We start from the raw sequence: 56,541 nt of genomic DNA, 5'->3' as shown, positions 1-56,541 counted from the left end.
TCGGCCGCAAGGACGCGGACAGCAAGCCGCTTATCGACGCGATCAATCAGGCAATCGTCAAGATGCACGGTGATGGTCGTCTCGCTGCTTTGCAGAAGAAGTGGTTCGGCGTAACGATGGACACGCCTACGACCATGCCGTCACCGAACTATTAACTATTAACTATTGAACTGCTGATTCAGCGAACCATTGATGCCTTGCAAGGCGCATTAGCGCCTTGCTCCTTGCCGGACAGCCCATGTTCAGCCTTCACGCGTTGCTCGATGCCCTTCCCTATCTGATCAAGGCCGCCCAAGCCACGGTCCTGATTTCGCTCGTGGGGTTGGTGGCCGGCTTCATTGTTGCAATCGCCGTGTGCAGTGCCCGGCTCTCGAAGAGCCGCTTCGTCTCGAAGCTGGGCGGCGCGTATGTCGGCTTCTTCCGCGGCGTGCCGCTGCTCGTGCAGCTTCTGCTGACCTACTATTTCCTGCCTTTCCTCGGCATCAACGTGCCGCCGCTCGTGGCCGCCGCTACCGCCGTTTCGCTATGCGAAGCCGCTTATCTTGCCGAGATCCTGCGGGGTGGATTTATCGGTATTCCGCATGGGCAACTCGAAGCGGCGCAGTTGCTTGGTTTATCGCGGCTGCATGCCGTGCTGCGTATTCAGGTGCCTCAGGCGCTGCGCACGACCATGCCTTCGCTCGTCAATGAGATGGTAATGCTGGTGAAAGCGTCGTCGTTGATTTCAGTGGTCGGTGTCGCCGATATCACGCGCACCGCGCAGAATATTGCGGCCAGCACGTATCGGCCTCTGGAGGCGTATGTTGCCGCCGGGCTGGTGTACCTGGTCATCAACGGGGCGTTGTCGCTGGCCGGGCATCGCGCAGAACGCCGTATGGAACGGGCATAAGCATGGCTCTTCAATTCGACCCCACAGTTCTTACCGACTCCCTTCCCGCCCTGGCCGAAGGGTTCGCGACAACCATCGCCGTGTGGATCGGCGGCGTGTTGATCGGCATGGCGATCGGTTTCGCCGTCGCGTTGCTGCAGATATTCTGCGGCAAATGGGTACGCGGATTCTTGCGCGCTTACATAGAGGTGTTCCGGGGAACGCCGTTTCTCGTGCAGCTTTTCGTGCTGTATTACGGCGGGCCGTCGCTCGGGCTTTCGCTTGAACCGCTGACGGCCGGTATTGTTGGACTGGGGCTCTATGGCAGCGCGTATTTCGCGGAAGCATTCCGCTCCGGCTTTACGTCGGTGCCGCGCGGTCATATAGAAGCCGCTGAGTGCCTGGGCTTCACGCGCCTGCAAGTCATCATGCGCGTACAGTTGCCGCAGATGCTCGTCATCATCGTACCGGCGCTGACCAACCTGATCATTGTGCTGAGCAAGGAAACCGCGGTGCTGTCGGTCGTCACCGTGCCGGAGCTGACGTTCGTGCTGACCGGTATCGGCTCGGAGCGGTTTGCGTTCGTCGAAACCTTGCTCGCGCTGTGCGTGTGTTATCTCGTGCTCGTGGAAGTAGCGTCGCGAGCCGGACAGTGGGTCGAGATCCGCGTAGGCCGCTTCCTCACGCGGTGAACGCGCGTTGGCCCCCATCAAACTGAGCGCTGAATCATGAAGAACCCGTCATGAAGAAACCGAATTCTGGCAACACGCTAACGCCCGCTGAATATCTTGTCGATGCACGGCATGTCGGCAAGCATTTTGGCGCGCTGAAAGTACTCGACGATGTCTCGCTCGCCGTGCGCAAGTCGGAGGTGACCTGCATCATCGGACCTTCGGGTTCGGGGAAAAGCACCCTGCTGCGTTCGCTTGCGTTCCTCGAGGAATACAGCGAAGGCGAGATCTATATTGAAGGCGAATTGATCGGTTATGTCACCGATCGCAACGGCCGGCGCGTGCGTGCGCCGCAAGCCGAGATCAACCGCGTGCGGCGCAATGTGGGCATGGTGTTCCAGCAGTTCAATCTATGGCCGCATATGACGGCCGTTGAAAACGTGGCCGAGGCGCTGGTGCGCGTGCGGAAGCTCTCCAAGGCCGAGGCTCGCAAGCGGGCACTGGCCATGCTCGACAAGGTCGGTCTCGCCGACCGCGCGGACAATCATCCGGCGCGACTCTCCGGCGGGCAGCAGCAACGTGTGGCGATTGCCCGCGCGCTGGCCATGGAACCGCACATCATGCTGTTCGACGAACCCACCTCCGCGCTCGATCCCGAGCTGGTCGGCGAAGTGCTGCAAGTGATGAAGAACCTTGCGAACGACGGCATGACGATGGTGATCGTTACGCATGAAATGGGCTTCGCTGCGCAGGTCGCAGATACGGTCGTCTTCATCGATCATGGCAAAATCGAGGCGCAAGGATCGCCCGAGGACGTGTTTCACAACGCGCAGCAACCGAGGCTTAAGCAGTTCCTGCAGAACTATCTCGACCGGAATGCGTTTTGGGCGCGACGTGAGGAACCGTCGGCGAGTGCGGTCCACGTGAGTACAGAACCAGCGGGATACAACGAAACCTGAGCCATACCTGCGCCATACCCGAGCGAGACATGAATACAACCAGCCTTTCGAACCCGGCATCCGCCACCGCGCCACTCGCGCGCTACGAGCGTGTGAAGGAACATATCCGCACGCGCATTGTCTCCGGCGAATGGCAGCCCGGCGACCGGATTCCATCGGAGATGACCCTGGTCGGCGAACTGGGCGTCTCGCGCATGACGATCAACCGGGCGTTGCGCGAACTCACCGAGCAAGGCGTGCTGACACGCTTCTCAGGCGTGGGGACATTTATAGCCGAAGAAAAACCGCAGTCAACGCTGCTGATGATCGCGCACATAGGCGATGAAATCCGCGCTCGTGGGCACGAGTACGGTTATACGATCGTGCACGCTGCACGCGAGGCGGCGGCCAGCGATGTATCGGCGGCGCTCGGACTTGCGCCGGGCGCGTCAGTGTTCCATGTGGTGTGCGTGCATCGCGAGAACGGCGTGCCGGTTCAACTTGAAGACCGTTACGTGAACCCCGATGTCGCACCGCATTTTCTCGAGCAGGATTTCGCAGCGGTGCGGCCCTCGGAGTATCTGTTCAATACCGTGCCGGCGCACGAGGTTGAGCACGTGGTTGACGCGGTGCTGCCCTCACGTGCAGATGCGAAACTGCTTGAGATCGGTCCGGACCAGCCGTGTCTCACGCTCGTGCGGCGGACCTGGGCGAATAACGTGGCGGTGACGTTCGCGCGCTTCGTGCATCCGGGCACGCGGTATCGGTTGGGATGCAGGTTCAGCGCCGACAACATGCAGCGGCAAAGTTGATCGCCGCTGCTGTTGCCCCCATTTAAGCCACGCCTTCCGATGCGAAATGCAGCGGACAGAATGCAGCAATCACTCCGCTCGTTACCTGCTTCGCCACCGCCACGATGTCCGGTGCGAAGTAATGATCGAGCGAGTAATGTTCGACGTCCGCGCGAATCGATCGCATGACCGGCTGCAGACGCGGACTTGTCTGATGCGGCGCGCGAAGGTCCACACCTTGCGCCGCCGCCAGCAATTCAATAGCGAGAATATGCGCTACGTTCTCCGCAATATAACCAAGCTTGCGCGCGGCGAACGTCGCCATGGAGACGTGATCTTCCTGATTCGCCGATGTCGGCAACGAATCGACCGACGCCGGATGCGCGTAGGTCTTGTTCTCCGACGCCAGCGCCGCAGCAGTCACATGCGCGATCATGAAGCCCGAATTCACGCCGCCATCGCGCACGAGAAACGGTGGCAAACCGGAGAGCGTCGCATCGATCAGCAACGCGATCCGTCGCTCGGCCAACGCACCAATTTCTGCTGCGGCAATGGCGAGGTTATCGGCGGCGAACGCAACGGGTTCAGCGTGAAAGTTGCCGCCCGACAGCACTTCGCCCGTGTCCGGGAAGATCAGCGGATTGTCCGATACGGCATTCGCTTCGATCAACAAGACATTCGCTGCATGGCGCATCTGGTCGAGGCATGCGCCCATGACTTGCGGCTGGCAACGCAAGCTGTACGGGTCCTGAACTTTGTCGCAATCTGCATGCGAGATGTTGATGCCGGAGCCTTCCAGCAAGGTGCGATAAGCAGCAGCCGCATCAATCTGTCCGGCATGACCGCGCAGCGAGTGAATGCGGGCATCGAAGGGTTTTACCGAACCTTCGGCGGCATCCACCGACAGCGCGCCCGACACCAGCCCCGTGCGATACAGGTCTTCGATCGCGAACATGTTGTACAAGGCAAGCGCGGTCGAAGCCTGCGTGCCGTTGAGCAGCGCGAGACCTTCCTTAGCCTGCAGCGTCAGCGGTTCGAGGCCCGCGGCTTTCAGTCCATCAAGTGCAGGGACTTGCTTGCCGTCGATAAACACCTCGCCAATACCCAGCAACACACCCGACATATGCGCGAGCGGCGCGAGATCTCCCGATGCACCAACGGAACCTTTCACCGGAATGACCGGCAGGATATCCGCGTTGAACAACGTGATCATGGCGTCCATTACAACGCGCCTGATCCCCGAGTGGCCGCGTCCGAGGCTCGATAGTTTCAACGCCATTAGCAAGCGGACGACCGGCGGCGACATGGGCTCACCTACTCCCACCGCATGAGACAACACCAGATTGCGTTGTAGGAGTTCAAGCTGATCCGCAGGAATGTGGGTATTCGCCAGCCGCCCGAAACCGGTATTGATGCCATAGGCCGGCAGACCCTTTGCAGCGATATCCTCCACCGCTTTCGCGCATGCGTCGATGACTGCGTGGCTTGCCGGATCCAGCGTCAGCTGGACGCGTTCGCGCGCGATGCGGCGAAGTTGGGGCAGGGTAAGTGTGCCGGGGGTGAGCTTGATCATCGGGTCGTCCTTTTGCTTGCGCGCTATCTTGTCTATACAAGAGAATAGCCTTGAGTCTAGGACAACAAAATCGGTATATACAAGAGATTTTTTAGGGTCCGGATGACGAGCGACGTTTTTAGCGGCAGGCGGCAGCATGGCCGGACAACCACGAGGACCATTCGAGGAATTCAGCTTACATAAATGCTTATTTGGCTTAATCCGGAATTTCTAAGGCTCTGACCAAGAACAAGCCTGTAATAAACAGCAACGCCCGATGCTGTCTATACCACGACACAAATTCAGCGCCCTCCACTCAACGCCGTAGCCGCAGCGGCCGTGCGCGTTTCCACGCCCAGCTTCTCGAAGATGTGCTCGAGGTGCTTGTTCACCGTGCGCGGTTTCATCCCCAGAATCTCGCTGATATCGCGATTCGTCTTGCCTCGCGACAACCACAGCAACACCTCCGCCTCGCGCTGCGTGAGCCCAAATCGCAGCGCCAGATCTTCTGTATCGCGCCCGTCGGCATGCTCCTCGAAAACCACGATCCAGGTGCCGCGATTCGCCGCACCCGCAATGCGCGACACCAGCCGCTCGCCACCGGGCAGGATCTCGACGGTTTGCGCCCGGTCCTCGTCCGGAGCGGCGGAATAATCCAGCAGCCAGTTCGTCAACGCTCCCGGCAGCCTCGTCAACGGACCGGCCGCCATCGCCACGTTGCTATCGTTGCCGTAGAAATGCGCCAACCGCTGCGGGGCAAGCGCGCTATGCCAGTGCACCTCGCCCTGAGCCGTCGCAATCACCGCCGCCCGCGAGTTCAGTTCAAGCACGATGTCCGCATGGCGCTGGCTCGCCGCCCGGCGCACGTGGGCGGCAATCCGCGCGACCACTTCATCGGGACGAATCGGCTTCGTCACATAGTCGATACCGCCTACCCTGAAGCCCTGCACCACATGCTGGGTGTCGGCCAGCGCGGTCATGAAGATCACCGGAATGTGCTTGTATAAATCATTGCTCTTGATTTGCTCGCAGGTCTCGAAGCCATCCATGCCGGGCATGATGGCATCGAGCAGGATCACGTCAGGCGTGAGGCGCGCGATACGTTCAAGCGCCGAAGCACCGTCCAGCGCCACCAGCACCGCGTAACCGGCCGCCACGAGGGCGCTGGAGAGCATGGCGAGATTATCCGGCGTGTCATCGACAATCAGCACTACTGGGCGTCCCAGTGGAATATCAGGCTGCATTGGGTGTCGCTGCATCGGGTAGGGCTCCATCAACCGCGCGCAATTGCCGGTCGAGGTCGTCAAGCATGAAACGGCGTGCCGATTCGCGCAACGGCGCGAGGGTATCGGCGAGTTCGGGATGGTTCTGCCCGGCTTCATCGAGCTGTGCGACGAAGCCTTCCATGTACCCGAGTTCGAGGAAGCGACGAAGTTCGAGCGCCAGCTTCGCAGGCAGCGGCAATGCGGTTTGCGACGACGCGGAGGTATCGTCAGCTGGTCCGACCGCCTCAGTCAGCCATTCGATCTCGAGCAAGGCGGCGACCTTGTCGAGCAGAAGCGGCAAGTGCAGCGGTTTGGCGAGGTAATCATCACAACCAGCCGCCGCGCCCTTCTCCAGATCGCCCGCGAATGCGTTGGCCGACAGGATCAGGATGGGCGCCTCGCTCAGCCTATGTTCGCGAATGAGCTTGCTGGCCTCAAAGCCGTCCATCGATGGCATGGCGACGTCCATCACGATCAGGTCGACGTTATGCGTTGCGAGAAGTTGCAGCGCCTGCGGCCCACTGCTCGCTTCGATCATGGTGAAGCCGAGCGGTTCGAGCACGCTGGTGACAATGCGGCGCTGGTCCGTGAGGTCGTCTGCTACCAGGATCGAGCGGCGCCGCCCCGGATATCCCAGCACGTCGCGAGGGCGCGTAATGAGCACGCGCGGATCGCGCACTTCCGGAAGAAACAGTTGCAAGACGAAGCGTGTGCCAGACCCGACCCGGCTCTGCACGTCCAGCCGCCCGCCCATCATTTCCGTCAGCAAGCGGCAGATGGTCAGGCCCAGGCCGGTGCCATGATCGTTGTGACGCGCCGCCTCGCCACGCTCGAAGGGAAGGAAGATGGCTTCCAGTTGCTCGTCAGGAATACCCGATCCGGTGTCTTCTATCTCGAAGGTCGCCAGTCCCCACGCATGACTTGTCCGCAACCTGACCGAGCCATGCGACGTGAAGCGGACCGCGTTGCCAAGCAAATTGATCAGGATCTGACGCACGCGTTTTTCATCGGCGCGAACTACCTCCGGTATGCGGCCGCTTGTCTCCAGATGGAACGCTAGGCCCTTCTCCGCCGCCTGCGGTTCCATCATTGCGCCGAGTTGCGTCAGAAGGTCGGGCAGCGCCACCTCGGACACATCGAGCTGCAACTTGCCGGCTTCTATCCGTGCGACGTCGAGCAGGCCGTCTACGAGCGCAAGCAGATGTTCGCCGCTGCGGTAGATAGTCGCGAGCGCATCGCGTTGCGGTGCATCGACCGCGCCGGAGCCACGCAGCAGCAACTGCGCGTAGCCCAGGATACTGTTGAGCGGTGTGCGCAACTCGTGGCTCAGGCCGGTCACGTAGCGGCTCTTTGCGCGATTGGCGGCATCGGCGGCGGCGCTGGCTTGCTGCAGACGAGCATCGGTCAGACGGTGCGCCTCGATCTCCTGCATCAGCAGCAAGGTCTGCCGTTTCGATTCCTCCTGCGTCACCGCGCGGCTCTCTTTTGCAAGCACGAGCCACCACACGCCGATGCAACCGACCAGCGCCAGCGCGAAGAATGCCTTGAGATAACCGCGCAGCAACGTATCCAGCGCGCTCTCGTTGCTGGTGGCGAGTGTCAGTGCGGTCTGGCTATATGAGAGGTAAAGCATCGCGCCAAGCAGCGACAAGGTCACGGTTAGATAGATCAAATAGCGCCCTACCCGCAACGTCTGCGACGTGGGCTCCAGCGTAGGGAACGCGCGTTTGAGAGCGGCCGTCAATTGCGAAGAGAAGCGCGCGTGCGGCTTGCAGGTGTCGCCACAACGTGAATCGAGCGAACAGCACAACGAACAGATAGCGCCCGCATAGGCCGGGCACGACGCCATGTCCTCGCGTTCGAACTGGTTCTCGCAGATCACGCAACGCAGCACCGACCCCGCTTCGAGATCCTCACTGCCCCGGGCGAGATAAAAGCGCCCACGGGTAGCGAACGCGATCAACGGTGCACACACAAACGCAACCGCCAACGCAATGAACGGCGCCAACGCCTGCGCAATTTCGCCGAGATACCCCGCTTGCGATAGCGCCGCTGCAATCGACGCCACCAGCATCGCGCCGATGCCGACCGGATTGACGTCGTAGAGATGAGCGCGCTTGAACTCGACGTCCTTCGGGCTGTAACCCAGCGGCTTGTTGATCACGAGGTCGCCGACGAGCGCGCCAATCCAGGCAATCGCGACGTTCGAATACAACGCCAGCACCTTGCCGATTGCACCGAACACGCCAAGTTCGACCAGCATCAACGCGATCAGCACGTTGAACACCAGCCAGACCACCCGGCCCGGGTGACTGTGCGTGAGACGCGCAAAAAAATTCGACCATGCGAGCGAACCCGCATACGCGTTGGTCACGTTGATCTTGACCTGCGAGACGATCACGAAAAGCGTGGTGGCCGCCAGCGCAAAGCCGGGGGAATCGAAGACATAGCGGAACGCGACCAGATACATTTGCGTGGGCTCGGTGGCCCGTGACGGATCGATCTGATTCTGCAATGCAAGGAACATCAGGAACGCACCGCCGAGCATTTTCAGCGCGCCCGGCACGATCCATCCGGGACCGGCGGCAAGCATCGCGCACCACCAGCGCACCCGGTTCTTCGCCGTGCGCGGCGGCAGGAAACGCAGGAAATCGACCTGTTCACCAATCTGCACCACCAGCGCAAAAATCACCGTGCAAGCGGCGCCGAACGGCATCAGGCCAAATTCCCGGCCGCCTTGCGCATAGCCCGCGAAGGTCGCCCAGTCGGAAAAAAGATGCGGCTCGCGGATCAGGATGGCGATATACGGGGCCACCAGCAGCACGATCCACACGGGCTGCGTCCAGCTCTGCAAGCGGTTGATCAGCGTAATGCCGAACGTCACGAACGGCACGATCGCGAAGGCGCTGATGAGATACGCGACCGCGATCGGCATGTGGAAATACATCTCCAGCGCGAGCGACATGATGGCCGCTTCGAGCGCGAAGAAAATAAAGGTGAAGCCCGCATAGATCAACGACGTGACCGTCGAGCCGAGATAACCAAACCCCGCGCCTCGCGTCAGCAGGTCCATGTCGACACCGCAATTCGCGGCGTAATAGCTGATGGGCAAGCCGGTCAGGAAGATCAGCACGGACGTCACCACGATCGCCCACACCGTATTGGCGAAGCCGTAATTCAGCGCAAGCGAGCCGCCAATCGCTTCCAGCGCGAGGAACGAAATCGCACCCAACGCCGTGTTCGCGACCCGGAATTCGCTCCACTTTCGAAACGACCGGGGCGTGAAGCGCAGCGCGTAGTCCTCTAGCGTTTCGTCGGCGACCCAGGCGTTGTAGTCGCGCCGGATCTTGACGATGCGCTGGGTGCCGAGCGCGGGTGCAGGTGCGGGCGAGGCGGCGGGGGAATCGGATGGATGCATGACTCTCGCGGACGCCGGTTGGGTGCGTTGAACAGGAAAGCAGTGCGTGATGACACGGCGATGAAGTCCTGAACCTCACCTTGCACGCGTCGCGTCACGATCTCGCGTCATGAGTCTAGCGATCCATAAATACCCGCGCTGTACGTCAAAAGACGTATTTCGGTGCGCGTATCGGCCACTTAACTTCTGCCCCATGCCAGCGCGACGTCACCCGCGTCGGAACAAACCCACGCCGCCTACCCCGAGCCTCCAAGGAGAATGACCCATGCCTTTTGACGACCAGCACGACGCACCCGATGCAGCCAGCTCACCCGACAGCAGGGAGATGATCTCCCAGCGCCGCCGCAAGCTGCTGCTCGGGCTTGCCGCCGCGCCGGCTCTTGCCGCGCCCGCTTTCGCCTTCGGCCAGTCGATGTCGACTGCCCAGGTGAACACGACCAAGCTCGCCGTCACCGATACCGAAGTCACCGTCGGCCAGCTCCATTCCGCCACGGGCACCATGGCGATCTCCGAGACCGGCTCGATCCAGGCCGAGCGTCTCGCGATCGACCAGATCAACGCAGCGGGCGGCGTGCTGGGCCGCAAGATCAAGATCATTCAGGAAGATGGCGCGTCCGACTGGCCGACCTTTGCGGAGAAGTCGAAGAAGCTGCTGGAGAACGATCACGTTGCGTGCGTGTTCGGCTGCTGGACATCGGCGTCGCGAAAGGCTGTACTGCCGATCTTCGAGCGTGACAACGGCCTGCTGTATTACCCGACATTCTACGAAGGGCTCGAACAATCGAAGAACGTCTTCTACACCGGCCAGGAAGCGACCCAGCAAATTCTGTGGGGACTTAACTGGGCATCGGAGACGAAAAAAGCGAAGTCGTTTTTCCTGATCGGATCGGATTACATCTGGCCGCGCACGTCGAACAAAATTGCCCGCAAACATATTGAGGACCATCTGCACCTCAAGGTCGTCGGTGAAGAGTATTACCCGCTCGGTCAGACGAATTTCAACTCACTCATCAACAAGATCAAGATCGCCAAGCCCGATTGCATCTACGCAATTATCGTCGGCGGTTCGAACGTCGCGTTCTATAAACAATTGAAAGCGGCCGGCATTACCGCCGACAAACAATTCCTGCTGACCATCTCGGTGACCGAGGACGAAGTGCTCGGCATCGGCGGGGAAAACTTCGCCGGTTTCTATTCGGCAATGAAGTATTTCGAGTCGCTCGACAACGCCAATAACAAGGCGTTCGTCTCCGCGTTCAAGGCGAAGTACGGACCCAAGTCCGTGATTGGCGACGTCACGCAGGCGGCCTATCTGGGGCCTTGGCTATGGAAAGCCGGGTGCGAAAAAGCGGGCAGTTTCGATGTCGACAAGGTCGTGGCCGCGTCCCCCGGCATCGAATTGAAAACAGCGCCCGAAGGCTACGTGAAGATCCACCCGAACCATCACTTGTGGAGCCGCACGCGCATTGGCATGGCGCAACCGGACGGGCAGTTCAAGGTGGTCGCGGAGTCGCCGGATCTGATCGAACCGAATCCGTTCCCGAAGGGTTACCAGTAAGTCAATCCCTCAGTCGTTAGTCGTCTGTGTGGCGCACGAACAGGTGTGCCACACCGGCCAAGTTGCTACCAAGGATTCCGCCATGTCGGCCACCGATATTCTGAACATTACGCTGATGCAGGGCTTCGCCGGCCTGAGCCTTTTTAGCGTGTTGCTGTTGATGGGACTCGGGCTCGCCGTGATCTTCGGGCAGATGGGCGTCATCAACATGGCGCACGGCGAGTTCATGACTATCGGCGCGTACACGGTGTACGTCTTCTCGAAGTGGGCCGAGTTGATGGGCGTCGTCGCCACCAATACGTTCCTGCCACTCGCCATTGTGGCTGCGTTCGCGATTGCGTTCGTGTTCGGGTGGATCGTGGAATGGCTGCTGATCCGGCACTTGTACCGGCGTCAATTGGACACCCTGCTCGCGACCTGGGGCCTGAGCCTCGCGATGCAACAGATGTTCCGCTCGACCTTCGGCCCGAAGGAAGTCAGCCCGACGCTGCCCGACTGGCTGATGGGATCGTGGTCACCGGCACCGGGTCTCGACATCCCGATCAACGGCCTGTTCGTGATGTGCCTCGCCATCGTGCTGACGAGCGGTGTGCTGATCGCGATGTATCGCTCACGCTGGGGCTTACGGGTGCGCGCTACCGTCAACAACCGGACGATGGCCAACGCCGCCGGCATCGATACGAAACGCACTGACCGGCTCACGTTCGCGATTGGTTGCGGCATGGCGGGAGTCGCCGGCGCGGCGTTCACGACCATCGGCTCGACGGGTCCCACGAGCGGCTCGCTGTACATAGTCGACTCTTTCCTCGTAGTGACATTCGGCGGCGCGGCCAGCTTGCTTGGGACCGTTGCGTCCGCCTTCGGCATCGCGCAGACCCAATCCATCAGCGAGTTTTTCCTCTCTGGTTCGTCGGCTCGTGTGGTTACGTTGCTCACCGTCGTGCTGATCCTCATGGCACGTCCGCAGGGACTTTTCGCTTCAAAGGTGCGGCGTGTCTAAGCCTGCTGAACCTGCCCCCTCTTACCGGAGTTCGCCATGAACCGCGTTACCGATTCGCCACCCGCTGCCGCTCCATCGCGACTCGCTGCGCTGCGTGACTGGCTGGCCTACAGGGGCTTCGGCAGCTTTGTGCTGCTGGCACTCGTTCTGCTGGTGGTCATGCCGCTGATGCTCGACGTTTTCCGTCTCAACCTGGTCGGCAAGTACCTGACCTATGCATTTGTCGCTATCGGCCTCGTCATGGCGTGGGGATACGCCGGAGTACTGAGTCTCGGCCAAGGCGTATTTTTCGGGCTCGGCGGCTACTGCATGGCGATGTTTCTCAAGCTCGAAGCCTCGGACCCCGTCAGCACGAAAATACAGTCGACACCCGGCATTCCCGACTTCATGGACTGGAACCAGCTCAAGGCGTTGCCGTGGTTCTGGAAGCCCTTCGAGCATTTGCCTTTCGCGATTGCAGCCGTGCTGATCATTCCGACCGCGCTCGCTTTTGTGATCGGCTTCGCAATGTTCAAGCGTCGCGTGGGCGGCGTGTATTTCGCGATCATCACGCAGGCCATCGCGCTGATTCTCTCGGTGCTGATCATCGGCCAGCAGGGTTATACGGGCGGCGTAAACGGCATCACCGACCTCAAGACCATGCTCGGCTGGGACATCCGTCCCGACTCCGCAAAGATCATCCTGTACTTCGTCAATGCCGTGCTTCTGTTGGTCGCCATCCTGTTCTGCCGGCTGGTGCAGACGAGCAAACTCGGCACGCTGCTGCTCGCGATGCGCGACAAGGAAGACCGCGTGCGCTTCTCCGGCTACGACGTCGCCATGTTCAAGGTCTTCGCGTTCTGTCTCGCCGCGCTGCTCTCCGCTATCGGTGGCGCGATGTTCACGCTGCAGGTCGGGTTCATGTCACCGTCGTTCGTCGGCATCGTGCCGTCGGTCGAAATGGTGATCTATGCGGCTGTTGGCGGGCGCATGTCGCTGGTCGGCGCGGTGTACGGCACGCTGCTCGTGAACTTCGGGCGGACCTACTTTTCCGAGAGCTTTCCGAACCTGTGGCTTCTGCTGATGGCGGCGCTCTACATAGGCGTGGTGATGGCTTTCCCCGATGGCCTCGCGGGTCTGTACGAGACGCATGTGAAACCGCGCCTGGCCAACTTGTTGCGCCGGCTCGGTAGAAATAGCCGCAGTCGCTCCACCCTCGGGAGCCCGTGATGAGCAATACCGACTTCCTGCTAGCGGTCGAAGACCTGAGCGTCTCCTTCGACGGGTTCAAGGCTATCGATGCCCTCAATCTTTATGTGGATCGCGGCGAACTGCGGGTCGTGATCGGACCGAATGGCGCGGGCAAGACGACCTTGCTCGACCTGATCTGCGGGCGTACCGCAGCAAGCGCCGGATCGATCAAATTCAAGAACGTCGAGATGACCTCGATGGCCGAGTTCCGTATCGTGCGGGCGGGTATCGGGCGCAAGTTCCAGACGCCCTCCATCTATGAAAACCTGAGCGTGTTCCAGAACCTGGAGGTGTCGTTTCCGCGTGGACGCGGCGTGTTCGGCGCGCTGACTTTCCGCTGCACCGAGGACGTTCGCGAGCGGGTGCAGGAAGTGGCTGAGGAGATCGGACTGGCTGCGTTGTTGCCGACCGAAGCCGGGCTGCTTTCGCATGGTCAGAAGCAATGGCTCGAGATCGGCATGTTGCTGATGCAGGACCCTGAGTTGTTGATGCTTGACGAACCTATCGCGGGAATGAGCGTGCGTGAACGGGAAATCACGGCGGAGCTACTTACAAAAATCTGCCAGAACCGGTCGATGATCGTCATAGAACACGACATGGAGTTCGTCGCGAGGATCGCGCACAAGGTCACCGTAATGCATCAGGGAAAGATTCTCGCCGAAGGTCCGATGGACCAGGTGCAGAACGACCCGCGCGTGATCGACGTGTATCTGGGACATTGAGGATTGGTGACTGAGGAGGCTTCGGCCATGTTGCACGTAAAAGACATATTCGTGAGCTACGGACAAAGCGAAGCGCTGCATGGCGTCTCGTTTGAGGCGGCCCGTAACGAGATCGTGGCGATCATGGGCCGCAACGGCATGGGCAAGACCACGCTCTTCAAGGCGCTGATGGGCGTGTTGCCCGTGAAAGGCGGCGCGATTGAACTGGACGGCGCGGATGTATCGAAGGATGAAAGCTTCCGGCGCGTCGCCAAAGGACTGGCTTATGTGCCGCAAGGACGGCAGATATTTTCTTCGCTGAGCGTGGAGGAGAACATCCGGACCGGGATGGAGCAGATAAAAACGCGAAGGATTCCCGATGAAATCTACGCGCTCTTCCCCGTGCTCTATGAAATGCGCAACCGCAAGGGCGGCAATTTGTCAGGTGGGCAACAACAGCAGCTCGCCATAGCCCGCGCGCTTGTCAGCGAACCCAAGGTGCTGCTGCTCGACGAACCGACCGAAGGCATTCAGCCATCGGTCATCAAGGACATTGCGCGGGCGCTGCACGAGATCCGCAAGCTGCGCGAGATCACGATCGTGGTCTCCGAGCAGGTTTTGAGCTTCGCGATGGACGTGGCGGACCGGCTCTTCGTGATCGAAGGCGGCCGGCTGGTGCATGAAAGCCCGCGCGATGCTATCGATACGACCCGCATCCGGCAGTTCCTGTCCGTTTGAGATCGACCCAAAGCGGTGTTGAAGACTGAAGAGAAAACCATTTGTTCGCCGGTGCAGCCGGTACTTATAAAAGGAGAGTTACATGCCCGATACGCTCATCAAGGTCGACCTGAAACAGTCCGCGTTCGACAACGAGCAGGTTCACAACCGCTGGCATCCGGATATTCCAATGGCGTGCTGGGTCAAACCCGGCGACGACTTCGTTCTGGAAACCTACGATTGGACCGGCGGTTTCATCAAGAACGACGACTCCGCTGATGACGTGCGCGACATCGACTTGTCGATCGTCCACTTTCTCTCCGGACCAGTCGGTGTTCACGGTGCCGAACCGGGCGATCTGCTGGTGGTCGACCTGCTCGATATAGGCACCAAGGCGGAAAGCCAATGGGGTTTCAACGGCTTTTTTTCGAAGCAGAATGGCGGCGGTTTCTTGACCGAGCATTTCCCGCACGCGCAGAAAAGTATCTGGGATTTTCACGGACTCTTTACCGACTCGCGTCATATTCCCGGCGTCAGTTTCGCAGGGCTGATTCATCCGGGGCTGATCGGTTGCCTGCCGGACCCGAAGCTGCTTGAAACCTGGAACGACCGCGAGATCGGTTTTATCGCGACGCAACCTGACCGTGTGCCGCCGCTCGCGAATGCGCCGTTCGCGCCGACCGCTCACATGGGCAAGCTTCAAGGGTCCGCGCGGGACACCGCCGCCGCAACGGGCGCACGCACGGTGCCCCCGCGCGAACACGGCGGCAATTGCGACATCAAGGATCTCTCACGTGGTTCGAAGATCTACTTCCCGGTGTATGTGGATGGCGCGGGCTTGTCTGTCGGCGACCTGCATTTCAGTCAGGGCGATGGCGAGATTACGTTCTGCGGCGCGATTGAAATGGCGGGCTGGGTGCACATGAGAGTGAACCTGATCAAAGGCGGCATGGCGATGTACGGCATCAAGAACCCGATCTTCAAGCCGAGCCCGATCACGCCTCACTATAACGACTACCTGATCTTCGAAGGCATTTCCGTCGATGAAGCCGGACAGCAGCATTATCTCGATGTGCACGTGGCGTATCGGCAAGCCTGTCTGAACGCGATCGAATACATGACCAAGTTCGGCTACTCGCGCGCACAGGCCTATTCGATACTTGGCACGGCGCCAGTGCAGGGGCATATAAGCGGTGTAGTTGACATTCCGAATGCGTGCGCAACACTATGGCTGCCCACGCAAATCTTTGACTTCGACATCAGCCCGAATTCGGCTGGCCCGATCAAGCATATCAAGGGGGGGATTGACCTGCCGTTGTCGCTGGATCTTTAGCCGTTTTTTCTCCTGATTCCCGGCGAGCAACGGCAAGTCGGGAATCACGATCAAGAGGACCTTGCATGCCAACGTATGAATTTGAATGTGCTTATTGCGGTCCCTTCGACGCAAGGCGCACCATTGCAGAACGCGACACGCCCGCAAGCTGCCCGACGTGCGACACCCTGTCGATACGGGTCATGCGAAGTGCGCCGCAGTTATCCTCACTTTCCGGCGCCAACCGGTCCGCACATGCAGTGAATGAGCGTTCAGCGCATGAGCCGGTTCGTTCGTCTGCTCACGGAGCGGGTTGCGGTTGCTGCTCGGGCAAGATCAAACTGCCGCGTTCCGCCGAATCGCAAGCGGCGCCGCGTACAGCCGCTGGCCGGCCGTGGATGATCAGTCACTAGCCTCAAGGTCCGCTAGTGGCTGTTATTGCGTAGCCGTCAGATACCCGCTTTATGCGCGGTGAAAATCAATCGAAGGCCAAGCGCAGTAATGGCGCCTGCGGCAAAACGATCGATCCATTTCTTGGCGCGCAGATAAAGCTCACGCGGACGACGGCTGGAGAAACTCAAGGCGACAACGGTGTACCACCCTGCTTCAATCGCGAAGATCATGGGCGGCAGGATCAGGTAACACCAGAGCGGCGGATGTTGCGGCAACAATGCGGCAAAGATACTGCCGTACCAGATCGCAGTCTTCGGGTTGCTGAGTTGCGTCGTGAGGCCAATCCAGAATGATTTACGCAGGTTGTGGTTTTGCGCGTCGCGCCCGTCGTCTACGACCAGCGGACTAGCCGCTCCGCGCCAGATCTTCGAGGCGATGTAGATCAGGTAAAGCCCACCGGCCACTTTCAAGCCGACATACAGCCATTCAACTGCGGATAGCAGCGTATAAAGCCCCGCAAGCGCGACGCCGCTGAAGAAAACGCCGCCCACACCCATGCCGAGTGCGGTCGCCAATCCGTCTGCACGCGACAAGCCGATCGCGTTGCGTGCGACTAGTACAAAGCTTGGACCCGGGCTCATCGCCCCCATTAATAACGCGGCAAGTATGGCGGCAACGGCGGCTAAGGCGGTCATCGGCGTTCTCCTGGAAGTAAGGTTTATGAATTACGTTTTCCTGGAAAATAACACGCGCGGATCGGTTTCGCATTGGCAAATTAAGCGGGTTGTTAAACATGGGTCATCGCTTGCGTGCTCAGCGCTTCAGACCAGGCAGCGCGCGCGTGCCTGTTCGCGAATGAACCCGTCCCCCGTCTCGCCGATACACCCAGCCGCGAGCATCCGGTCTGGGGAATCTAGGCTCGCCGGGGGCGGGCGCCGGATGAAGAAGGGCTTGTTGCGCGCGCAAGCTGGTAGTAGACATAACCGCGACCAGGCACCCAACCACACCGCCCTACTGCGCGTATGAAGACCCCTCTTCATCGAGTATCGCCTTCAGCTCGCTGAGGTGCTGATCCGCGAAACCTTCATAATCCTCGACCCATTGACGCATGGTCTTGTGCGCCACGCGAGCCGATGCAATTCGCAACGGCTGCCCGGTCATCAGCGCGGTGATGTAGGTCTCGCATGAACGCTCGAAGTAATAGAGATCGTCAAACGCCTGCGCGATCGTCGGCCCGGCCACCAGCACGCCATGCTGCCCCATCAGCAGCACCGGCTTGCCCGCAAGCGCACCGCTTACTCGCTCGGCTTCATCGCCCAGGCCCATGCCGTCGAACTCCGTATCGATCGCCACGCGCTCAAAGAAACGCATGCAGTTTTGGTCAAGCGGTGGCAGCACCGGGTCTTGCAGACACGACAGCACGGTCGCGTATTTCGAGTGAACGTGCAGAATGCAACGCGCTTCGCGATGCCGCCTGTGGATCGCCGAGTGAAGCGCCCATGCGGTGATATCGGGCGCGTCGGGGCGATCGATAGTTTGCGTGTCGTGCGCGTCCACCAGCAGCAGGTCGCTCGCCTTGATGCGCGAAAAGTGCCTGCCACGAGGGTTAATCAGGAATTGCGCGCCGTCCTTTGAGACCGCGACGCTGAAGTGATTGGCAATGGATTCGTGCATGCCGAGGCGTACCGCCCAGCGAAAGACACACGCCAGATCCACGCGTTGCTGACGATGTTCCAGCATGGCAAGCTCTCCTTTCAAGCGTTGTCAAACCCTCTGAGGCCGATCAAAACCAGCCCATGGCCTTGGGTTCGAAATTGATATAGGCGTGCTTCAATTCGGTGTATTCATCGAGTCCTGCACGCGAGAGTTCGCGGCCAATTCCGCTCGCTTTATAACCACCCCACGGCGCATGCGGGAGCGTGACATTGAAGTCGTTGACCCAGACGGTGGCGGCGCGCAAGCGGCGCAACACGCGATTCGCTCGGGCGAAGTCCTGCGTCCACAACGCACTTGCAAGGCCGAATTCGGTGTCGTTGGCGAGCGCAACCGCCTCGTCTTCACCGTCGAAACATTCCACGGTTATCACCGGGCCGAAGATCTCCTCACGGGCGATGCGCATGGATGCGTGCACATCAACCAGCAAGGTGGCCTCTACCCAGAAGCCTTTATCGAACGGGATGCCAGACGGCGACTTGCCGCCGCACAACACGCGCGCGCCCTCCTCGACCGCACCCTCGACCAGCGCCAACACGCGGTCGCGTTGCTGAGCCGATATAACGGGGCCCATCTGGGTGCTCTCCAGGGATCCGTGTCCCAGCCGAATCGCGTTGATACGTGCACTCAATGCTTCGACGAACGCGTCGTATATCGGCCGCTCCAGCAACAGGCGCGAGCCCGCGGAGCACATTTGCCCAGCGTTGAAAAAGGCTGCGTTCAGCGCCTGGTCGACGGCTGCCTCAAGGTTCGCATCGGCGAAGACAATGTTCGGATTCTTGCCACCCAGTTCCAGCGATATTCGTTTGAAGTTTGACGTGGCCGCCTTCATCACGCTCGCGCCTGCTGCATTGCTGCCGGTCAGGGAAATCAGATCGACGCTCATACTGGACGCCAAGACTTCACCCACGTCCGCGCCTCCGGTCACCAGATTGAAAACCCCTTTAGGGAAACCACAGGCATGGATCAGTTCGGCTATGCGGTGCGTGGAAAGCGGTGTGAGACTTGCTGGTTTGATCACAACGGTATTGCCTGCCGCAAGCGCCGGCCCAAGCTTCCAGGCGGCCTGCAGGATCGGATAGTTCCACGGCGTAATGAGTCCGCATACGCCCACCGGTTCGCGCAAAGTCATGCTGATCACATTCGGCGCAGCGTCGTTCAGTGCACCGGAGTCCGTGCCGATCAACCGCGCGAAGTAATCGAATGCGGCAATCGCGTCGTTCACATCCGACTGGCCCTCCGTGAGGGTTTTCCCTGTGTTCAGCGCTTCGAGTTCCGCGATCTCGCCAGCGTGATCCCTCAGCGCGGCAATCAGCGATCGAAGGTGGGCTGCGCGTTCGCTGCCGCTCAGAGCAGGCCACGGGCCGTGATCGAAGGCGTAGCGTGCTGCGCTGATTGCCTGCTGCGCATCCTCCGCCGATGCATGCGCGACGCTTGCTATTGCTTCGCCGGTCGCGGGGTCAATGACGTCCCGGCGACGGCCGCTGCCAGCCTCGGTCCACTCGCCGTTTATATAGAGCAGTTTGGAATTCATGAAGTCTCCGTAAGGGCGCGTTGTGGTCAACCAAATGCCGGTATTCCTAGCGGACTATAAGGTGGCCATTTTCCGGCTACATGATCGAAAGCGACTTAACGGAGACGCATTTAATCATTTCGAGTCAATTCCAGACGGGTGCGAATAAACGATCAAAAGCGTCATTCGAATGTCGCCTTCAATCAAGTCAACGCGAATTTGCCGCCCTACAGTTTCATCTAACGGCGGCTCGCCACTTGCCTCATCCCCCCATAAACCGACAGGAAACCTGCACATGGAAACCATTCGTGTAGTGAAGAAAGCAGACATAGTCGCGCCGGAAAGCTGGCTTGAGCAAAAGCCGGAAGAAGCGCTCACGCTCCCCTCACGCTATTTCTTCGACGACACCCTCTTCCGCTCGGAGCGCGACCGGATCTTCATGTCGGCATGGCACGTGATCGGTCATACAAGCGAACTGAGCAAGCCCGGCCAGTTCGTGATGACCGATATCTTCGATCAAAGCGTGATTGCCGCGTGCGGCACCGATGGCGTCGTCCATGCGTTTCACAACGTATGCCAGCATCGAGGCAATCGTCTGGTCGAAGAACGGCGCGGCACGCAAATAGGCGTGTTCCGATGCGCGTATCACTCGTGGTGCTACGGAATGGACGGCAATCTTCGCCACGCGCCGCGCAGCGATCGGGTGAAGGGTTTCGACGCAGGCAGCTACAACATCCCGACCGTACGTGTTGAGGAAATGGGCGGCTTCTACTACTTCAACCTCGATCCGCTTGCGCCGTCGATGAGCGAGCTCTTCCCCGGCGCCGACGCTGAAATGAAGCGCGTATTCCCGAAGCTCGACAACTACCGTCTGCTCGAAGAGAAGGACGTGGTTGTTGCTGCGAACTGGAAGGTCATCATGGATAACTCCATCGAGGGTTATCACTTTTCGCTCTCGGGTCCGTGCCATGTCGAGCTCGCCGATCTGATCGATTTCGACGGCTACAAGCTGACACAACGCGACAAGTGGTGGACCTATGCCGCGCCGGCAAACAAGCAGGCAACCAGCGCGTACGGCGTGCCACTGACCGGCGATAAAAATCCGGACGAATGTTTCTTCAACATCGGTATCTGGCCGCACAACACGTTCTACACATTCCCCTTTTCCGAGTTCCTCGCGACCTTCCTGATCATCCCCCTGGAAGCGGAAAAGACGCTGCTGCGCTTCGGCTACTACACCCAGCACGATACCGTTCCGGACGTCACGAAGGCCTGCATGGACTGGATGAACACGGACCTCGGCCCTGAAGACATCGCGCTGAATATCTCGGTACAAAAGGGCCTGCATTCTGTCGGCTATAACCAGGGGCGCTATGTGATCGATGCAGAGCGCAGCAATGAAAGCGAGCACCTTGTGCATCACTTTCATACGCTTGTCCATAGCGGCATCCACGGCCAATGAACACGTTGTCTCCGCCCTATCAAGGAATCCAATGAGCGCAAAGCCATCGATGTCCACGCAAAGCATTCGCCGCGGCTACGACTATGTGATTGTCGGCGCGGGCTCGGCCGGTTGTGTGTTGGCTAACCGCCTGAGCGCCGATCCGCAAGTGCGGGTATTGCTGCTCGAGGCCGGTCCGGTGAACCGAAACTGGTCGATCGACATGCCCTCGGCGATGGGTATCGTGGTCGGCGGAGACCGTTATAACTGGCAGTATCAGTCGGAGCCGGAACCGTTCCTTAACCAGCGCCGCATAGGTACGCCGCGCGGCCGCGTGCTCGGCGGTTCATCGTCGATCAACGGCATGGTGTACATACGTGGCCACGCCCGCGACTACGATGCTTGGGCCGAACAAGGCTGCACGGGCTGGCGTTATCGCGATGTGCTGCCGTACTTCATCCGGTCTGAGAAGCATGAGCTCGGCGCGGATGCTTATCACGGCGACAGCGGCCATCTACGCGTTACAGCGGGCAATACAGACACCGTGCTGACACGTGCGTTCATCAATGCGGGCGTTGAAGCAGGCTACGGCCGTACCGATGACGTCAACGGGTATCGCCAGGAAGGCTTCGGACGCGTCGATAGAACCACGTGGAAAGGCGAGCGCTGGAGCACGGCGCGGGGTTACCTCGCCGAAGCGTTGACACGGAGTAACGTGACCGTTGTAACGGGCGCGCTCGCGTTGCGTGTGCTCGTAAGCAACAACCGCGCGACGGGCATCGAGTATGCGTGCAATGGCGAGACCGTCAAGGTCCACGCGGACGTGGAAGTCCTTCTGTGCGGTGGCGCGATTAACACGCCGCAGTTGTTGCAGCTCTCAGGCATCGGCCCCGCCGATGAACTCAGCCGTGCATGTGTGCGTCCGGTCCACGATCTGCCGGGCGTTGGAAGGCGCTTATCAGATCATCCGGATACGGTGGTGCAGTACCTGTGCAAAAAACCGGTATCGATTTTCCCGTGGACCATCGCGCCGCGTAAATGGTGGGTCGGCGCGCAGTGGTTCATGAACCGCTCCGGCTTTGCCGCCAGCAATCACTTCGAAGCGGGCGCGTTTATACGCTCGCGCGCCGGGGTCGAGCATCCTGACCTGCAACTCACCTTCATGCCACTCGCCGTTCAGCCCGGCAGCGTGTCGAGCGTGCCGGCCCATGCGTTCCAGGTTCATATCGACCTGATGCGGCCAACGAGTCTCGGCTCGGTGACGCTTGCGTCGAACGATCCGGGCCTTGCACCCAGGATTATCTTCAACTATCTGCAGACTGATCGTGATCGCGCGGACATGCGTGCCGGCGCTAGACTCGTGCGGGAGATCATTGCGCAAAACGCGATGCGCGAACTCGCAGGCGATGAACTTACGCCGGGTCCGACCGCCTATGACGATGCATCGCTCGACGCCTGGGCGCGGCAAGTCACGGAGACGGGTTATCACGCGGCAGGCACCTGCAAGATGGGACCGGCAAGCGATGCAGAAGCGGTTGTAGGACCCGATCTGCGCGTGCATGGCCTGGACCGTCTACGCGTAATCGATGCGTCCATCATGCCAACCATCGTGAGCGGCAACACTAACGCGCCGACCGTGATGATCGGCGAGAAGGGCAGCGACCTCGTGATGGGACGCACGCCGCTGCCGCCCTCCGGCGCCGCGGTCTGGGTGCCGGCCGACTGGCGTGCGCAACAGAGGGAGAGTCATAGCGCGGTGAAGGAACATGCATGTCAAACCTGAATCCACCTGCCCGGTGACGCTGCTCCCGGGAGAAGCTGATCATCGTGACATGGTTCAAACCGATGCCGAAAAAAATCAAAATACGGTAATTTACGTCTGCGTATCGAGAGCACGATCTGCACGGCTCGTGCTCGACCTGTAGCTCTGACGACGTATTACACGCGTTATTGTCAGGCTTTGCCCGTGCATCCGATCATCCGGCAAGAGACTCGGGGTCCCCATGAGCACGCTGAGCAAGTCCGCTTCGCAAACACATCCCGCACCACGGCGCGTGGGCATCCTCGTGTTGCCGCAGTTTTCGAACCTCGGGCTTGCGCTCGTGATCGAGCCGATGGCTATTGCCAACTGGCTCAGTCAACGCACGCTCTACGAATGGACCGTGCTTTCAATTGATGGCGAACAGGTCCAGGCGACCAACGGCATGATCGCGCCCACGCGGCCGGTGTCGAACGAGACCGGCGAGTTCTCGACCATCTTCGTGGTCGCGAGCTTCGAGCCCAAGAAGCATGCGAAGAATCGCAAGGTCAAGGCATGGCTCAGGCGCGAAAGCGTGTTCGGTGCGCAAATTGGCGGGATTGAAACCGGCACTGAAATGCTTGCGGCGGCATCGCTTCTCGACGGCCGCCCGGCTGCCGTGCACTGGGACAACCTCGAAGGGTTTCAGGAAGCCTATCCCAACGTCAAGGCAACGACTCAGCTTTACACCATCGAGCCGCGCTTGATCACTTGCGCGGGCGGCAGCGGGATCATCGACATGATGCTCGAATGGATCGGGCAGCATGCTGGGACCGACCTCGCGGCGGAGATCGCGCAGCATCTGCTGCACGCGCGCATTCGCGGAACCAGTGAAGTCCAGCTTGCCCGAACCGATCTCGACGCCGCGCCGATGAACGAACAGGTCAGCGAGGCAATCCGATTGATGCATGAATCCGTCGCCACGCCGGTCTCGTGTGAAGATCTCGCGGCAGCAGTCGGTTTGTCCAAACGACAACTCGAGCGGCAGTTCAAGCAGTACACCGCGACCGCCCCGCTTCGTTATTACGTCAGCTTGCGACTCGCCACCGCGCATAAGCTGTTGCAGCAGACCGAGCTTAGCGTGTCGCAAGTCGCGGCCGCAACGGGCTTCGATTCACTCGAACATTTCTCGCGGGTCTATAAAACGAAGTTCGGTTGCCCGCCGAGCCGCGACCGGTCGCAATCGTGGGAGGCGCCGGTGATGCGGCAGCGGGTAGCGGCGTCTACGCCAGCCGGATGAATCGCCGGCTGCGCATCCAGTCTCACTGTGCAGCGAGGTAAGACTTCATCGCGGGTAACGCATCCTTGCCGTCGAACGTCTTCACGCCCGCGAGCCATTGCGTCAGCACACCTGAGTTTTTCTTCAGCCATTCTTTCGCTGCGACGTTTGGTTCCTTCTTGTCGGTCGTGATCGACTGCATGACCTGGTTCTCAATACCCGGCGTGAACTTCAGGTTCGTCACCACCTGCCCCGCGTTAGGACAGCGCGTGAGATAGTCCGGCGGCACCATCGTGTAGACCTTGGCCTCGCCGTAGTTGGGTCCGAATACTTCGTCACCGCCCGAGAGATAGGTCATCTTCAACTGGATGTTCATCGGGTGCGGGTCCCAACCGAGAAAGACCACCCATTCGTGGCTCCTGACCGCGCGATTCACTTCGACCAGCATGCCCGCTTCGCTCGACTCGACCAGTTTGAAATCCTTCAGGTTGAACTGGTTGCCGTCGATCATCTTCTTGACCAGCGCGTTGCCGTCGTTGCCCGGTTCGATGCCGTAGATCTTGTGCTGCAATTTATCGCCGAACTTGGCAATGTCAGCGAAGGACTTGAGACCGGCATCGTATTCATAGGTCGGTACAGCCAGCGTATATTTCGCGCCGGTGAGGTTCGGCGCGCTCAGGACCTTCACGGCACCCGCCTTGACGAAGGGATCGGCGACCGGATCCATGGAAGGCTGCCAGTCTCCCAGGAAGACATCGATCTGCTTCGACTTGATGCCGGTGAGCGCGATAGGAATGGATGCCACGGTCTTCACCGGCTTGTAGCCCAGCCCGTCGAACACGGTCGATGCAAGCGCGGTGGTGGCGGCAATATCGGTCCAGCCGATGTCCGCAAAATGAACGGTCCGGCACACCTCCGGGTCTTGCGCGTGGGCGGTCATGCTGCAACAGGCAGTCAATATCAAACAAGCGAGGCGTGCAGGGACGTTCATCGTTTCTTCTCCAGGCAAATCGATGTCGGGGTGACCGGCGGGGCAGGCTTTCAGAGTCGGTTTGCACAAGCGCGACCCATTCAATTTACTGAGTCATAAATCGCGCACTTGATGTTTCGCGACACCGGCGCGCGCGTCTTATCACTAGCGATGAATGAGTGCATCGGGACGCGTCGCCGGAACGCAAACGGGCGTCGCTTTGGTGTTGATGATCGAGGATGCGCGTATTCACAATGACATGACGTTAACCCCGACCGAGGATCGTCCAGCATGAACCCGCGAGAGAAACCATCCACTGCTTTCGAAGATCTTTCATCGACCATTCCGTTCGTCGATCTGACGGATCGCAAAACGACGGCGCTGGTCGTCGTCGACGTCCAATACAGCGATGCCGCGCCGGGCCGCGGCTGGGTGAAGGCATGCGAAGCCGTGGAGCCCGGTTCGATGCGTTATTACCTGGAGCGTCTGGAGCAGACTACGATCCCCTCCATTCGCCAGTTACTCGACGCCTTCCGCGCGGCCGGCATGCCGGTCGTGCATATTTCAACCGGCTCCGCTTACCGCGACATGCGCGATTGCCCGTCGCGGTTTCGCGACTGGACGCACAGGCTGGAACAGGCGGCCGGTATCGATGACCTCTGGTGGACCGGAAACCCCGACTATGCATTTCGCGAGGAGGTCGCGCCGCTGGAAGGCGAAACCGTGATCCGCAAGACAACGCAGGGCGCATTCAATGGCAGCGAGATTCAGAATGTGCTGGACCGGGCGGGGATCAGGAACCTGGTGTTCGCAGGCGTGGTGACAAGCTGCTGCGTGGAGACCACGGCGAGGGACGCGGCGGATCGTGGCTTCGGTTGCATGCTGGTGTCGGACGCGTGCGCCGATTGCATCCCGGCAATGCACGACGCAGCCATGATGAACTTCGGACTTTATTTCGGGCAGGTTGCGCAAAGCGCGGAAGAGGTGGTGCGGGCGATCAGCGCGGGGGATAGGTAAACGAAGCACTACCCTTGAGCTAATTGCTGCTTGGCTACTAAGGCGACGACTTCGCCAGATGCGTCCGGTACCGACTCAATAGCACCGCCCTCGCCCCCGGATATTGCTCGCCGGTTTCATCCGCTGACGCGATCCTGTCGGTGCGAAAACTGCGGAAATCCTGGCGCTTTTCGCACCATGCGCCAAGAATCCGGACATTGTCGAGGAAGCCCAGCACGACCGGCCAGACGACACGATCTGTCGGCTCGCCTTGCCCGTCCAGATACCCTATCCGCAGTTTGCACTGGCCACGAATGGCCGCGCGCAAGCTCGCGAGCGGCACGGCGTTAACGGGAAAGTCCGGCACAGGCGGGCCGGAATGGACGGTCGGAGCACGCATGGCATCCTTGCCCGACGCGTTCAATACCGCATCAATCTTCGCTAGCGCCTGAGCGGCGGCCCTACGCAAAACATCATCGCCGCGCTGGTCCACGTACCGCAGGCCCAGCACCACGGCGTCGATCTCGTCTTCGCTCAACATCAGCGGCGGCAGGAACAACCCCGGCTTAAGCACATACCCTATTCCCGCTTCGCCGTGTATTGGCGCGCCCTGTTCAATCAACGTCGCGATGTCGCGATACAGCGTGCGCTCGGACACGCCAAGGTCCGCCGCGAGTTCGGACGCAGTCACCGGCACACGCTTCGCGCGAAGCATCTCCAGCAAGGTCAATAAACGAGTAGTTCGGGACACCCTGACTCCTGACAGGTTCTGACAGGCGCTAAACGTACCATGAACTTCACGCGGTGCTCCGATGCCACCCGCATTTATTGGGGAGTTGATTACTTGAGTGCTGCCGCGTTCAGCGTCACCTGCTTGACCGCACTCGATTGCAGATTCCACTTGGCAACAATCGCGGCATAGCTCCCGTTCGCGATCAGTTTATTCAGCGCGCCATGCACCGCATCACGCAATTTCGGATTCGACTTCGCGAACGCGATGCCTTCGGGCGACGTCGCGAACGGCTCGCCGATCGGCCTGTAGGTATTCGGCTCGAGCTTCATGGCATACGGCAGCGTCTCACTGCCTTGCACGCCCGCCATGATCCGCCCTTGCTTTAGCTGCATGCGTGCAGCGGAGGTATCTTCAGTCCCGGATACGGTAATGGCGGCCTTGCCGGCCGCCTCGCAATTTTGCGTACTCCACGCGGCCGTGTCCGCCGGGAAGGACGTGCTGCGGCTTGTGCCAACCGACTTGCCGCAGAGATCCACGGCCTGCTTGATCTCGTTCGCACGCGACGAGAGGATATAAAACTGCGCGCCCGAATTCAGGTAGTCGAGAAAATCGGCAGTGTCACGACGGCCCGGGACATCGCTCATGCCGCTCAGGATCATATCGACACGGCCCGTTGCCAGCGACGGCAACAGTTGCTCGAACGCCGACTCCTGCCAGTCCATTTTTACGCCCAGTTCCTTGGCAATCGCATTACCCAGATCGATATCGAAACCGACCAGGTCGCCGCTTTCCGGATCCTTGTATTCCATCGGCGGATAGATGGAATTCACCGCGACCTTGATCACTTTCGACTTGGCGATGGCATCAGGCAAGGCCTGCGCATGCGCGCCGCTCGCGAAGAGAAACGTCGACAGACACAGTGCCATCAGGCTGGAAACGGCACGGATCGGGTTCAGCTTGTTCATGGAAGACGTACCTTTATAAAGGTCTTGTGGAAGGTCGGGGTCGAGGGTCGGGGTATTGATTAACGCACTACAGGTCTTGTGTCGGCGTCGCCTTGCAGCCATTGCGCCAGCGTTCGCGCGTCGGCGAGATTGTCCAGGTCGAGTACGGCAGTTTCAAGCGCATTCACTGACGCTTCCGGAATCGTCATGGCGGCCAGCGTGCGATATTTATCGGCGAGGGCTGCATCCGAAACCGGATTGCGCGGGTCGCCAAGCGGCACGTTGATTTGCTGCGAACGCGGTTCGGCATCGGACAGCGCGAGCGTGATGACGGGCTCATCGAGATCGGACATCGACGGATCAATTTCGAGCGTGACGCGTTGCATTGCCGCTGCGATGCGCGGGTCGTGACGCTGCGCGATTAGATAGGCACCGATTCCTGCATGGCCATTCACCAGCACAGTGGCGATTGCGTAAGGCAGACTCATCTGCGCGGAAGCGAGCGTGTGGAGGTCTCGGCCACCGCACATCTGGTTCACGAAGGCGCTGAGGCTGACGTGCACCCCAACGAGCTTGTCCAGATCCGCCGCGCGTCCGTGCAGCAGGTCGAGCGTGGCATCCACGGCCGCGTGCGTGCTGCGGCACGCCGCGTGCGGCTTGATCGAGCAGCGCATGAGTTTCCAGATAACGCCCAGGTCTGCAAGCAGCGCATCCGGCGTTTGCGTGTCTCGTGCAAACGCGTTGAAGAAACCGCCCCACACGTCCTCGAACACTTGCGTCGGGCCACTCACGCCCTGCTGCGCAAGCAGCGCTGCGAGCAAGCCACCTTCAGCCGCACGACCCGTATGCATGCGCTTGGTCTGCGATGCATCATGGATAAAACCCCACAACCCGCCACTGAAACTTGCCGCGTGGCCGAACGCTGCTGCGGTCTGCGCGGCATCGAGACCGAGCAGACGTGAGCAGGCGGCGGCCGAGCCGAACACGCCGCACGTCATGGTCGAGTGCCAGCCAAAGTTGTTATGAGGCGAATAACCCCCGCACGCTTCCAGCACGCGGCGGCCGACGTCGTAGCCGAGCACGACCGCCATCAGGAACTCGCGGCCCGATACGGGCCTTTGCGTGCAGCTAAGCGCGGCGAATGCGGCGGGTAGCACGACCGCGCCGGAATGATCGCAGCCGCCGGCGTCATCGAGTTCAAGCGCGTGCGCCGCCACGCCGTTGACGAACGCTGCGTCGCGGGCGTTGAACGTGTGGGACGTGCCCCACGCGGTTACGTCACCGCTGCTGCCCATGCCCATGACAGTGCGGACACTGCGTGCTTCCACCGCCGTCGCGCCGCCCAACGAAGCGCCGAGAGTATCGAGGATATGGCGCTTCGCCTTGTGCACGACCGGTGCGGAAAGCGCGTCAAAGGGAGTCTCAGCAACAAACGCAGCCAAGCGCTGCGATAACGATAACGACGACGCGTTCACGCTTCCTCCCGCCGATGCCGCGCATACACTTCGACCGGATGACCGGGCTCGTTGGTTTCAACGTTCTGATTCCACCATGCGGCGATCTCCGATCCGGTGGCGAACCAGACGTCGTCGCGTGAGCGGATTTCGGCGAGTAGTTCGCGCAGCACATCAATGCGCCCCGCCGTGCCGATAATCTCCGGATGCAGCCTCAGCACGAAGCACAATCCGAATCGATGAAACGCCGCGAAATCATGCTTCCAGTTCCTCAGCACTTCGCGATACGAAGGAATGCGCGGCTGCCCAACCGGAACTGCCGGTGACAGGTTGTAAGCGAAGTACGGTTCGTCTTCCAGCTCGTAGTGCAACGGTAGTTCCACCAGGGGCGATCCCGTAGCCAACGTATCTGTATCGGGAAGATGAAAGTACGGCAGATCATCCCCACGCCACGATGATGACCACGTCACACCTTCATCGCGCAGGAAGTCCGCGAAGCCCGGCGCCCAGTTGCCGGTGAATGAACGGAAACCTTGTGCACGTCGCCCCAGCACTTGAGAAAGCGCGGCTTGTCCTCTTCTGAACGCATCTTTTTGCGCATCGAGCGTGAGCGTATCGAAGTCTTCGCAGACGTAACCGCTGTTGGCTATCTCATGCTTCTGCGCATCAATGCGTGTCACCAGATCCGCGTGCGTTTCAGCCACACGCCCGGGCACGAACCAGCTTGAACGTACCTCGAATTCCTCGAGTGCATCGAGCACGCGATCGACCCCGCGCTTCGCGCCATAGCGCCATACGGATAGAGATTTCTCGCGCCCCGCAATCTTGGGTTCTTGCGTGAGGATGCCGTGTTCGTCGTTGAAGTCGACCGTGACAACGACCGCGCAACGCGCGTTCTGCGGCCAGCGTAAAGAGTTCATCTGGGAGCTTCCTGCGGAGTCGGTGAGGCATGGGTGTCACTGTGAATATCACTGTGATTGTCACGCCACCATTGCGCGACGTCGCGACACGTGGCGAACCACACGCCGCCCTGTGCCTGCATGTGATCGATCAGGCTTTCCAGCAACGCGATCCTGCCTGGCTTGCCCGACACCTTCGGATGAAACAGCGTCGTCAGGCAAAGGCCATCGCGATGTGAACCATCGAACTCGCGCCGCCAGTTATCGAGTGTCGTGTCGTAGCTCGCAATACGATCCAGGCTCGCCGGAAAATTCGGATTGCGGTGATACGCGAGCGACGCGTAATCGTCCATTTCCCAGCGGCCGGGAATCTCGACCATGGGTTCGGCTATACCCGGTGCGTGCAGCAGATACGGACGGTCGTCGCCACGCATGGAACTCGAATACCGTACGCCCGCTTCCATCAATACGCGGATCGTGTCCGGCCCCCAGTCGCCCGACGGCGTGCGAAAACCGACCGGGCGCATGCCGAGATACTTGTCGAACACTTGCGCCGAACGCTCCATCACCGCGCGTTGGCCGTCGGCATCGAGCGTCCAGAACGCTTCGTGTTTATAGCCGTGGTAGCCAATCTCGTGACCGCGCGCAACGATCGCCGCGCACTGCTCCGGCCAGTTTTCAATGACCCACGCAGGCACGAAGAACGTGGCCGGCACGTGACGCTCGTCAAGCATGTCGAGCAACCGTCCTAGCGCGCGCCATGGGCCATAGCTGCCCAGCGTAAAGTACGCAGGATTGCGCCAGATCGAGCCGTCGAGCATGGCGTCGCCGGTCGGGCCATCGAGGTCGAAGGCCAGCGCGACGCAGGACCGATGGCCCTCAGGCCAGCGCGGGGCGGCTTGATGAATGTCAGTTGCTGGCATCGATCAACGCCTTTTGAACTGCGTGTTCCTGCAAGCCCCACTTCACCAGAATCTTGTGATACGTGCCATCAGCAATCAGCTGGTTCAACGCTTCCGTCAGTCCCGCATTCAACGCCGCGTTGCCCTTCGCCATGCCAATGCCGTTGTACTGCGACAGGAACGGCTTGCCGATCGGCGCGTACGCGTTCTCCTCCACCGAGTTCTGATACGGCAGCGTTTCGCCGCCCTGCACCGCTGCGTCGATACGGCCCTGACGCAACTGGACGCGTGCATCCGCTGAGCCGTTCGTGCCACTCACATTGATCGGCTTCTTGCCCGCCTTGAGGCAATGCTCGTTGCTCCACGTCGCGATGTCGTCGGGCCACGACGTACGGCGGCTCGCGCCCACTGCTTTCCCGCACAACGCGTCCATGCTGGCGAATTCGCCGATACGCGCCTTGACGGTGTAGAACTGCGGACCGCCCGTGACATAGTCGAGGAAGTTGACCGCCTCGCGGCGTGACGGCAGGTCGGTCATGCCTGACAGGATCACATCGACACGATGCGTGGTCAGTGCGCTCATCATCTGGTCGAAGCCGGTCTCTTCCCACTGCAACTTGACGCCAAGTTTCGCGGCAATCGCTTCGCCTAAGTCGACATCGAAACCCATCAGCTTGTCAGTGGCCGGGTCCTTGTATTCGAACGGCGGATAGTTCGGCACGATAGCCGCAACCAGCGTGCTCTTGCCAATAGACGGAGACGGTGGTGTCCCGGCATGCGCCAGAGGCATGTGCAACGCCATCGCGCCGGTTACGAGCGCGGCAAGCTGGCGAACGCGAAGAGAAACATTCATGGAAACTCACTGAAGATAAAAGTCAGACCGGGTTCCAGCGACGCCGGAACCACGAACAAAAAAATCAGGACAGCACGGCGGAAATGAAATCCTGCGTGCGTCGATGCTTAGGATTCGAGAGCACTTGTTCCGGCGTGCCGCTCTCCACCACTTGCCCTTGATCCATGAACACAATGCGATTCGCCACTTCGCGAGCGAATCCGAGTTCATGCGTGACTACGATCATCGTCATACCGCTCTTGGCGAGGTCACGCATCACGGCGAGCACTTCACCCACCAGTTCCGGGTCAAGCGCAGAGGTGGGTTCATCGAAGAGCATGAGTTGCGGATGCATGGCAAGCGCCCGGGCAATGGCCACGCGCTGTTGCTGTCCACCCGATAGTTCCACCGGGAACGCATCGCACTTGTGAGCAAGGCCGACGCGTTCGAGCAGCGCACGGGCTTCTTCAATTGCCTCCGAGCGACGCCGCTTGAGCACCTGCACCGGCCCTTCAATCACGTTCTCCAGCACGGTCTTGTGCGGAAACAAATTGAAGCGCTGGAACACCATGCCGGTCGCCAACCGCTGACGCGCGACCTGTTTCTCGGACAACGCATACAGCTTGTTCCCGACACGCCGGTAACCGACTCGTTCGCCGTTGACCCACAACGCGCCGTCGTTGATCTCTTCAAGCTGGTTGATACAGCGCAGGAATGTGCTCTTGCCCGAACCGGACGGTCCGATCACGCACAGCACTTCGCCTTTCGGAATATCAAGCGTGATGCCTTGCAATGCCTTGAAATCGCCGTAGGACTTGCGCACGTCGACGGCCCGAACGATTGAATCGATTGAACTCATACGATGGTTTTCCTTTTCAGTGGCCGGGTTTATTGCCGGCCCGACGGACGACCCGCGCCGCGTGCATAAAACCGCTCCACGCGCGACTGCATGAACGACAGCACCGTCACCACCACGAGATACCAGATACCCGCGACCATCAGCAGCTCGATCACGCGAGCGTTGGCATAGTAGATGTTCTCCGCGTTGTGCAGCATCTCCGCGTACTGGATCACGCTCGCGAGCGACGTGAGCTTGACCATGCCGACCAGTTCATTGCCGATAGGCGGCACGATCACGCGCATCGCCTGCGGCAGGATCACGCGGCGCAGCGCCTGCAGCCTCGGCATGCCGATAGACTTCGCCGCTTCGTACTGGCCGGTGTCTACCGAGAGCAAACCGGCGCGTACCACTTCCGATGTATACGCGCCCTGGTTGATGCCGAGCCCAAGCAATGCGGCAAGGAACGGCGTCATCACATCGACGGTGCGAAACTCGAAGAAACCGGGGATGCCTATCGACGGAAACACTAGCGCGAGGTTGAACCACAGCAGCAGTTGCAGGATCACCGGCGTGCCGCGAAAAAGCCATACATAAGCTTGCGCGACTGTCTGCAGCACCGGGTTGGTCGACAACCGCATGATCGCTGTGATGACGCCCAGCGCGACACCCAGCGCCATTGCAAGCACGGTCATGACGATTGTGTTGACGAGGCCCGTGAGGATCGATTTAGCCGTCAGGAAGCGCGCGACATAACGCCATTCGATCTGCCCATGCGCGAACGCCCGCCCGATATAAACTATCATCGCCAGAATCACGGCTGACGCTGCATAACGGCCCCAATGACGTCGGCGCACATATTCCAGTTGCGTGGAATCAGCTTCGATCGCATCGGCAGGTGTGACGTCCTTGGAAACGCTCAGCATGTCGGTCCGCCGTATGAAGTGGCCTATGCCAATTGCTTATCGAGCGCAGTCTGCAAACGCGTGATCTGCTCCGCCACACGCACCGGTGCAGTGCCGCCGTAACCGCTGCGCGCCGCCACGGCTGCGTCGAGCGTCACGTGGTCCAGCACCGCGGGCTCCAGCCGTGCATCGACCTTTGCCAGCGTCGCCACCGATACCTCGGACAGTTCGATGCCCTGCTCCTCGCAGACCTGCACCAACGCGCCGGTAATCTCATGCGCTTCGCTGAACGGCACGCCACGCAGCGCGAGCCAGTCGGCAACTTCGGTGGCGAGCGTGAACCCGAGCGGCGCCTGACGCCGCATTTCATCTACGTTCACGTGCATCGTGCGGATCATGCCGGCCATCGCGGGCAGCACGAGCGCGAGGGTATCGATGCAATCGAACGCTGCAATCTTGTCTTCCGCGAGATCGCGGTTGTAAGCCAACGGCAGCGACGCGAGCGTGGCGAGCAAGCCGCTCAGGTTGCCGATCAACCGCCCCGCCTTTCCACGCGTGAGCTCTGCTATATCCGAGTTTTTCTTCTGCGGCATGATCGAGCTACCGGTCGCATAACCGTCGTCGAGCACAACCCAGCCGAACTGCCGCGACGTCCAGAGAATGATTTCCTCCGAGAGCCGCGACAGGTTCACCGACAGCATGCTCGCGATAAACACGAACTCGGCAACGTGGTCCCGCGAGGCGACGGCATCGATGGAGTTTTCGCACGGACCGTCATAACCGAGTTCCGCCGCCGACAACTCCGGCCGCCGGCATATTGCGGACCCCGCGAGCGCCGCTGCGCCCAGTGGCGAACGCGCGCTGCGGCGATCCCAATCCACCAAACGATCGATGTCGCGATAGATCGACTGCGCATGCGCGAGCAAGTGATGCGCGAACACAATCGGTTGCGCCGGCTGCAAATGCGTGAACCCTGCGCTCACGCTATTCACATGCGCATTCGCTTGTTCGATTAATGCATTCTGCAAATCGATGACCGCTTGGGCCAGCATGCGCGCCTTGTCGCGCAGGAAGAGGCGCAAGTCGTTCGCCGCCTGATCGTTGCGCGAACGGCCAGCCCGCAATTTGCCGCCGGTTGCGCCCAGGCGCTGCGTCAATTCGCGCTCGAGGAAGGTATGCACGTCTTCATCGTCGAGGGTCGGGCCGACTTCGCCCGCCAGGAACTGCGCTTCCAGCCGGTCCATTTCGCTGAGCAGTTGCTGCAGCTCGTCGGCCGTCAGGATTTCGGCGCGTCTAAGCTCCTGCGCATGCGCGCGTGAGCCCGCGAGGTCATAAGGCGCGAGCCGGAAGAAGCTTGGATCGGAACGCGACAACGCGGTTAGTGCGGGTGCCGGGCCAGTCTTGAAGCGTCCACCCCACAGCCGGTCTGAATGTTGGGTCATGTGAAAACTCCCTGGAAGTGGATGGTTTGAATGCGGGCTTATTGAAGCGGTATGTCGCTCGGCGCCCTGCTCGTTGAAAGGCTTCTTGCAGGCTTCTCGCGCTTTCGAGCGGGCAAGAAGCCTTAACTTTCGAGGTGATTTTATGAACGCCAATTTTTAAGCGACAAACGGTAAAATCTCATGGTTACCATGCAGATCTCGCATAAATGAAAATCGAACGCTATCCGCCGTTCAACGTGCTGCAATCGCTGCTGGTGGTGGCCCGTTGCGGCAATTTCACGGCTGCATCGCAGCAGTTGTTCCTCAGCCAGAGCGCGGTGAGCCGGCATATCCAGCAGATCGAGGAGTATTTCGGCTGCGCGTTATTCGTGCGGCACACGCGGATGGTGGTGCCAACGGCGGAGTGCCAACGGCTTGTGCCTATCGTGGAAGAGTTGCTTGCCACCGCGCGGCGGTCGATGCATATCATCAGCACGGGCGGCCAGACCATCACGCTGCGGGTCACGCCTACGCTGGCCGCACGCTGGCTGCTGCCGCGCCTTCCCGACTTCTATGCCGAGGTGCCGGGCACGCAGTTAAATATCGATACCGCGTGGTTCCTGCCGACCAATTTCGGCGAAGGCACGCTGGACGCGGCAATTCTTTTCGGCAATGGACGATGGGAAGGACTCGAGGCGACCAGCCTGATGCGCGAACGATTGACGCCCGTGTGTTCACCGCAAACGGCGCATGGTCCGCATCCGTTGGCGGAGGCCGCGGATTTGAAACATCACACCCTGCTGCATTCCAGCTTTGGCAGGCGCGGGTGGATGTTATGGCTGCAGCAGGAAAGCGATGAACTCGCGTCGCATACCTATCGCGAGCAGGTGTTTGACACGCTCGACCTCGCGTTTGGCGCAGCAGTGCGCGGTCATGGCGTGGCGCTGGGGGACTTGAACTTGGTGCAGGAGAACCTGGCGAGCGGTGCGCTCGTGGCGCCGTTTGAACGCGTGCTTGAAACGGGTTCGGGGTATTACCTCGTGCATCCGCCGCGTAATGAGTATCGAGAGAAATTGAAACCGCTGCTGGCGTGGCTGCTGGGGATTGGGGCGGGGTGAGGCGTAGCGAAGCATCCACGATGCAATCTCAATACGCAACAGGCCGTTATTAAGCGGCCTGGATACGGTAGTGTGAGCGTACTTAACTTTTTGCAGCCTTTCTCTAAACGATGACAGACGTTTATGCGATTCGCCGTGCCCATGCTACTGACCTCCCGGCGATATATGCCGGCGAACTCGACTATATTCGGCAGATCGAGCCAGAACAGGAAGTGCGCTGGAGGGATGGACTGTATTGGCACATTAAGCAATGGAGCAACGATCTCGATCGCATGTTCATTGCGGAATGTAGTGGGGAGTTTATAGGGTACTGCTTCTGGGAGGCACACGGCGACGCCGCCGTCCTCGCGTCGATTTACGTTCTTCGTGATAGGCGCGGCGCCGGACTCGGTCGACGACTCCTGACAGAGTTCATAACCGACGCACGCACGCAGGGTTTCGCAACGCTCACACTCGGTGTGAAGCCTGACAATCCGGCACGGGCTCTCTACGAGCGCGCAGGCTTTGTCTATACGCACGACAACAGCGGCTATTGTCACTATGCGTACCTGGTGGACAGTCCCGCAGCAGGACTGCCACTCGTGAGCGGGCGGGCAGTTTGGTAGCAGCGGGTCTCATGCTGGGTAGTGAGCGAATCTGCACAAAATTCGCACGAGCGTCGGCTCAGGGTCGAACTGCGCCGACCGCGTCAGGCAGAAATCGGCCAGGAGCTGTCATTCGCGTCGACGAGCGTTGAACATCTGAGTGACCGTTCCTCATCGAACAACGGACGCACGGCAAGGGAGGGAATCAACTCTCGGCTAATTTTGGCTATAGTGCTTTTCGTTTCTTAGAAACGAGACTTATCTCTTAATCGAAGCGGGCACGATCCCGAAATACAAAATGAGCCGTCTACCCAAAAGAGGTTCCCGGTCGCCTCGTCAAAGTGTCAGTGAGGGCGTGAAGGCTTCGTGGAATAATCCGGAAATTGCTCGCGCGCGTGGCGAACATCATGCTGCCGAGGTCACTGTAGATGGCATAACTACCCGATACAAGAGCGTGGCCCATGCGGCGCGCACGCTCGGTCTCGACGGCCTGCAGGAAACACGGCACATCCGCTTTCGGGGCGAACTGAAAGAGCGGCATGCTGCGAGCGCGGGCGCGACTCATGTGTGGACGGGGGACGACGGCAAACAGTACATCTTCCGGCTGGTCGACAAGGGCAGGAGTGAAAGTCAGCGCTCTACCAATCACCGTCCGGTCGAAGCAGTCTGGGACGTCTGCGGTCGTCACATAGATTTTTCCCAGCCGGAGGTGCCCCCGTCGGTCAAGGAACAGATTTACAGTGAATGCGCAGCGCTCGGCGTTGTGAGAGGCACTGCGGTAACGCAGACATCCTCTTTCATCAAGTTCAAGGGCGACCGGGAAGCTGCCCAAGTTCACGCTCGCAGCTGGCCGTCAAACCAGACTAAAACTGATGAAGCCGAGCGCGATGACAACGATGTCGATGACACCACCTTTGACGATCTGCATGACCGCGGTGAAATCGGCAGCGACAATGCTGAACAGCAGATTCGGACCGTGAAACAGTATAAGCGCCGTGCGGACACCCGGAAGGCCGTGCTCGCGCGCACCGAACGATGTGAGCGCGATGGGTGCGGTGAAAAGCAGCGCTTTGCAGGCTTTCTAGAAGTCCATCATATCCTCGGGATCAGGAACGGTGACCGCCCGTGGAACTGTGTAGCCATCTGCCCGAATTGCCATACAGAAGCACATTACAGCCCGGACAAGGAAAACCTCAACCAGGAACTGCTGGACTATGCGTCGCGGTTCAGACGATAAACAGGCAAATTTCGTTTGCTAGTCGCGCTGATGATGCGGCCAGTTGAGCGCACGGCTCTTTCGATTTGATGGTATTGGCGCCAGAAACAAAAGCGTCATCAAGCGCCGCATCGTCCAACGCATGGCCTCCCGAAGCCCAAATGCGCACGCGTGACATGCATTTTATTTTTTCAGCTTGATGCGCCGGCGCGCGGTTTGAGCGCAGGTGCCGGGAGCCGGCAGTGCGGCCAAGAGCTGCTGAGAGCGCGTGGAGGCCTACATTTGCGATGAGAGAGGTGCCGTGCGGCTCCGTTCGGCCAGGAAGCGACCGTCAACCGCCTCATTGTTCAGGGACCTCGGCGGCGGTTGCGGTTTGGTTAACGGTCACTCGCGATGCGGGAAAACGAGCCTGACGAAGGCACGCTTCGTGCCCTAGGGTTCTTACGTTAGAAGCGCTTCTTTCTCGCAAGCTGACGCTCCAGAGAGGCTTGTATCAATGCTCGAACGGCGGTGTTCTCATGACACGTTTTCTTTTCAGTTTGCTGTTGGCTTTGACGTTGGGACAGTGCTTGCTGCCGTCGGCGGCCGTCGCGCAGGGAACATTGGTCATCAAGTCGTTGGCCGAGAAAAAGGTCACGGAATTACCACCTGGACAACTTTTCTGGCGAATAGAAAGCTTTCCGACACGTGAGCAGGCACAATCCGCTGCAGGCGCCTGGGCACTCGTAGCCGAGTCGGCGGGCAAAGCCTGGCTTTTCACGCTCGGCCCGGTGGGCGGATTGTCAGCGGGCGGCACGAAGGTTGCCGAGGTTGGGCCCATCCCCAGGTTTGATGCGCCGCAGTACCTACTCAGGATCAATGCGGCTAGTGGTGCTCCTGACAGCACGACTCCTGTGCACAGTCATCCTGGCTCGGAGACTTTCTTCGTACTTACCGGAGCACAAAGCGTTCATACCCCAGACGGGGTGATGGTCGTCAAAGCGGGCCATGCCGAGCCCGGCCACGGCCCTGGTATTCCGATGCAAGTCTTGTCCACCGGCTCGACGGATCTGCACGCCCTAGTGATGTTCGTGCTCGACGCCACCAAACCGTTTTCATCTCCCGCAAACTTACCGTGAGCGGTGGCGTTCGCGTTAACGCGCAACGACCAACACCGGCGGTCCCCTCACAAGGGCAAACCATGAACGCAAAACTTAAGCGCATCAGCCTAAGCACTTTTCTGGCCGGCTCATTGTCTATGTTCGCAGCGATAGTTCAAGCGGCCGACATCAAGGTCATTAGCGATAGCCCCCTCGAGCCTGCGTTGACCAAGGTGGTCGATCTTTATCGCCAGCAGACACATAACCAGGTCAGCTTGGTGTTCGATCCATCGCCCGTTGTGAAGAAAAGGATTGAAGACGGCGAAGCGGCCGACGTCGTTATCGTTCAGCCGGACTTTGCTGAGGACCTTACGAAATCAGGCAAGGCGAGTGCCGGCGACAGACCGATAATCGCTCACGTTGGCGTCGGCCTCGGCAACCGCAAGGACAGTCCGGCGTACGACATTTCCACTGTTGAAAAATTCAAGAACACTCTGCTCGGCGCGGACCTCCTTGTCTTTAACAGTGTTAAATCGGGACAGGCATTTGAAAGCACTCTTGAACGGCTGGGAATTGCAGAAATGCTCAAGCCTAAAATTGTACGCACGACGCCCAATGGGATTTTTGAACCTGTGCTGAAAGGCAACGGCAACGATATAGTGGCCGGGACGATACCGCTCATCGCGACGACACCCGGCATAAAGTTCCTTGGCCCGCTTCCCGGCGATCTTCAGAGCACTCTTACGTACACCGCTGTGCTCATCGCGAACACCTCACAACGCGATACAGCCGAAGGGTTCATCAAGTTCCTGGTGTCACCAGATGCGAGGGCGACTTTCGCCGAAAATGGCGCGAAGTGAATTAAGAGGCCGCCAATAAATCAGAGAGGGGTTAGCTCGATTTTGTCGCAGCGACAGGTGGAGAGCGATTGGGCACACGCTTCCACACAAAGCCCGCAGAAAGGAAAAGACCCGACACCGTTCGCCTTGCAGGGTTTCGGCAAGAGCGAAGTGTGCTGATCGCCAAGCATCATTTCCGATTACAACTCTGACGAGCAAAAAGCCTCTCGAGCCGCCCGACGCGGCCGCGCGAACGGCCGGTATATCCCGGGACCAGCCGTCTAGGCTGCGTGGTGTCGAAGGACGGCTATGGGTCGAACTCAGTCAACCACGCCGGACAATAGGCGGCCGCAAGAAACGACCGCCAGCCGTGTCCCCGCAAAGCGACGATTCAGGACTTCATGACTCCCGGAGCCAGCGCACGAGAGACTAGAGCGCCCTATCGCAGCGTTGCCTGGAAAAACCGCACCACTTCCGAGTTGAATTGTTCATGGAACGCCGCACGGTCGAAGCCCGGTTCGCTGTTGCAGATGTCCGGCATCTTCCGCGACAGGCGCGTACTACAGGGCGGCAGGAAATCGTAGTGCCCGGCGTTAGCGACCACGTGATAGTCGGGCGCGCGAGGCAGGTCGGCGCGTACCGCCTCCTCGTAGTAGGGATCGGGCTGATGATGATCATCGGCTGCACGCCAGAGCTGGATGGGGGCGCGCACGTGGCTTAACCCCGCGCGGCCGAAGGCGAAGCCAAACGCCGGCGCGGCGATGACTACGGCCTTGATACGCGGATCGTGGATCCAGGCGCCGGCCGGAATCTCGTTGCCGGCATGAGGATCGACGCCGGCCTGCTTCAGGGTCTCGCACAGGTCATGATCCGGGTGGGCCTCGCAATACGGAGCGATCTTCGAAAGATCCGGAATCCCACCCGCAGCCACGAGCACGGTGAACCCGCCGTTGGAAAAACCGAACGCGCCAACGCGGCCCGCATTCAGCCGCGCATGCGAAGGCCATGCGTCAAGCATGTAGTCCACTAGTTGATGAAGCTGCGCAGGACGGCGCCACAGTTGCAAGACTCGGGTATGGTCATTGAAAGTATCGCCGACGTGACTAACCGACGCCACCACGAAGCCCGCATGAGCCAAAGCGAGCGCTGTGTCGTAGTGGCCGTCGTACCATCCACCGCCGCCATGCGACATCACGATAAGCGGCAGGCCACGGCCCGCGACCAGACCGCCCAGCGCCACGGTCTGGGTGGAATCTCCCAGGGAATGCGGCGTCGCCGATGCGTTAGTCGGATACCAGATCCCGGCCGTTAGCGGCGGCTCCACGCCATTCGCTATCTTGACCTCCTGGAAGCCGACATCGGCGGCGTGAGCCGGCGCGGCAAGCAGGGCAAAAAGGGTGATGATCACGGCGACGAGTCTCACGGCGGTCTCCTTTGTTGTCGTCGCCCAGATCGTACGATATTGCGTGGGCGCGGCAAACCGGATCAACGTCCCACTACGCCATTACCCCATCAACCCCCTTCAACACGAGCCCGAAAAACTCATTAGCGTGAGCGGAATTCAGCCAGCGGACCACCACCGCCATCTTTCGCTCGGGTTCGATCCACGTGAATGCACTACCCGCGCCAATTGCGAAGTAGCTCGACGCCGGCACGCTCGGAAACACGCGGCGTTCGTGATTGAGCCACACGAGATAACCGTAGTACGGCGCAAGCGCGCAAGGCGTTCGCATGCGCGCGAGCCATTCACTCGAGATGATCCGGCGGCCATCAACGATCCCGTCATCGACGAAAAGACGCGCCACCTTGAGCTGATCGTTCGCGCTGATCGACAGGCCACCGCCCCAATGCGTTCCGCCCGGAACCGACTGCATGCGTCGTCCGTTGAGTTCGATCCACGCGTTGTCGTACCCAACCCATTGCCAGTCTTCACTGGCGCCAAGCGGCTGCATGATCGCCTCGCGAAACACCTCGGACAACGGCCGGCCGAACAAATGCAGCAGCGCCAGCGAAAACTGGTTGATGCGGACGTCGTTGTATTCCCAGTACGTTCCAGGCGCCTGCACCCGCCGCAGGTCGCCCTTCTTGCCATCGGGCGCACGGCCGAACGTCACCGCGCGAGAGTGGTCCGCCTGATCCGACAGTCCGAAACATTCGCCCCGCCATTCACTGGTCTGCTGAAGCAGATGCGCCCAGGTAATGCGGACATTGTGCTCATCATCGAAACCGATACCCGGTACGCGTATATGCACCGGCTCGCTCACGTTCGGCAGCAAGCCGCGATCAAACGCCACGCCCGCCAGCAAGGCGAGATAGGTCTTGGCAATGCTGAACGTAAGGTCAGCGCGATCAGGCTCACCCCATGTCGTGAGCACCTTGCCATCGATGGAAATCGCACCGGAAACGGGACCGCGATCATGCACGGGACCCAGCAGCCGGTTCCACGGCGGCGGGTCATTCACATGCACGCCCCAGGCGCCATCCACATTGCGATCCCAGAGGCTTTCATGATCTATCGAGAACTGTATGGCTTGCTGCAAATCCTTCATGTCGGTCATGTCCAGTTGTTCATCCAGCGGTTAATGCACTTTCAGGCGCGTTCGCGCCCACAGCAGCGTGAAGAGACTGATGATGGCCGCGAGCATCAGATAGAGGCCGGGCGCCAGGTTATTGCCGGTGACCGCGATCAGCGAAGCGACTGCGAGCGGTGTGAACCCGCCAAAGACGGTAGTGCCCACGTTGTAGCCCACCGCCATGCCGGTGGTACGCGTACGGACCGGAAACAGGTCCGACATCAACGCAGGAATAGGCGCGAAATAGATGGCCTTCAGTAATGCGACCCAAATGACCGCGGCCAGCAATGTCAGCAGCGAGGGATGCGCATTCATGAACATGAACGCCGGATAGATAGTCACGAAAAATATCGATCCCGCGCCCAGCATGATGCGAGTGCGGCCCACTTTGTCGGACCAGTGGCCGACCATCGGCGTCAGCACCATGACGATAAAACCCGCCGCCAGCGTCGCGATAAATCCATACGATGGCGCAAGCCCAAGCTGCCTGCTTGCGTACGTCGGCATGTAGAGCAGCATGTAGTTGGCGGTCGTCGTCAGCACCAGCGAACCGATGCAGACCAGCAGCCGTTCCTTCTGCGTAGCCATGACTTCGCGAATGGGCGAAGCGGAGCGTTCCGTGCGTTCAAACTCCGGGGTTTCATCGACGTTGCGGCGGATATACCACCCCACCGGGCCAATCAGGAGGCCGAACAGAAACGGGATGCGCCAGCCCCAGCCTTCGAGTTGCGCCGGCGTGAGCGTGCTCGTCAGGACCGCGCCGAACGCCGATGCAACCAGCACGCTTGCTCCCTGGCTCGCGAACTGCCAACTCGCCATGAAACCGCTGCGCGCTGGCGCATGCTCGGTGAGGAAAGCCGTGGAACTGCCGAACTCACCGCCCGCCGAAAACCCCTGCAATAGCCGCGACGCGAAGATGCCAATGGGCGCAAGCACGCCAATGGTCGCGTAGCCGGGCATCAGCGCCACCATGCCGGTGCCGAGCGTCATCATGGCGATGGAAAGCGTCAACGAAGCCTTGCGGCCTTTGCGGTCGCTGTACGACCCCAGCACGAACGCACCCACCGGACGCGCAAGATACGACAGCGCGAAAGTGCCGAGCGTCAGCAGCAACGACACCGTTTTATCGGTGGTCGGAAAGAACAGTTTCGATAACGTCGATGCGAAATAGCCATACACCACGAGATCGTAGAACTCGAGCGCATTGCCTATCGATGTCGCGACAATCAGCTTGTAGATGCTGGCATGGGGTCGTGCTGCTGGCAAAACGGTGGTGGCGTCAGTGCTCATCGGGCAGACCTCCGCTCGAAGGCGGGGCGCTCAGATTCACCGGGTTGGCCCAGATCCCAGAACAGCCCGGCCATGATTTGCAGCCCCTCCCGCACGACGGGTCCAAGCATATGCTCGTCGGGAGCATGCTGCGAGCAACCGGGATATGAATGCGGCACCCATAACGTGGGCATGCCGAGGATGTCCGCGAAGACATCATTGGGCAGCGTGCCGCCAAGGTTCGGCAGGAGCACGGGCGCCCGCCCGGTGGTCTGCTTGAGCGAGCGCACGGCCCACTTCACCCAGGCGTTGTCAGGGTCCACGCGCGTGGCCGGCGTGCCTCTGTCCACCTCGACAGTGACGCTCTCAAAGCCCCGTTCATCCAGATGGCGACGCACGATCTGCTCAAGATTTTTCCAGTCCGTTCCGACCACGAAGCGGATCTGCATGTAGGCGAATGCGTGCGGCGGAATGGCATTGACCGGCTTCTCGGGATTGCCCGTCCGGAACGCCAGTACCTCTATGTTGTTCCAGCCGAATACACGCTCAGCCGGCGTGAGACCGGGCTCGCCATAACCTGTGTCGACCTCCGGCTCGCCTGGATTGCCGCCAACGCTGATACCCTCCAGCGCGCGACGCACCGCCTGCGGCACCTCGGGCGGCCTGAGACCTTCAACGGAGATGCGCCCGTTGGCATCGACCATTGATGCAACCGCGCTGGCCAGCACCACGCCGGGATTGCGCAACAAGCCGCCCCAGTTGCCCGAGTGATGACCGCCTTCGCGCAGGTTCACATCGAGCTTGAAGTTCACCACGCCGCGGGAGCCGAGAAAGATCGTTGGGTGCGCGGCGCCCAGACGCGGGCCGTCGGACGCAATCAATACGTCGGCGCTCAATTCGTCGCGAAGCATCTCGCATACCGCATGCAGGCCGGGCGAGCCCACCTCTTCGCCGGTTTCGACCAACAGCTTCAGATTGAAGCCGAGCCGTCCGCCCCGTGCGTCGAGCACGGCCTTGAGCGCGGCCAGGTTGATGCTGTGCTGGCCTTTGTTGTCGGCGGTGCCGCGGCCGTACCAGTGATCGCCGGCGACGGTGACGTCCCACGGCGACAACCCATCGCGCCACTGCGCGTCGTAGCCTCGTACAACGTCGCCATGCCCATAGGTCAGGACCGTCGGCAGGTCATCGCTTTCGTGACGATGAGCGACCAGGAACGGGCCCGCGCCCTTCGCGGGATTGTCGACCAGCCGGGAAGTGAAACCGAGTCCGGCCAGCGCAGGCGCGATCTCCTCGTTGAGGTAAGCGATTAACAACGGACCGCTTTCAGGCTCCTGGCTCTCCGTTCGCATGGCCACGCGGCGACGCAGGTCTTCGAGAAAAATGCCGGAATCGTACAGATCGGCTGCAGCTTGAATAGCGGACTCGCGTGTCACGTATTTATCTCCGATGAAGCATGCCAAAGGCGTGGGGTCTTCTGATCCAGGAAATCGATGACGCGATCTTGATACCGCCGATATTTATGGACAATGACAATATTTGCCACTTTCCGTTGCCGAAAAGGCAAAGCTCCCACGAGGCTGCATCATGCAAACCACCGCGCTGCGTTATTTCCTTGAGGTCGCCCGAAGCGGGTCGCTAAGCCGAGCGTCCGAGCGCCTGTTCGTCGCCGTATCGGCACTGAGCCGGCAGATTGCAAAGCTGGAGGATGAGATGGGCGTGCCGCTGTTCGAGCGGCGGCCGCGAGGCATGGTGCTGAGCGAGGCGGGACGCCTCCTGGCCGCGCATGCGCATCGCAGCCTGATGGAGCAGGATCGGGTGACCGAGGAGATTCGCGGACTGACGACGGATCGCCGCGCCACGATCCGCCTAGCGAGTTCCGAAGGCGTCGCGCGGGATTTCCTGCCGCAGGTGTTTGTGCATTTCCTGAAGACCTGGCCGGCGGCCCATTTTCAACTCGATGTAGATGGGCCGTCCGAAGCCACGCAGCGGGTACGCGACGGCACGGCCGACATTGCCGTGTGTTTCAGCGTCGCGCCGGAAAAGGACGTCAACGTGCATTACGCACAGCGCGCACCGATCTTTGCGCTGGTCGCGCAAGACCATCCTTTAGCGCAACAGCAATCCGTCTCGCTCGCCGATCTGAAACCGTGGCCGCTTGCGATCTATCACGAGGGCGTAACCGTCAGACAATTATTCGATATTGCCTGCAGCCTGGAAGGCCTGACCTTCGACCCCGTGTTCGTGAGCAACTATGGCAGCGCCCTGCAGACCTTCGTGCAGCAAACGAAGGCCGTCACACTGGTCGGTTACCTGACGGTGCGCAGCCGCCTCAAGCCGGACAATCTGGCGGCTGTGCCCATCAGTAATCCTGAGTTGCATCAGCGGACACTTCAGGTTCAGACCATGGCTGGGCGAACCTTGCCCAAGGCCGTGAACGCGTTTCTCGAGCTGCTGATAACGGCGATTCAAGATCCAACGTGTCTCGACTGATGCGTTCTATTTCTATTCAGGTCAAACCCGGAATCCACGACGTACCAGCCAACGGCACGCGCGCCATGGCCGCTGCTTCGACCGTTAGCGCCACCAGATCCTCAGGCTCCAGGTGGTGCACATTCTGCTTGCCGCAAGCCCGCGCGATGGTTGTCAGTTCCATGTTCAGCGTCTTCAGATAATTGCGTACCCGGCGCGAGCCTTCTTCCGGCTGCACGCGCTGTTCAAGCAACGTATCCTGGGTCGTGACACCGACCGGGCATTTGCCGGTATGACAATGATGGCAAAACCCCGGCGATGTACCCAGCGCCGCATAATCCGCCGCTGCCGAATGCAGGCCACCGTGCTGGAAATACGTATCGCTGTTGCACCCCAGCGCCATCAACATGCCTTGCCCGATCGCCACGGCATCCGCACCCATCGCCAGGGCCTTGGCAATGTCCGCGCCGGTGCGAATCCCGCCCGACACGATCAACTGCACCTGCCCCTTCATGTTCAGGTCTTCAAGTGCGTCCACCGCCTGACGAACAGCCGCCAGCGTCGGAATGCCGACGTTCTCGATAAAACACGTCTGCGTCGCGGCCGTGCCGCCCTGCATGCCATCGATCACGACTACGTCGGCGCCCGCATGGACGGCAAGCTTCACGTCGTTGAACGTGCGCGTTGCGCCGACCTTCACATAGATCGGCTTTTCCCAATCCGTGATCTCGCGCAGTTCCTGAATCTTGATCAAGAGGTCGTCGGGACCGGTCCAATCGGGATGACGGCTCGCCGAACGCTGGTCGATACCGGCGGGGAGCGTGCGCATGGCAGCCACGCGCGGGTTGACCTTTTGCCCGAGCAACATGCCTCCGCCACCCGGCTTCGCACCCTGCCCGATGACTATTTCGATTGCATCGGCGCGGCGCACATCGTCGGGATTCCAGCCATAGCGTGACGGCAGGCACTGATAAACCAGCGTCTTCGACGAGCGGCGCTCTTCCTGGGTCATGCCACCGTCACCCGTCGTGGTGGACGTGCCCATCGCCGTAGCAGCCTGGCCGAGCGCTTCCTTCACGTTAGCCGAGAGCGCGCCGAAGCTCATCCCTGCAATTGTGATGGGGATATCCAGCACGACTGGCTTCTTTGCGAAGCGCGTACCGAGCACGGTCTTTGTCGCGCATTTCTCGCGATAGCCCTCAAGCGGATAACGCGAAAGTGATGCGCCGAGAAACAGCAAATCATCGAAATGGGGCACCTTGCGCTTGGCGCCAAGGCCGCGAATTTCGTACAAGCCGCGCTGTGCGGCGGTGTGAATATAGTCGATCGTGCTGCGGTCATAACCTGCTGACTCTTCTTGCTGCAGCCGGGCGAAATGAACCGGTTTGGCTTCCATGGGGACCTTCTCAGAAGAACGGAATGTCAATATTCCTGGTTCGCGTCGGCGTTCCAGTGGTAGAGGGTGCGCGCCGAAGCAATGCGTCTGAACGACATCGGATCGTGATTCAGTCCCGCGGCTTTCAGCAGGTCGCGAACGGCCGAGACATCGGCGTCGGTCATCTCTTCGTACTGCGCGTCGGCACCGAGCGACTTCACCGAACCGCGCACATAAAGCACCGCTTCGTAGAGGGAGTCGCCAAGAGCATCGCCCGCGTCGCCGCAGATGACCATGCGGCCCGCCTGCGCCATGAACGCCGAGAAGCTGCCGACCGACCCGCCGACCACAATGTCGCCCCCTTTAAGCGAGATTCCGCAGCGCAGGCCGGCGTCACCGTCGATCACGAGCAGGCCGCCATGCGCCGATGCCCCCGCGCCATTCGACGCGAAGCCCTTCACATGAACCTTGCCGCTCATCATGTTTTCCGCGACGCCCGTGCCCGCGCTGCCTTCCACAATGATGGTCGCGTGTTTGTTCATGCCGCCCGCGTAATAGCCGGCGTGTCCGTCGATCAGGACCTGCACCGGGGCATCCACGCCGACTGCGAGACTGTGAGCGCCGTTCGGCGAAACGACCGTCACGTGCCGGCCTTCGAGCGTCTCGGACGCACCGTGAAGAAACTGGTTGACCTCGCGGACCGTGGCTTTCTCCAGGTCAAAAATCACGCTTTCCATACATACATCTCCTCGGGTGCAGGTTCAAACACTTTGGCATGCTTGATATCAGGCAAATGCGCCAGCGAGCGGAACTCCGATGCGATTGCAACGTAGTCATCGGTCTCGGCCACGACCGCCGGCTTGCACGCAAACGGATCGCGAATCAACGCCAGTTCCGTCGATGTCCCCATCAGGAAGGTGTAGAAACCGTCGAGCTCTTCGAAACCCTTTTGCAGCGCGACCGGCAATTCGTCGCCTTCGCGCAGCCGCCATTCGAGAAAGCGGCATGCGGCTTCGGTATCGTTGTCGGTATCGAAGTGAATGCCTTGCGGTTCGAGCATGCGGCGCACGCCATAGGGATTCGACAGCGAACCGTTATGCACCAAGCAAAAGTCCTCTCCGGCCGTGAACGGATGCGCGCGATCGGGCGTCACCGCCGACTCGGTAGCCATGCGTGTATGGCCCACGAGATGCGAGCCCTTCAGATTCGCGAAGTCGTAACGTGCGGCCACCTGAGCTGGTGTACCGATGTCCTTGAACAGATCGATCGAACGTCCCGTGGAAAGCAGGTACACCTTCGGAAACGCGGTGCGCAACCAAGTCTTCACGGCCTCAGGGTCACCTGCCAAAGTCAGGATCGCGTGATTGCCTTGCGCGTCCACCTGCGCGCCCGCATTCATGGCGCCGTTCAATCCAGCCGCCAGCCCGCTCCAGTCGAACCGGTCGCCCTCGGGGGTGAAGCCCGAATACAGGCTGAGTTTTCGCTTGGCTCCATCCAGCGGCTGGCTGAACACCGCCAAGCCGGCCGAGTCCGGGCCGCGCTCGGTCATGCCGATCAGCATTGGCACCATCAATGCTCCAAGCTGCTCGCGCAGTGCCGGCGTTTTCACCAGCAAACCTACGATTCCGCACATCGTGCTTCTCCTCAGAAAAATTCCAGATAACTTTTCATTTCCCAATCAGACACATGCCGCATGTATTCGAGCCATTCCATCCGCTTGAGCTTGAGGAATTCATCGGCGACAGGACCCAGCGCGTCGCAGATCAGACGGTCGGCCTCCAGTGCGTCCAGCGCATGCTCAAGGTTCTGCGGCAAGACGCCAATGCCATGTTCCTTCAGCTTGGCCGGCGACCACTCGTAGAGGTTTTCGTTGGCCGGTGCGCCGGGTGACAGTTCGCGCTCCACACCGTCGAGACCCGCCGCGATCACCGCAGCAGTTGCCAGATACGGATTGCACGCGCCGTCGGGCAGACGCAGTTCAATGCGCTCGCCTGGCACGCGCACCATGGTCGAGCGGTTGTTGTCGCCGTAGCTGATATACGCGGGCGCCCAGGTTGCGCCGGTCAGCGAACGGCCCACTACCAGCCGCTTGTACGAATTTACGGTCGGGTTGCACAGCGCGGTGAGCGCCGGCGCGTGGGCCAGCAACCCGGCCGTGAAGTGATACGCGAGCTTCGACAAGCCCATGCCCGACGGATCGCTTTTGTCTGAGAAAAGATTGCTCACGCCATCGCCAATCGACATGTGCATGTGCATGCCGTTGCCTGGCCGGTTCGCGAACGGCTTGGGCATGAACGAGCAGATCAGGCCCATCTCGTTCGCGATCTCGGAGGCCGCCATCTTGAAGAACACGTAGTGATCGCAAGAGGTCAGGCAATCCGTGTACGTATAGTTGATTTCGAACTGGCCGTTCGCGTCCTCGTGATCGATCTGATAGACATCGATCCCCGCCGCGCGCATCGACTCGGTGAGCTTTTCCAGGAACGCGCGGGTACGCGACAAACCCTTGTAGTCGTAGCAGGGTTTGGCGAGCGTATCGCTGGAGTCGCACGGCTCGATAACACCCGTCACCGACCGCTTGACCAGCGAGAACTCCGGTTCAAGCCCGGTAAACAAGGTCCATTTGCGCTCCGTCAGGCGGGCGATCTGCTTTTTCAGCGTCACGCGTGCGTCGTAGGCCCAGGGTTCGCCCTTGACGTGTCCTTCGCAAACAATGCGCGCCGTGCCGCGTTGCCAAGGCACGGTGGTGAGGGTCGAGAGATCGCCGACGGCCATGAAGTCCGGGCCGTTCGGCTCGATGCCCACGCCCCAGATCGCAAAACCCGCGAAGCCGGCGCCTGCGGTGAGAATGCTGTTGAGATGCGCGACCGGCACTGACTTGGCCTTGGCCACGCCGTGAATATCGACGAACTGCGCCAGTACGTATTTCACGCCTTGTTGCACGAGCCAGCTTTGCGCATCCTGCGCGGATTCAAAGCGCGGGACCGTGCCAAGCTCGGTGCCAAGCTCGGCGACCGGCGCGTTGCCGCCATCGTTCAGGTTCATCGTGACTCCTTGCATCGTCTATCGTTGGTTGAAAAAGCCATGCCTCTTTTGCACGACCCGACTACGACCCGCTCGAAAATCACCCGTCCCGGCGCGCTGCCAAGCAAGTTCGTAGTATGTGCATGAATTTATTGATATGCAACAATAATTCCTGCCATGAAACATGTGACGCGTACTGCCCCCAACTGATCTGCTAACCTGCCGTTTTCTCATGAGGCGTGCAATGCAAACCGAGGATGACCGCAAGAATCCGCTCGAGCATTACCTTGGCGCGACCATCCGCGAACTTCGCCAGCGCCATGGCTTGACCATTGCCCAGGTTTGCGAGCAGGCCGGCATCAGCCGCGGCATGCTGTCGAAGATCGAAAATGCCCAGACGTCGACCGGACTCGATGTTCTCAACCGGATTGCCCAGGCCCTCGGCGTGTCAATGTCGGCCCTGTTTCGCAATTACGACACTCCCGACGGTGGTGCCCAGTTCGTCAAAAAAGGGGCCGGCATGGAGGTGGTCCGTAAGGGGACGAAACGCGGCCACACCTACCACCTGCTTGCCTACGACCAGGGTCCCAGGAAAATCTTCGAACCGTTCCTCATCACAATGGATGACGAAGCTGAACGATTTCCGATCTTCGAGCATCCCGGCACCGAGTTCATCCACATGCTAAAAGGTGTGATTGAATACCGGCACGGCCAGCAGACCTACGTCCTGCATCCAGGCGACACCCTCACGTTCCAGGGCGATGTTCCGCACGGTCCGGAGAAGCTCATCAAGATGCCGATTCAGTTTCTGTCAATCATCCTGTACCCGCCTGCCGCAGCCGAATAAAGGCTCCGCAGATTCCTCGACATACCAATGCAATGATCGTGCCACGTTTCCCCTTGAGAACTAAAAGTTCATGACAGGAAACCATTTGATGAGCGAGAAACGGGGCATCGGCCGCAGCGCGGAAGCGCGACCGCCTTACATCGGTGCGCTGTTTTCCCTGCTTGGTGCGTCGACGCACGCTGACGGGTGGGCGGCTTATAAAGTTCATCATTGGCCCTTATGCAAAGTGCGCAATGCATCTGAAGATGTGTCTGCGCCCTCAGCGGCACTCTCATTTCATCACACGCTGAAACGTTAGTCGCCAGGTGGGGGGTACGCTGCTTTCATCCAAAGCCCCAACCGCAGGAGCGTTCCAATGAAACGGCAAATCATCCGCGTCGAGCCCCTTTCCTCGTATCTGGAAAGATGGAAAGCGCCAGCCTCCGTCATGACCCGGCATGGCGATACCCTGTATGTTTCGGGCCTTCCTCCGTTTGATCCCGACACGGGCGAGGTCGTCATCGCAACGATCGAACGTCAGACCGAATTAGCTCTCGAACAAATGAAGCTCTGCCTCGAAACAGCAGGGTCGTCGTTGGAGAACGTGTTGAAGTGCAATGTGTATTGCACGTCGGTCGAGAAATTTGCGGCCATCAATGCGGTCTACATACGCTACTTTCCCCACGACCCGCCCGCTCGGATCTTTGTCTGCGTTCCCGCATGGGCAGGAAAGTTCGACATAGAGATTGATTGCATCGCAGCCGTTTGAAGCAGATTGGGCGGCGCCCGCAGGCGTGGTCATTGCGATTGATCTCTTCACCTGAAAGTCTGCATCAATCCGCGCGGTCCGCATAAGTTTTCCTAATACAAAGCGGCTTAGCATTTCCCCTTCCTACAATCCGCTCATCGATCTTCTTTCAGGAAGTGCCATGAGCCATTACGACTTCATCGTGATCGGCGCCGGGGTCATCGGCGCGTCGGTTGCCCATCATCTTGCTGCCCTGGGCGCCAAAAGCGTGCTGGTCGTGGACCGCGGCACGATCGGTGCGGGCACCACGTCGCAGTCGTCGGGGCTGTTGCGCACGCACTATTCCGTGCGGCAGAACGTGGAACTCGCGCGTTCGTCGTGGCATGCGTTCAACAACTTTGCGGCTTATGTGGACGACGATGAAGCGTCGTGCGGTCTCGTGAAATGCGGCTATATGATCTGCGCGCCGGAAGGCGACAAGCTCGCGCCGCTGCAAGCTTCGCTCGATGCGCAGCAAGGCATGGGCATCGAGGTGCAACTGCTCTCGAAGGCTGAAGCCCGCGAGCGTTTGCCGATCGCTCATTTCGACGACGCCGCGTTGATCGGCTACGAACCCGAGGCGGGTTTCGCCGATGCTTACCTGGTCGCAACCGGCTTCGCGCGCTCGGCTCGCAGGCGCGGCGTAAAGATCATGGAGAACACGACCGTGACCGGACTCGTGCGTGATGGCCGCCGCGTGACGGGCATCGAAACATCGGCTGGCACCTTCAGTTGCGGCGCGCTGATCAGCACGCAGAACATCTGGACGCCAGAGCTCGCTGGGTGGATTGGTGTGCCTTTGCCCGTCAAGCCGGAACGCCATACGGTGCTCGCTCTGGAGTGCGACGCCGCGCCCTATACATTCCGCATGCCGGCCTTCAAGGATCTCGGCTCGCCGGGCATGCTCTATTTCCGCAGTTACGGCGGTAGCCAGATGCTCGTGTCCGAAGGCGTGGTAGGCGAAACACTGAACGTCCCGGAGACCGAGCAAGGCGATATCTCGCTCGACTACGTGGGCGAAGTCGGTGCCCAGGTTGCAGAACGTTTTACGGCGTACGAAATGGCTGGGCTCGCTTCATCGTGGACCGGCGTGTACGACGTCACCCCGGACTGGAACCCCGTGCTCGGCCCGGTTAGCGACATAGAAGGATTGACGGTGGGGTTCGGCTTCTCTGGGCACGGCTTCAAGCTGTCGCCGGGCATCGGCAAGATTCTCGCGCAGCACGCGCTGGGCCAGGCTACCGACGTCTCGCTCGCACCCTACTCGCTCGATCGTTTCGCGAGCGGTGCGTTGCTGGTCGGCAAATACGGTTCAGGCGCGGTCTCCTGATCCCTTCGACTGTAACCCTAAGATGACCATGAAAATTCTCGTCCCCGTGAAACGGGTCGTCGATGCCAACGTGCGCGTTCGCATCGGATCCGCTGGCAGCGTCGATACGGCAGGCCTGAAAATGTCGCTGAATCCGTTCGACGAATGTGCGGTCGAGCAGGCCTTGCGTCTACGCGACGCCGGCGTGGCGTCGAGCGTGACCGTGCTCACGTGTGGCCTGCCCGTTTGTCAGGACGTGCTGCGCACCGCATTGGCGATGGGCGCGGACAATGCCGTGTTGATCGATATGGCCGGTGCTTCGCCGGACTCGCTCGGCATAGCGCGTCTGCTGCATGCGTTCATGATCGCCGAAGCTGATGCTTACGGTCTGGTGCTGTGCGGCAAGCAGGCAATCGACGACGATATCGGCGGCGTGGCAGCCATGCTCGCCGGGTTGCTCGGCTGGCCACAGGCACTCAATGCATCCGCGATTGAAGCGGCCGCAAACGGCTGGCTGGTCACCTGCGGCGACGACGCGGGCACGGCCACCTGGCGCCTTGACGGGCCTGCCGTGGTCAGTGCGGACCTGCGCTTGGCCGAGCCTCGCCGCGTCACGTTGCCGAGCATCGTGAAGGCGAAACAAAAGCCGCTGCGCATGCTCGATGCCACCACGTTCGACGTCGCACTCGACACGCAAATCCGGATTGTGGAGATGGCCGAGCCGGCGGTCCGCCAGGCCGGTATCAAAGTCGCCGATACCGCCGCACTGCTGGGCGCCATTGGTAGCGGGCGGCTGTTTCAGAACGTGGGAGCATGACCATGAGAAGTCTTGTCGTAGGGGAATGGGAAGACGGTACGATCGCCGATTCAACCTTGCGTGTAATCAGGGCCGTGAGCGAGCGTGGCGTACCAGTGGACATGCTCACGTTTTCGTCCACCATGGCGAATGCGGCTGCGTGCGTTGACGGCGTTGAGCGCGTGCTGCTGGCATTGAGCGACGTACCCAACCCCGAAACACTTGCTGCACTTCTTCAGCGTATTGCTTCGGACTACTCTATGGTCGCCGCGAGCCATCGCACAGCGGGACGCGCAGCCCTTCCCCGAGCCGCTGGGTTGACCGGCAACGCGTTTCTCGCGGACATCACGCGTGTTGTGACGGCACAGCGTTTTGTGCGCGGCCTCTACGCAGGCAGCGTGGTCGCGACAATCGAAAGTACGAGCGCCACGCTCTTTGCCACTATCCGGACATCATCGTTCGCGCCTGCTTGCTCAACCGGCGGCGCGGCTTCAATCGTAGCGCTCGATGCCATCACGCCGTTCACCGCAACCGTTCTGGTAGATAGGCAGACCGCACCGCAGGACGGGCGTGATCTATCGAGCGCCCGCGTCGTGGTAGCGGGAGGACGCGGGTTGGCGTCGAAGGAAAACATGGACGCGCTAGGCGCGTTAGCCCGCAACATGGGCGCCGCGCTCGGTGCGTCGCGTGCGGCCGTGGATGCAGGTTATGCGCCTAACGCTGCGCAGGTCGGGCAAACAGGCAAGACCGTGGCGCCCGAGATCTACCTCGCGTTCGGCATCTCCGGTGCAATCCAGCATCTGGCCGGGATGAAGGATTCGCAGATCATCGTGGCCGTGAACAAGGACCCCGACGCCCCGATTTTTTCAGTGGCGGATTACGGCATTGTTGGCGATCTTTTCGATGTCATGGGCGAACTCAATGCTCACGCGCGCGCAAAGGGGGACGCTCTATGAATGCGGTTTTCGCTGAAGAACGTTTCGAGGAGCAGGCATCCGTGCGCTTCTTCGATTGCTCGCGGATCGCACCGGAAGCGTGGGCGAACGGTGCGGGAACGACCCGTACCATCGCGCGCGGAATGGACGGCGCATGGCGCGTGAGCCTTGCCGAACTGAGCGGTGCGGCGAAGTTCTCGCAGTTCGCGGGCTTCGATCGCACCCTGACCCTGCTCGACGATGAGACTGTCGATCTTCACTCGCAAGACGGCCAGTTAAACGCCCGCGCGGGACAGCCCGTGCATTTTTCGGGCGACCTCCATGTCTGGGTCACGGTGCCCGCGCGTCCCGTCAACGTATTGAACGTCATGACTCGCCGCAACACATGCGGCTCCCGCGTGAGCGTAGCAACGCATTCGGCGCGCATTACGTCCGCGTCATCGCAGATCCTGTTTTGCGTAGCCGGACAATGGTCGATGGAAAGCGCGTTGTTACGCGACGTCTCGCTGCGTCCGCTCACGGGTATCTGGCTTGATGGCTTGCACGAAGACATCGATATGAAGCCGCACGGCCCGGGTGCACAGCTTGTGTCGATAGCGATAGATCACGTACGCCATGGATAACCAAGCGCTCATCAAACAACACGGTCCCCGTGAATCCATGGAGTACGACGTCGTGATCGTGGGCGGCGGTCCCGCGGGGCTCTCGGCGGCGATCCGGCTGAAGCAGCTCGCGCAGGAAAAAGGCGTCGAACTGGGCGTCTGCGTGCTGGAGAAAGGCTCAGAGATTGGTGCGCACATCCTCTCGGGCGCCGTGATGGACCCGCGGGGTTTAAGCGAACTGCTCCCCGACTGGAAGACCCAGGGCGCGCCGCTTAATGTGGAAGTCACCGAAGACCGCTTCCTGTTTTTGTCCAAAGATAGCGCAAAGCAAGTTCCGAACTGGCTGCTCCCGGACAACTTCAAGAACCACGGCAACTATGTCGTGAGTCTCGCGAACGTTACGCGCTGGCTGGGACAACAAGCTGAAGCGCTGGGCGTTGAAATATTCCCGGGCTTTCCTGCGGCCGAAGTGCTCTACACCGAAGCCGGCGCCGTACGCGGCGTGGCGACGGGCAACATGGGCGTGGGCAAGGACGGCGAGCCGACCGGCAACTTCCAGCTCGGCATGGAACTGCACGCCAAATACACGCTGTTTTGCGAGGGCGCGCGCGGCAACCTGGGCCGCCAGCTCATGGATAAATTCAAGCTCGGCCGCGATGCCGATCCGCAAGTCTACGGCCTCGGCATCAAAGAGCTGTGGCAGATCGATCCGTCCAAACACAAGCCGGGACTCGTGATTCACACCGCT

Annotated in this window: 53 protein-coding genes and 1 pseudogene (1 of these 54 running past the window's edge); 30 read left to right on the top strand and 24 right to left on the bottom strand. The window is 60.4% G+C overall.

Annotation, left to right across the window (positions count from 1 at the left end):
- From GSQ93_RS05970 to hutC, 5 genes are all read left to right on the top strand, one after another.
- On the top strand, positions 1-155 hold the final stretch of the coding sequence (locus GSQ93_RS05970) for a transporter substrate-binding domain-containing protein (RefSeq protein ID WP_158934708.1). 673 nt of this gene lie to the left of the window's left edge; the window shows 155 of its 828 coding nt (coding positions 674-828); its start codon lies beyond the left edge, outside the window; it ends in the stop codon at positions 153-155.
- 83 nt (positions 156-238) lie between these two features.
- On the top strand, positions 239-889 hold the full coding sequence (locus tag GSQ93_RS05965) for an amino acid ABC transporter permease (protein WP_158934707.1): 651 nt from the start codon (positions 239-241) through the stop codon (positions 887-889).
- 2 nt (positions 890-891) lie between these two features.
- Positions 892-1,560: an amino acid ABC transporter permease gene (locus GSQ93_RS05960; protein ID WP_158934706.1), complete on the top strand. Its 669-nt coding sequence runs from the start codon at positions 892-894 to the stop codon at positions 1,558-1,560.
- A 50-nt stretch (positions 1,561-1,610) separates the two neighbouring features.
- Positions 1,611-2,498, top strand: coding sequence for an amino acid ABC transporter ATP-binding protein (locus GSQ93_RS05955; RefSeq protein WP_158934705.1), 888 nt, complete (start codon positions 1,611-1,613; stop codon positions 2,496-2,498).
- A gap of 29 nt (positions 2,499-2,527) precedes the next feature.
- Complete coding sequence (hutC, locus tag GSQ93_RS05950; protein WP_158934704.1) at positions 2,528-3,289, top strand: histidine utilization repressor; 762 nt, start codon at positions 2,528-2,530, stop codon at positions 3,287-3,289.
- Positions 3,290-3,311: 22 nt separating this feature from the next.
- Here hutC and hutH read toward each other — a convergent pair whose 3' ends face one another.
- The 3 genes from hutH to GSQ93_RS05935 form a co-directional block, all read right to left on the bottom strand.
- A complete protein-coding gene (gene hutH / locus GSQ93_RS05945) occupies positions 3,312-4,841 on the bottom strand; it encodes a histidine ammonia-lyase (protein ID WP_158934703.1) in 1,530 nt (509 codons plus the stop codon).
- Positions 4,842-5,122: 281 nt separating this feature from the next.
- Positions 5,123-6,079, bottom strand: a complete 957-nt coding sequence (locus GSQ93_RS05940) for a response regulator transcription factor (RefSeq protein WP_158934702.1) — start codon at positions 6,077-6,079, stop codon at positions 5,123-5,125.
- The gene (locus GSQ93_RS05935) at positions 6,054-9,503 is read right to left on the bottom strand and encodes an ATP-binding protein (protein ID WP_158934701.1); all 3,450 of its coding nucleotides are present in this window, start codon (positions 9,501-9,503) and stop codon (positions 6,054-6,056) included. The genes GSQ93_RS05940 and GSQ93_RS05935 overlap by 26 nt, the downstream gene beginning before the upstream one ends.
- A gap of 325 nt (positions 9,504-9,828) precedes the next feature.
- Between GSQ93_RS05935 and urtA the strand changes: the two genes are divergently transcribed.
- From urtA to GSQ93_RS05900, 7 genes are all read left to right on the top strand, one after another.
- Entirely contained in the window at positions 9,829-11,061 is a 1,233-nt protein-coding gene (gene urtA, locus GSQ93_RS05930) for an urea ABC transporter substrate-binding protein (protein WP_158934999.1), read from the top strand.
- Positions 11,062-11,143: 82 nt separating this feature from the next.
- Positions 11,144-12,061: an urea ABC transporter permease subunit UrtB gene (gene urtB, locus GSQ93_RS05925; RefSeq protein ID WP_158934700.1), complete on the top strand. Its 918-nt coding sequence runs from the start codon at positions 11,144-11,146 to the stop codon at positions 12,059-12,061.
- A 36-nt stretch (positions 12,062-12,097) separates the two neighbouring features.
- On the top strand, positions 12,098-13,270 hold the full coding sequence (gene urtC, locus GSQ93_RS05920; RefSeq protein WP_158934699.1) for an urea ABC transporter permease subunit UrtC: 1,173 nt from the start codon (positions 12,098-12,100) through the stop codon (positions 13,268-13,270).
- Positions 13,270-14,013, top strand: coding sequence for an urea ABC transporter ATP-binding protein UrtD (gene urtD / locus GSQ93_RS05915; RefSeq protein WP_158934698.1), 744 nt, complete (start codon positions 13,270-13,272; stop codon positions 14,011-14,013). The genes urtC and urtD overlap by 1 nt, the downstream gene beginning before the upstream one ends.
- 27 nt (positions 14,014-14,040) lie before the next feature.
- Positions 14,041-14,730, top strand: coding sequence for an urea ABC transporter ATP-binding subunit UrtE (urtE, locus tag GSQ93_RS05910; RefSeq protein WP_158934697.1), 690 nt, complete (start codon positions 14,041-14,043; stop codon positions 14,728-14,730).
- 82 nt (positions 14,731-14,812) lie between these two features.
- Positions 14,813-16,042 (top strand): formamidase, encoded by a 1,230-nt coding sequence (gene fmdA, locus GSQ93_RS05905; protein ID WP_158934696.1) that lies wholly within the window; start codon positions 14,813-14,815, stop codon positions 16,040-16,042.
- A gap of 65 nt (positions 16,043-16,107) precedes the next feature.
- Complete coding sequence (locus GSQ93_RS05900; protein ID WP_158934695.1) at positions 16,108-16,434, top strand: FmdB family zinc ribbon protein; 327 nt, start codon at positions 16,108-16,110, stop codon at positions 16,432-16,434.
- Between the two features lie 36 nt (positions 16,435-16,470).
- Here GSQ93_RS05900 and GSQ93_RS05895 read toward each other — a convergent pair whose 3' ends face one another.
- From GSQ93_RS05895 to GSQ93_RS05885, 3 genes are all read right to left on the bottom strand, one after another.
- Positions 16,471-17,109, bottom strand: a complete 639-nt coding sequence (locus GSQ93_RS05895; protein WP_158934694.1) for a LysE family translocator — start codon at positions 17,107-17,109, stop codon at positions 16,471-16,473.
- A 316-nt stretch (positions 17,110-17,425) separates the two neighbouring features.
- The gene (locus GSQ93_RS05890) at positions 17,426-18,154 is read right to left on the bottom strand and encodes a class II aldolase and adducin N-terminal domain-containing protein (RefSeq protein WP_158934693.1); all 729 of its coding nucleotides are present in this window, start codon (positions 18,152-18,154) and stop codon (positions 17,426-17,428) included.
- A 43-nt stretch (positions 18,155-18,197) separates the two neighbouring features.
- Positions 18,198-19,661, bottom strand: a complete 1,464-nt coding sequence (locus GSQ93_RS05885; RefSeq protein ID WP_158934692.1) for an aldehyde dehydrogenase family protein — start codon at positions 19,659-19,661, stop codon at positions 18,198-18,200.
- Positions 19,662-19,935: 274 nt separating this feature from the next.
- Here GSQ93_RS05885 and GSQ93_RS05880 point away from each other — a divergent pair, with 274 nt between their 5' ends.
- From GSQ93_RS05880 to GSQ93_RS05870, 4 genes and pseudogenes are all read left to right on the top strand, one after another.
- The gene (locus tag GSQ93_RS05880; RefSeq protein ID WP_158934691.1) at positions 19,936-21,102 is read left to right on the top strand and encodes an aromatic ring-hydroxylating dioxygenase subunit alpha; all 1,167 of its coding nucleotides are present in this window, start codon (positions 19,936-19,938) and stop codon (positions 21,100-21,102) included.
- A gap of 31 nt (positions 21,103-21,133) precedes the next feature.
- Complete coding sequence (locus GSQ93_RS05875; protein WP_216857577.1) at positions 21,134-22,864, top strand: choline dehydrogenase; 1,731 nt, start codon at positions 21,134-21,136, stop codon at positions 22,862-22,864.
- A gap of 4 nt (positions 22,865-22,868) precedes the next feature.
- Positions 22,869-23,006 (top strand): annotated as a pseudogene (locus GSQ93_RS38645) (oxidoreductase); the annotation flags it as partial.
- Positions 23,007-23,084: 78 nt separating this feature from the next.
- Positions 23,085-24,119, top strand: coding sequence for a GlxA family transcriptional regulator (locus GSQ93_RS05870; RefSeq protein ID WP_254073773.1), 1,035 nt, complete (start codon positions 23,085-23,087; stop codon positions 24,117-24,119).
- Positions 24,120-24,141: 22 nt separating this feature from the next.
- Here GSQ93_RS05870 and GSQ93_RS05865 read toward each other — a convergent pair whose 3' ends face one another.
- Complete coding sequence (locus GSQ93_RS05865; RefSeq protein ID WP_158934690.1) at positions 24,142-25,089, bottom strand: choline ABC transporter substrate-binding protein; 948 nt, start codon at positions 25,087-25,089, stop codon at positions 24,142-24,144.
- 270 nt (positions 25,090-25,359) lie between these two features.
- Here GSQ93_RS05865 and GSQ93_RS05860 point away from each other — a divergent pair, with 270 nt between their 5' ends.
- The gene (locus tag GSQ93_RS05860; RefSeq protein ID WP_158934689.1) at positions 25,360-26,085 is read left to right on the top strand and encodes a cysteine hydrolase family protein; all 726 of its coding nucleotides are present in this window, start codon (positions 25,360-25,362) and stop codon (positions 26,083-26,085) included.
- A gap of 37 nt (positions 26,086-26,122) precedes the next feature.
- On the opposite strand, the gene GSQ93_RS05855 is transcribed toward GSQ93_RS05860, so the two are convergent.
- The 9 genes from GSQ93_RS05855 to argH form a co-directional block, all read right to left on the bottom strand.
- Complete coding sequence (locus GSQ93_RS05855; RefSeq protein WP_158934688.1) at positions 26,123-26,815, bottom strand: YafY family protein; 693 nt, start codon at positions 26,813-26,815, stop codon at positions 26,123-26,125.
- Positions 26,816-26,904: 89 nt separating this feature from the next.
- Complete coding sequence (locus GSQ93_RS05850; protein ID WP_158934687.1) at positions 26,905-27,762, bottom strand: ABC transporter substrate-binding protein; 858 nt, start codon at positions 27,760-27,762, stop codon at positions 26,905-26,907.
- A 59-nt stretch (positions 27,763-27,821) separates the two neighbouring features.
- On the bottom strand, positions 27,822-29,216 hold the full coding sequence (locus tag GSQ93_RS05845; protein WP_158934686.1) for an MmgE/PrpD family protein: 1,395 nt from the start codon (positions 29,214-29,216) through the stop codon (positions 27,822-27,824).
- Complete coding sequence (locus GSQ93_RS05840; RefSeq protein ID WP_158934685.1) at positions 29,213-30,115, bottom strand: polysaccharide deacetylase; 903 nt, start codon at positions 30,113-30,115, stop codon at positions 29,213-29,215. Before GSQ93_RS05840 ends, GSQ93_RS05845 begins: the two co-directional genes overlap by 4 nt.
- Positions 30,112-31,017: a polysaccharide deacetylase gene (locus GSQ93_RS05835; protein ID WP_158934684.1), complete on the bottom strand. Its 906-nt coding sequence runs from the start codon at positions 31,015-31,017 to the stop codon at positions 30,112-30,114. The genes GSQ93_RS05840 and GSQ93_RS05835 overlap by 4 nt, the downstream gene beginning before the upstream one ends.
- Positions 31,004-31,849 (bottom strand): ABC transporter substrate-binding protein, encoded by an 846-nt coding sequence (locus GSQ93_RS05830; RefSeq protein ID WP_158934683.1) that lies wholly within the window; start codon positions 31,847-31,849, stop codon positions 31,004-31,006. Before GSQ93_RS05830 ends, GSQ93_RS05835 begins: the two co-directional genes overlap by 14 nt.
- A 64-nt stretch (positions 31,850-31,913) precedes the next feature.
- The gene (locus GSQ93_RS05825) at positions 31,914-32,687 is read right to left on the bottom strand and encodes an amino acid ABC transporter ATP-binding protein (RefSeq protein WP_174254584.1); all 774 of its coding nucleotides are present in this window, start codon (positions 32,685-32,687) and stop codon (positions 31,914-31,916) included.
- Between the two features lie 29 nt (positions 32,688-32,716).
- A complete protein-coding gene (locus GSQ93_RS05820) occupies positions 32,717-33,472 on the bottom strand; it encodes an amino acid ABC transporter permease (protein ID WP_254073792.1) in 756 nt (251 codons plus the stop codon).
- A 143-nt stretch (positions 33,473-33,615) separates the two neighbouring features.
- A complete protein-coding gene (gene argH / locus GSQ93_RS05815; protein ID WP_158934681.1) occupies positions 33,616-35,013 on the bottom strand; it encodes an argininosuccinate lyase in 1,398 nt (465 codons plus the stop codon).
- Between the two features lie 206 nt (positions 35,014-35,219).
- Here argH and GSQ93_RS05810 point away from each other — a divergent pair, with 206 nt between their 5' ends.
- The 5 genes from GSQ93_RS05810 (at position 35,220) to GSQ93_RS05790 (ending at position 39,849) form a co-directional block, all read left to right on the top strand.
- Positions 35,220-36,110, top strand: coding sequence for a LysR substrate-binding domain-containing protein (locus tag GSQ93_RS05810; protein ID WP_158934680.1), 891 nt, complete (start codon positions 35,220-35,222; stop codon positions 36,108-36,110).
- A gap of 110 nt (positions 36,111-36,220) precedes the next feature.
- Positions 36,221-36,715, top strand: a complete 495-nt coding sequence (locus tag GSQ93_RS05805) for a GNAT family N-acetyltransferase (RefSeq protein ID WP_158934679.1) — start codon at positions 36,221-36,223, stop codon at positions 36,713-36,715.
- A gap of 277 nt (positions 36,716-36,992) precedes the next feature.
- The gene (locus tag GSQ93_RS05800) at positions 36,993-37,931 is read left to right on the top strand and encodes an HNH endonuclease signature motif containing protein (protein WP_158934678.1); all 939 of its coding nucleotides are present in this window, start codon (positions 36,993-36,995) and stop codon (positions 37,929-37,931) included.
- A 497-nt stretch (positions 37,932-38,428) separates the two neighbouring features.
- A complete protein-coding gene (locus tag GSQ93_RS05795; protein WP_158934677.1) occupies positions 38,429-39,028 on the top strand; it encodes a cupin domain-containing protein in 600 nt (199 codons plus the stop codon).
- Positions 39,029-39,090: 62 nt separating this feature from the next.
- The gene (locus GSQ93_RS05790) at positions 39,091-39,849 is read left to right on the top strand and encodes a substrate-binding domain-containing protein (RefSeq protein WP_158934676.1); all 759 of its coding nucleotides are present in this window, start codon (positions 39,091-39,093) and stop codon (positions 39,847-39,849) included.
- A 418-nt stretch (positions 39,850-40,267) separates the two neighbouring features.
- Here the strand turns inward: GSQ93_RS05790 and GSQ93_RS05785 are convergent, their stop codons facing one another.
- The 4 genes from GSQ93_RS05785 to GSQ93_RS05770 all read right to left on the bottom strand — a co-directional run bounded on the left by GSQ93_RS05785 (position 40,268) and on the right by GSQ93_RS05770 (position 45,103).
- On the bottom strand, positions 40,268-41,251 hold the full coding sequence (locus GSQ93_RS05785) for a dienelactone hydrolase (protein WP_158934675.1): 984 nt from the start codon (positions 41,249-41,251) through the stop codon (positions 40,268-40,270).
- 73 nt (positions 41,252-41,324) lie between these two features.
- Positions 41,325-42,377 (bottom strand): serine hydrolase, encoded by a 1,053-nt coding sequence (locus GSQ93_RS05780; RefSeq protein ID WP_158934995.1) that lies wholly within the window; start codon positions 42,375-42,377, stop codon positions 41,325-41,327.
- A gap of 30 nt (positions 42,378-42,407) precedes the next feature.
- Positions 42,408-43,691, bottom strand: a complete 1,284-nt coding sequence (locus GSQ93_RS05775; protein WP_158934674.1) for an MFS transporter — start codon at positions 43,689-43,691, stop codon at positions 42,408-42,410.
- Positions 43,688-45,103 (bottom strand): M20 family metallopeptidase, encoded by a 1,416-nt coding sequence (locus GSQ93_RS05770; RefSeq protein ID WP_158934673.1) that lies wholly within the window; start codon positions 45,101-45,103, stop codon positions 43,688-43,690. Before GSQ93_RS05770 ends, GSQ93_RS05775 begins: the two co-directional genes overlap by 4 nt.
- 151 nt (positions 45,104-45,254) lie before the next feature.
- Between GSQ93_RS05770 and GSQ93_RS05765 the strand changes: the two genes are divergently transcribed.
- The gene (locus GSQ93_RS05765) at positions 45,255-46,160 is read left to right on the top strand and encodes a LysR family transcriptional regulator (RefSeq protein WP_158934672.1); all 906 of its coding nucleotides are present in this window, start codon (positions 45,255-45,257) and stop codon (positions 46,158-46,160) included.
- A 16-nt stretch (positions 46,161-46,176) separates the two neighbouring features.
- Here GSQ93_RS05765 and GSQ93_RS05760 read toward each other — a convergent pair whose 3' ends face one another.
- Genes GSQ93_RS05760 through glnT form a run of 4 tightly spaced genes read right to left on the bottom strand, consistent with a single transcriptional unit; the run spans position 46,177 to position 50,559 of the window.
- Positions 46,177-47,535 (bottom strand): FMN-binding glutamate synthase family protein, encoded by a 1,359-nt coding sequence (locus tag GSQ93_RS05760; RefSeq protein ID WP_158934671.1) that lies wholly within the window; start codon positions 47,533-47,535, stop codon positions 46,177-46,179.
- 26 nt (positions 47,536-47,561) lie between these two features.
- Positions 47,562-48,251, bottom strand: coding sequence for a protein glxC (locus GSQ93_RS05755; protein ID WP_158934670.1), 690 nt, complete (start codon positions 48,249-48,251; stop codon positions 47,562-47,564).
- A complete protein-coding gene (locus GSQ93_RS05750) occupies positions 48,239-49,147 on the bottom strand; it encodes a class II glutamine amidotransferase (protein WP_158934669.1) in 909 nt (302 codons plus the stop codon). The genes GSQ93_RS05755 and GSQ93_RS05750 overlap by 13 nt, the downstream gene beginning before the upstream one ends.
- 11 nt (positions 49,148-49,158) lie before the next feature.
- The gene (gene glnT / locus GSQ93_RS05745; RefSeq protein WP_158934668.1) at positions 49,159-50,559 is read right to left on the bottom strand and encodes a type III glutamate--ammonia ligase; all 1,401 of its coding nucleotides are present in this window, start codon (positions 50,557-50,559) and stop codon (positions 49,159-49,161) included.
- Between the two features lie 223 nt (positions 50,560-50,782).
- On the opposite strand from glnT, the gene GSQ93_RS05740 reads away from it, so the two are divergent.
- From GSQ93_RS05740 to GSQ93_RS37995, 7 genes are all read left to right on the top strand, one after another.
- Positions 50,783-51,385: a helix-turn-helix domain-containing protein gene (locus GSQ93_RS05740; protein ID WP_158934667.1), complete on the top strand. Its 603-nt coding sequence runs from the start codon at positions 50,783-50,785 to the stop codon at positions 51,383-51,385.
- Between the two features lie 355 nt (positions 51,386-51,740).
- Complete coding sequence (locus GSQ93_RS05735; protein WP_158934666.1) at positions 51,741-52,133, top strand: RidA family protein; 393 nt, start codon at positions 51,741-51,743, stop codon at positions 52,131-52,133.
- 160 nt (positions 52,134-52,293) lie between these two features.
- Entirely contained in the window at positions 52,294-53,481 is a 1,188-nt protein-coding gene (locus GSQ93_RS05730; RefSeq protein ID WP_158934665.1) for an FAD-binding oxidoreductase, read from the top strand.
- Between the two features lie 28 nt (positions 53,482-53,509).
- Positions 53,510-54,277 (top strand): electron transfer flavoprotein subunit beta/FixA family protein, encoded by a 768-nt coding sequence (locus GSQ93_RS05725; RefSeq protein ID WP_158934664.1) that lies wholly within the window; start codon positions 53,510-53,512, stop codon positions 54,275-54,277.
- A gap of 2 nt (positions 54,278-54,279) precedes the next feature.
- Entirely contained in the window at positions 54,280-55,212 is a 933-nt protein-coding gene (locus GSQ93_RS05720) for an electron transfer flavoprotein subunit alpha/FixB family protein (protein WP_158934663.1), read from the top strand.
- Positions 55,209-55,814 carry a HutD family protein gene (locus tag GSQ93_RS05715; RefSeq protein ID WP_158934662.1) on the top strand — a complete coding sequence of 202 codons (606 nt, stop codon included), beginning with the start codon at positions 55,209-55,211 and terminating at the stop codon, positions 55,812-55,814. Before GSQ93_RS05720 ends, GSQ93_RS05715 begins: the two co-directional genes overlap by 4 nt.
- Positions 55,807-56,541, top strand: a 735-nt coding sequence (locus GSQ93_RS37995; protein ID WP_254073772.1) for an NAD(P)/FAD-dependent oxidoreductase, incomplete at its 3' end; no start/stop codon positions are given. The genes GSQ93_RS05715 and GSQ93_RS37995, both read left to right, overlap by 8 nt.

Source organism: Burkholderia sp. S171, assembly GCF_009766085.1.
In the GTDB taxonomy this organism is placed as follows: Bacteria; Pseudomonadota; Gammaproteobacteria; order Burkholderiales; family Burkholderiaceae; genus Caballeronia.
This window is presented reverse-complemented; position numbering and strand designations above follow the sequence as displayed.

What these genes read in the sequence shown, in the direction of transcription:
- GSQ93_RS05940 (WP_158934702.1), bottom strand. Translation starts at nt 6,079, where the DNA reads ATGCAGCGACACCCAATGCAGCCTGATATTCCACTGGGACGCCCAGTA.
- GSQ93_RS05740 (WP_158934667.1), top strand. Translation starts at nt 50,783, where the DNA reads ATGCAAACCGAGGATGACCGCAAGAATCCGCTCGAGCATTACCTTGGC.
- GSQ93_RS05750 (WP_158934669.1), bottom strand. Translation starts at nt 49,147, where the DNA reads ATGTGCGGAATCGTAGGTTTGCTGGTGAAAACGCCGGCACTGCGCGAG.
- GSQ93_RS05840 (WP_158934685.1), bottom strand. Translation starts at nt 30,115, where the DNA reads ATGAACTCTTTACGCTGGCCGCAGAACGCGCGTTGCGCGGTCGTTGTC.
- urtC (WP_158934699.1), top strand. Translation starts at nt 12,098, where the DNA reads ATGAACCGCGTTACCGATTCGCCACCCGCTGCCGCTCCATCGCGACTC.
- GSQ93_RS05760 (WP_158934671.1), bottom strand. Translation starts at nt 47,535, where the DNA reads ATGGAAGCCAAACCGGTTCATTTCGCCCGGCTGCAGCAAGAAGAGTCA.
- urtB (WP_158934700.1), top strand. Translation starts at nt 11,144, where the DNA reads ATGTCGGCCACCGATATTCTGAACATTACGCTGATGCAGGGCTTCGCC.
- GSQ93_RS05775 (WP_158934674.1), bottom strand. Translation starts at nt 43,691, where the DNA reads ATGAGCACTGACGCCACCACCGTTTTGCCAGCAGCACGACCCCATGCC.
- GSQ93_RS05730 (WP_158934665.1), top strand. Translation starts at nt 52,294, where the DNA reads ATGAGCCATTACGACTTCATCGTGATCGGCGCCGGGGTCATCGGCGCG.
- GSQ93_RS05895 (WP_158934694.1), bottom strand. Translation starts at nt 17,109, where the DNA reads ATGACCGCCTTAGCCGCCGTTGCCGCCATACTTGCCGCGTTATTAATG.
- GSQ93_RS05825 (WP_174254584.1), bottom strand. Translation starts at nt 32,687, where the DNA reads ATGAGTTCAATCGATTCAATCGTTCGGGCCGTCGACGTGCGCAAGTCC.
- GSQ93_RS05850 (WP_158934687.1), bottom strand. Translation starts at nt 27,762, where the DNA reads ATGAACAAGCTGAACCCGATCCGTGCCGTTTCCAGCCTGATGGCACTG.
- argH (WP_158934681.1), bottom strand. Translation starts at nt 35,013, where the DNA reads ATGACCCAACATTCAGACCGGCTGTGGGGTGGACGCTTCAAGACTGGC.
- GSQ93_RS05780 (WP_158934995.1), bottom strand. Translation starts at nt 42,377, where the DNA reads ATGAAGGATTTGCAGCAAGCCATACAGTTCTCGATAGATCATGAAAGC.
- GSQ93_RS05795 (WP_158934677.1), top strand. Translation starts at nt 38,429, where the DNA reads ATGACACGTTTTCTTTTCAGTTTGCTGTTGGCTTTGACGTTGGGACAG.
- GSQ93_RS05725 (WP_158934664.1), top strand. Translation starts at nt 53,510, where the DNA reads ATGAAAATTCTCGTCCCCGTGAAACGGGTCGTCGATGCCAACGTGCGC.
- GSQ93_RS05830 (WP_158934683.1), bottom strand. Translation starts at nt 31,849, where the DNA reads ATGAATGTTTCTCTTCGCGTTCGCCAGCTTGCCGCGCTCGTAACCGGC.
- GSQ93_RS05955 (WP_158934705.1), top strand. Translation starts at nt 1,611, where the DNA reads ATGAAGAAACCGAATTCTGGCAACACGCTAACGCCCGCTGAATATCTT.
- hutH (WP_158934703.1), bottom strand. Translation starts at nt 4,841, where the DNA reads ATGATCAAGCTCACCCCCGGCACACTTACCCTGCCCCAACTTCGCCGC.
- GSQ93_RS05885 (WP_158934692.1), bottom strand. Translation starts at nt 19,661, where the DNA reads ATGAATTCCAAACTGCTCTATATAAACGGCGAGTGGACCGAGGCTGGC.
- hutC (WP_158934704.1), top strand. Translation starts at nt 2,528, where the DNA reads ATGAATACAACCAGCCTTTCGAACCCGGCATCCGCCACCGCGCCACTC.
- GSQ93_RS05765 (WP_158934672.1), top strand. Translation starts at nt 45,255, where the DNA reads ATGCAAACCACCGCGCTGCGTTATTTCCTTGAGGTCGCCCGAAGCGGG.
- GSQ93_RS05965 (WP_158934707.1), top strand. Translation starts at nt 239, where the DNA reads ATGTTCAGCCTTCACGCGTTGCTCGATGCCCTTCCCTATCTGATCAAG.
- GSQ93_RS05900 (WP_158934695.1), top strand. Translation starts at nt 16,108, where the DNA reads ATGCCAACGTATGAATTTGAATGTGCTTATTGCGGTCCCTTCGACGCA.
- GSQ93_RS05790 (WP_158934676.1), top strand. Translation starts at nt 39,091, where the DNA reads ATGAACGCAAAACTTAAGCGCATCAGCCTAAGCACTTTTCTGGCCGGC.
- GSQ93_RS05935 (WP_158934701.1), bottom strand. Translation starts at nt 9,503, where the DNA reads ATGCATCCATCCGATTCCCCCGCCGCCTCGCCCGCACCTGCACCCGCG.
- GSQ93_RS05865 (WP_158934690.1), bottom strand. Translation starts at nt 25,089, where the DNA reads ATGAACGTCCCTGCACGCCTCGCTTGTTTGATATTGACTGCCTGTTGC.
- GSQ93_RS05755 (WP_158934670.1), bottom strand. Translation starts at nt 48,251, where the DNA reads ATGGAAAGCGTGATTTTTGACCTGGAGAAAGCCACGGTCCGCGAGGTC.
- GSQ93_RS05880 (WP_158934691.1), top strand. Translation starts at nt 19,936, where the DNA reads ATGGAAACCATTCGTGTAGTGAAGAAAGCAGACATAGTCGCGCCGGAA.
- urtE (WP_158934697.1), top strand. Translation starts at nt 14,041, where the DNA reads ATGTTGCACGTAAAAGACATATTCGTGAGCTACGGACAAAGCGAAGCG.
- GSQ93_RS05735 (WP_158934666.1), top strand. Translation starts at nt 51,741, where the DNA reads ATGAAACGGCAAATCATCCGCGTCGAGCCCCTTTCCTCGTATCTGGAA.
- GSQ93_RS05890 (WP_158934693.1), bottom strand. Translation starts at nt 18,154, where the DNA reads ATGCTGGAACATCGTCAGCAACGCGTGGATCTGGCGTGTGTCTTTCGC.
- fmdA (WP_158934696.1), top strand. Translation starts at nt 14,813, where the DNA reads ATGCCCGATACGCTCATCAAGGTCGACCTGAAACAGTCCGCGTTCGAC.
- GSQ93_RS05875 (WP_216857577.1), top strand. Translation starts at nt 21,134, where the DNA reads ATGAGCGCAAAGCCATCGATGTCCACGCAAAGCATTCGCCGCGGCTAC.
- GSQ93_RS05860 (WP_158934689.1), top strand. Translation starts at nt 25,360, where the DNA reads ATGAACCCGCGAGAGAAACCATCCACTGCTTTCGAAGATCTTTCATCG.
- GSQ93_RS05715 (WP_158934662.1), top strand. Translation starts at nt 55,209, where the DNA reads ATGAATGCGGTTTTCGCTGAAGAACGTTTCGAGGAGCAGGCATCCGTG.
- GSQ93_RS05800 (WP_158934678.1), top strand. Translation starts at nt 36,993, where the DNA reads ATGAGCCGTCTACCCAAAAGAGGTTCCCGGTCGCCTCGTCAAAGTGTC.
- urtD (WP_158934698.1), top strand. Translation starts at nt 13,270, where the DNA reads ATGAGCAATACCGACTTCCTGCTAGCGGTCGAAGACCTGAGCGTCTCC.
- GSQ93_RS05820 (WP_254073792.1), bottom strand. Translation starts at nt 33,472, where the DNA reads ATGATAGTTTATATCGGGCGGGCGTTCGCGCATGGGCAGATCGAATGG.
- GSQ93_RS05805 (WP_158934679.1), top strand. Translation starts at nt 36,221, where the DNA reads ATGACAGACGTTTATGCGATTCGCCGTGCCCATGCTACTGACCTCCCG.
- GSQ93_RS05870 (WP_254073773.1), top strand. Translation starts at nt 23,085, where the DNA reads ATGAGCACGCTGAGCAAGTCCGCTTCGCAAACACATCCCGCACCACGG.
- GSQ93_RS05960 (WP_158934706.1), top strand. Translation starts at nt 892, where the DNA reads ATGGCTCTTCAATTCGACCCCACAGTTCTTACCGACTCCCTTCCCGCC.
- GSQ93_RS05810 (WP_158934680.1), top strand. Translation starts at nt 35,220, where the DNA reads ATGAAAATCGAACGCTATCCGCCGTTCAACGTGCTGCAATCGCTGCTG.
- GSQ93_RS05720 (WP_158934663.1), top strand. Translation starts at nt 54,280, where the DNA reads ATGAGAAGTCTTGTCGTAGGGGAATGGGAAGACGGTACGATCGCCGAT.
- urtA (WP_158934999.1), top strand. Translation starts at nt 9,829, where the DNA reads ATGATCTCCCAGCGCCGCCGCAAGCTGCTGCTCGGGCTTGCCGCCGCG.
- glnT (WP_158934668.1), bottom strand. Translation starts at nt 50,559, where the DNA reads ATGAACCTGAACGATGGCGGCAACGCGCCGGTCGCCGAGCTTGGCACC.
- GSQ93_RS05835 (WP_158934684.1), bottom strand. Translation starts at nt 31,017, where the DNA reads ATGCCAGCAACTGACATTCATCAAGCCGCCCCGCGCTGGCCTGAGGGC.